General features: G+C 42.4%; 53 protein-coding genes and 3 pseudogenes (2 of these 56 only partly in view). 14 read left to right on the top strand and 42 right to left on the bottom strand.

What is annotated here, in order from left to right:
- The 3 genes from CDG76_RS30945 to CDG76_RS30935 form a co-directional block, all read left to right on the top strand.
- Positions 1-780, top strand: partial view of an acyl-CoA desaturase gene (locus CDG76_RS30945; RefSeq protein WP_094352669.1) — the 3' portion only. It extends 42 nt beyond the left edge of the window; 780 of the gene's 822 nt are visible here — the last part of the coding sequence; its start codon lies off the left edge, out of view; the stop codon is at positions 778-780.
- Between the two features lie 259 nt (positions 781-1,039).
- The gene (locus tag CDG76_RS30940) at positions 1,040-2,092 is read left to right on the top strand and encodes a fatty acid desaturase (protein WP_094352668.1); all 1,053 of its coding nucleotides are present in this window, start codon (positions 1,040-1,042) and stop codon (positions 2,090-2,092) included.
- A 220-nt stretch (positions 2,093-2,312) separates the two neighbouring features.
- Positions 2,313-3,392, top strand: coding sequence for a fatty acid desaturase (locus CDG76_RS30935; protein WP_094352667.1), 1,080 nt, complete (start codon positions 2,313-2,315; stop codon positions 3,390-3,392).
- A gap of 117 nt (positions 3,393-3,509) precedes the next feature.
- Here CDG76_RS30935 and CDG76_RS30930 read toward each other — a convergent pair whose 3' ends face one another.
- From CDG76_RS30930 to fdxB, 8 genes are all read right to left on the bottom strand, one after another.
- Entirely contained in the window at positions 3,510-3,959 is a 450-nt protein-coding gene (locus tag CDG76_RS30930) for an ArsC/Spx/MgsR family protein (protein ID WP_094352666.1), read from the bottom strand.
- A gap of 275 nt (positions 3,960-4,234) precedes the next feature.
- Entirely contained in the window at positions 4,235-4,846 is a 612-nt protein-coding gene (locus tag CDG76_RS30925) for a cupin (protein ID WP_094352665.1), read from the bottom strand.
- A gap of 283 nt (positions 4,847-5,129) precedes the next feature.
- Positions 5,130-5,615 (bottom strand): hypothetical protein, encoded by a 486-nt coding sequence (locus CDG76_RS30920; protein ID WP_094352664.1) that lies wholly within the window; start codon positions 5,613-5,615, stop codon positions 5,130-5,132.
- A gap of 135 nt (positions 5,616-5,750) precedes the next feature.
- Positions 5,751-6,350, bottom strand: coding sequence for a cytochrome c oxidase subunit 3 (locus tag CDG76_RS30915; protein WP_094352728.1), 600 nt, complete (start codon positions 6,348-6,350; stop codon positions 5,751-5,753).
- 161 nt (positions 6,351-6,511) lie between these two features.
- Positions 6,512-6,790, bottom strand: coding sequence for a hypothetical protein (locus CDG76_RS37880; RefSeq protein WP_094352663.1), 279 nt, complete (start codon positions 6,788-6,790; stop codon positions 6,512-6,514).
- A gap of 8 nt (positions 6,791-6,798) precedes the next feature.
- On the bottom strand, positions 6,799-8,487 hold the full coding sequence (gene ctaD, locus CDG76_RS30905) for a cytochrome c oxidase subunit I (RefSeq protein ID WP_094352662.1): 1,689 nt from the start codon (positions 8,485-8,487) through the stop codon (positions 6,799-6,801).
- Between the two features lie 179 nt (positions 8,488-8,666).
- Positions 8,667-9,656, bottom strand: coding sequence for a cytochrome c oxidase subunit II (locus CDG76_RS30900; RefSeq protein ID WP_094352661.1), 990 nt, complete (start codon positions 9,654-9,656; stop codon positions 8,667-8,669).
- Positions 9,657-10,179: 523 nt separating this feature from the next.
- Positions 10,180-10,473 carry a ferredoxin III, nif-specific gene (gene fdxB / locus CDG76_RS30895; RefSeq protein ID WP_094352660.1) on the bottom strand — a complete coding sequence of 98 codons (294 nt, stop codon included), beginning with the start codon at positions 10,471-10,473 and terminating at the stop codon, positions 10,180-10,182.
- Between the two features lie 1,194 nt (positions 10,474-11,667).
- Between fdxB and CDG76_RS30890 the strand changes: the two genes are divergently transcribed.
- Positions 11,668-13,257 carry a helix-turn-helix domain-containing protein gene (locus CDG76_RS30890; protein ID WP_094352659.1) on the top strand — a complete coding sequence of 530 codons (1,590 nt, stop codon included), beginning with the start codon at positions 11,668-11,670 and terminating at the stop codon, positions 13,255-13,257.
- A gap of 237 nt (positions 13,258-13,494) precedes the next feature.
- Here the strand turns inward: CDG76_RS30890 and CDG76_RS30885 are convergent, their stop codons facing one another.
- Positions 13,495-14,472 (bottom strand): sucrase ferredoxin, encoded by a 978-nt coding sequence (locus CDG76_RS30885; RefSeq protein WP_094352658.1) that lies wholly within the window; start codon positions 14,470-14,472, stop codon positions 13,495-13,497.
- A gap of 1,104 nt (positions 14,473-15,576) precedes the next feature.
- On the opposite strand from CDG76_RS30885, the gene CDG76_RS30875 reads away from it, so the two are divergent.
- Positions 15,577-16,329, top strand: coding sequence for a Mut7-C RNAse domain-containing protein (locus tag CDG76_RS30875; protein ID WP_094352656.1), 753 nt, complete (start codon positions 15,577-15,579; stop codon positions 16,327-16,329).
- 4 nt (positions 16,330-16,333) lie between these two features.
- On the opposite strand, the gene CDG76_RS30870 is transcribed toward CDG76_RS30875, so the two are convergent.
- Positions 16,334-16,555, bottom strand: a complete 222-nt coding sequence (locus tag CDG76_RS30870) for a hypothetical protein (RefSeq protein WP_094352655.1) — start codon at positions 16,553-16,555, stop codon at positions 16,334-16,336.
- 110 nt (positions 16,556-16,665) lie between these two features.
- On the opposite strand from CDG76_RS30870, the gene CDG76_RS30865 reads away from it, so the two are divergent.
- From CDG76_RS30865 to CDG76_RS30855, 3 genes and pseudogenes are all read left to right on the top strand, one after another.
- Complete coding sequence (locus CDG76_RS30865) at positions 16,666-17,640, top strand: ROK family protein (protein ID WP_094352654.1); 975 nt, start codon at positions 16,666-16,668, stop codon at positions 17,638-17,640.
- 380 nt (positions 17,641-18,020) lie between these two features.
- Complete coding sequence (locus CDG76_RS30860) at positions 18,021-19,604, top strand: hypothetical protein (RefSeq protein WP_094352653.1); 1,584 nt, start codon at positions 18,021-18,023, stop codon at positions 19,602-19,604.
- A 105-nt stretch (positions 19,605-19,709) separates the two neighbouring features.
- Positions 19,710-19,886: pseudogene (locus tag CDG76_RS30855) on the top strand (ROK family protein); the annotation flags it as partial.
- 126 nt (positions 19,887-20,012) lie between these two features.
- Here the strand turns inward: CDG76_RS30855 and CDG76_RS30850 are convergent.
- The 13 genes and pseudogenes from CDG76_RS30850 to CDG76_RS30790 all read right to left on the bottom strand — a co-directional run bounded on the left by CDG76_RS30850 (position 20,013) and on the right by CDG76_RS30790 (position 31,006).
- A complete protein-coding gene (locus CDG76_RS30850) occupies positions 20,013-20,408 on the bottom strand; it encodes a hypothetical protein (protein ID WP_094352651.1) in 396 nt (131 codons plus the stop codon).
- An 18-nt stretch (positions 20,409-20,426) separates the two neighbouring features.
- A complete protein-coding gene (locus CDG76_RS30845) occupies positions 20,427-20,804 on the bottom strand; it encodes a hypothetical protein (protein WP_143854200.1) in 378 nt (125 codons plus the stop codon).
- Positions 20,805-21,026: 222 nt separating this feature from the next.
- Entirely contained in the window at positions 21,027-21,614 is a 588-nt protein-coding gene (locus tag CDG76_RS30840) for a Uma2 family endonuclease (RefSeq protein ID WP_094352649.1), read from the bottom strand.
- Between the two features lie 50 nt (positions 21,615-21,664).
- On the bottom strand, positions 21,665-22,774 hold the full coding sequence (gene proB / locus CDG76_RS30835; protein ID WP_094352648.1) for a glutamate 5-kinase: 1,110 nt from the start codon (positions 22,772-22,774) through the stop codon (positions 21,665-21,667).
- Between the two features lie 370 nt (positions 22,775-23,144).
- Positions 23,145-23,684: a YqeG family HAD IIIA-type phosphatase gene (locus CDG76_RS30830; protein ID WP_094352647.1), complete on the bottom strand. Its 540-nt coding sequence runs from the start codon at positions 23,682-23,684 to the stop codon at positions 23,145-23,147.
- A gap of 53 nt (positions 23,685-23,737) precedes the next feature.
- A pseudogene (locus CDG76_RS30825) lies at positions 23,738-24,365 on the bottom strand (hypothetical protein).
- A gap of 227 nt (positions 24,366-24,592) precedes the next feature.
- Positions 24,593-25,165, bottom strand: coding sequence for a DUF3727 domain-containing protein (locus tag CDG76_RS30820; protein WP_094352646.1), 573 nt, complete (start codon positions 25,163-25,165; stop codon positions 24,593-24,595).
- Positions 25,166-25,311: 146 nt separating this feature from the next.
- The gene (gene ruvX / locus CDG76_RS30815) at positions 25,312-25,809 is read right to left on the bottom strand and encodes a Holliday junction resolvase RuvX (protein WP_094352645.1); all 498 of its coding nucleotides are present in this window, start codon (positions 25,807-25,809) and stop codon (positions 25,312-25,314) included.
- The gene (locus CDG76_RS30810) at positions 25,790-27,046 is read right to left on the bottom strand and encodes a GNAT family N-acetyltransferase (protein ID WP_094352644.1); all 1,257 of its coding nucleotides are present in this window, start codon (positions 27,044-27,046) and stop codon (positions 25,790-25,792) included. Before CDG76_RS30810 ends, ruvX begins: the two co-directional genes overlap by 20 nt.
- A gap of 209 nt (positions 27,047-27,255) precedes the next feature.
- A complete protein-coding gene (locus tag CDG76_RS30805; protein WP_094352643.1) occupies positions 27,256-27,462 on the bottom strand; it encodes a hypothetical protein in 207 nt (68 codons plus the stop codon).
- A 124-nt stretch (positions 27,463-27,586) separates the two neighbouring features.
- Complete coding sequence (locus CDG76_RS30800) at positions 27,587-28,078, bottom strand: hypothetical protein (protein WP_094352642.1); 492 nt, start codon at positions 28,076-28,078, stop codon at positions 27,587-27,589.
- Positions 28,079-28,217: 139 nt separating this feature from the next.
- A complete protein-coding gene (locus CDG76_RS30795; protein WP_094352641.1) occupies positions 28,218-30,359 on the bottom strand; it encodes a pentapeptide repeat-containing protein in 2,142 nt (713 codons plus the stop codon).
- Between the two features lie 308 nt (positions 30,360-30,667).
- Complete coding sequence (locus CDG76_RS30790; RefSeq protein WP_094352640.1) at positions 30,668-31,006, bottom strand: hypothetical protein; 339 nt, start codon at positions 31,004-31,006, stop codon at positions 30,668-30,670.
- A gap of 401 nt (positions 31,007-31,407) precedes the next feature.
- On the opposite strand from CDG76_RS30790, the gene CDG76_RS30785 reads away from it, so the two are divergent.
- The gene (locus tag CDG76_RS30785) at positions 31,408-31,839 is read left to right on the top strand and encodes a hypothetical protein (RefSeq protein WP_094352639.1); all 432 of its coding nucleotides are present in this window, start codon (positions 31,408-31,410) and stop codon (positions 31,837-31,839) included.
- 42 nt (positions 31,840-31,881) lie between these two features.
- On the opposite strand, the gene CDG76_RS30780 is transcribed toward CDG76_RS30785, so the two are convergent.
- From CDG76_RS30780 to petB, 6 genes are all read right to left on the bottom strand, one after another.
- Positions 31,882-32,253: a hypothetical protein gene (locus CDG76_RS30780; protein WP_094352638.1), complete on the bottom strand. Its 372-nt coding sequence runs from the start codon at positions 32,251-32,253 to the stop codon at positions 31,882-31,884.
- 84 nt (positions 32,254-32,337) lie between these two features.
- Complete coding sequence (locus CDG76_RS30775) at positions 32,338-33,519, bottom strand: glycosyltransferase (protein WP_094352637.1); 1,182 nt, start codon at positions 33,517-33,519, stop codon at positions 32,338-32,340.
- 10 nt (positions 33,520-33,529) lie between these two features.
- On the bottom strand, positions 33,530-34,519 hold the full coding sequence (locus CDG76_RS30770; RefSeq protein ID WP_094352636.1) for a GDP-mannose 4,6-dehydratase: 990 nt from the start codon (positions 34,517-34,519) through the stop codon (positions 33,530-33,532).
- Positions 34,520-35,048: 529 nt separating this feature from the next.
- The gene (locus CDG76_RS30765; RefSeq protein WP_094352726.1) at positions 35,049-35,492 is read right to left on the bottom strand and encodes an ATP-binding protein; all 444 of its coding nucleotides are present in this window, start codon (positions 35,490-35,492) and stop codon (positions 35,049-35,051) included.
- Positions 35,493-36,163: 671 nt separating this feature from the next.
- Positions 36,164-36,646 (bottom strand): cytochrome b6-f complex subunit IV, encoded by a 483-nt coding sequence (petD, locus tag CDG76_RS30760; protein WP_094352635.1) that lies wholly within the window; start codon positions 36,644-36,646, stop codon positions 36,164-36,166.
- Positions 36,647-36,900: 254 nt separating this feature from the next.
- A complete protein-coding gene (petB, locus tag CDG76_RS30755; protein WP_094332660.1) occupies positions 36,901-37,548 on the bottom strand; it encodes a cytochrome b6 in 648 nt (215 codons plus the stop codon).
- A gap of 407 nt (positions 37,549-37,955) precedes the next feature.
- On the opposite strand from petB, the gene ctpA reads away from it, so the two are divergent.
- Entirely contained in the window at positions 37,956-39,200 is a 1,245-nt protein-coding gene (ctpA, locus tag CDG76_RS30750; RefSeq protein ID WP_094352634.1) for a carboxyl-terminal processing protease CtpA, read from the top strand.
- 153 nt (positions 39,201-39,353) lie between these two features.
- On the opposite strand, the gene CDG76_RS30745 is transcribed toward ctpA, so the two are convergent.
- Both CDG76_RS30745 and CDG76_RS30740 read right to left on the bottom strand, forming a co-directional pair.
- Positions 39,354-42,488 carry a bifunctional diguanylate cyclase/phosphodiesterase gene (locus CDG76_RS30745; protein ID WP_094352633.1) on the bottom strand — a complete coding sequence of 1,045 codons (3,135 nt, stop codon included), beginning with the start codon at positions 42,486-42,488 and terminating at the stop codon, positions 39,354-39,356.
- A 211-nt stretch (positions 42,489-42,699) separates the two neighbouring features.
- On the bottom strand, positions 42,700-49,068 hold the full coding sequence (locus tag CDG76_RS30740; RefSeq protein ID WP_094352632.1) for an ATP-binding sensor histidine kinase: 6,369 nt from the start codon (positions 49,066-49,068) through the stop codon (positions 42,700-42,702).
- 487 nt (positions 49,069-49,555) lie between these two features.
- On the opposite strand from CDG76_RS30740, the pseudogene CDG76_RS39770 reads away from it, so the two are divergent.
- Together CDG76_RS39770 and CDG76_RS30735 are read left to right on the top strand one after the other, a co-directional pair.
- Positions 49,556-49,674: pseudogene (locus tag CDG76_RS39770) on the top strand (IS701 family transposase); the annotation flags it as partial.
- Positions 49,675-49,841: 167 nt separating this feature from the next.
- Positions 49,842-50,291, top strand: coding sequence for a helix-turn-helix domain-containing protein (locus tag CDG76_RS30735; RefSeq protein WP_223265456.1), 450 nt, complete (start codon positions 49,842-49,844; stop codon positions 50,289-50,291).
- A gap of 13 nt (positions 50,292-50,304) precedes the next feature.
- On the opposite strand, the gene CDG76_RS37875 is transcribed toward CDG76_RS30735, so the two are convergent.
- Positions 50,305-50,445, bottom strand: coding sequence for a hypothetical protein (locus CDG76_RS37875; RefSeq protein ID WP_190241037.1), 141 nt, complete (start codon positions 50,443-50,445; stop codon positions 50,305-50,307).
- 257 nt (positions 50,446-50,702) lie between these two features.
- On the opposite strand from CDG76_RS37875, the gene CDG76_RS37870 reads away from it, so the two are divergent.
- Positions 50,703-50,864, top strand: a complete 162-nt coding sequence (locus tag CDG76_RS37870; RefSeq protein ID WP_190241036.1) for a hypothetical protein — start codon at positions 50,703-50,705, stop codon at positions 50,862-50,864.
- A 169-nt stretch (positions 50,865-51,033) separates the two neighbouring features.
- Positions 51,034-51,222, top strand: a complete 189-nt coding sequence (locus CDG76_RS30730) for a hypothetical protein (RefSeq protein ID WP_094352630.1) — start codon at positions 51,034-51,036, stop codon at positions 51,220-51,222.
- 29 nt (positions 51,223-51,251) lie between these two features.
- Here CDG76_RS30730 and CDG76_RS37865 read toward each other — a convergent pair whose 3' ends face one another.
- The 10 genes from CDG76_RS37865 to CDG76_RS30680 form a co-directional block, all read right to left on the bottom strand.
- Positions 51,252-51,572: a hypothetical protein gene (locus CDG76_RS37865; RefSeq protein ID WP_190241035.1), complete on the bottom strand. Its 321-nt coding sequence runs from the start codon at positions 51,570-51,572 to the stop codon at positions 51,252-51,254.
- Positions 51,573-51,853: 281 nt separating this feature from the next.
- Entirely contained in the window at positions 51,854-52,225 is a 372-nt protein-coding gene (locus CDG76_RS30720; protein ID WP_094352629.1) for a hypothetical protein, read from the bottom strand.
- A 56-nt stretch (positions 52,226-52,281) separates the two neighbouring features.
- The gene (locus CDG76_RS30715) at positions 52,282-52,662 is read right to left on the bottom strand and encodes a hypothetical protein (protein ID WP_143854198.1); all 381 of its coding nucleotides are present in this window, start codon (positions 52,660-52,662) and stop codon (positions 52,282-52,284) included.
- Between the two features lie 60 nt (positions 52,663-52,722).
- The gene (locus CDG76_RS30710) at positions 52,723-52,986 is read right to left on the bottom strand and encodes a hypothetical protein (RefSeq protein WP_094352627.1); all 264 of its coding nucleotides are present in this window, start codon (positions 52,984-52,986) and stop codon (positions 52,723-52,725) included.
- A 2-nt stretch (positions 52,987-52,988) separates the two neighbouring features.
- Positions 52,989-53,564, bottom strand: coding sequence for a hypothetical protein (locus CDG76_RS30705; RefSeq protein WP_094352626.1), 576 nt, complete (start codon positions 53,562-53,564; stop codon positions 52,989-52,991).
- Between the two features lie 106 nt (positions 53,565-53,670).
- Positions 53,671-54,513: a hypothetical protein gene (locus CDG76_RS30700; protein ID WP_094352625.1), complete on the bottom strand. Its 843-nt coding sequence runs from the start codon at positions 54,511-54,513 to the stop codon at positions 53,671-53,673.
- Between the two features lie 2 nt (positions 54,514-54,515).
- Positions 54,516-55,094 (bottom strand): hypothetical protein, encoded by a 579-nt coding sequence (locus tag CDG76_RS30695; protein WP_094352624.1) that lies wholly within the window; start codon positions 55,092-55,094, stop codon positions 54,516-54,518.
- Between the two features lie 35 nt (positions 55,095-55,129).
- On the bottom strand, positions 55,130-55,540 hold the full coding sequence (locus CDG76_RS30690; protein WP_094352623.1) for a transposase: 411 nt from the start codon (positions 55,538-55,540) through the stop codon (positions 55,130-55,132).
- A 75-nt stretch (positions 55,541-55,615) separates the two neighbouring features.
- Positions 55,616-56,691 (bottom strand): ISKra4 family transposase gene (locus CDG76_RS30685; protein WP_223265455.1). Its coding sequence is split into 2 segments (ribosomal slippage): positions 55,616-56,533 and positions 56,536-56,691, totalling 1,074 coding nucleotides; the frame shifts between segments, so codons are not numbered across the junction.
- A 78-nt stretch (positions 56,692-56,769) separates the two neighbouring features.
- Positions 56,770-57,671, bottom strand: the end of a protein-coding gene (locus CDG76_RS30680; RefSeq protein WP_223265454.1) for a hypothetical protein. The gene runs 1,189 nt beyond the window's last position; only the last 902 of its 2,091 coding nucleotides appear in the window; its start codon lies beyond the right edge, outside the window; its stop codon occupies positions 56,770-56,772.

The following is a 57,671-nucleotide window of genomic DNA, read 5'->3' as shown; positions in this document are numbered from 1 at the left end:
AATACCCTGTTTTTCATTGGACTGCACATTGGCGCTTTATTTGCCTTTGTTCCTGGTAACTTTAGCTGGACGGCAGTTGGTGTAGGTTTCTTGCTGTACTGGGTAACAGGTGGCTTAGGAGTTACTCTAGGATTTCACCGCCTTGTCACCCACCGCAGTTTTCAAACTCCCAAGTGGCTAGAGTATATCTTGGTTTTCTTCGGCACACTCTCGTGTCAAGGAGGCCCAATTGAGTGGATCGGGACGCATCGCATTCATCATTTAAACTCTGATACTGATGCCGATCCCCATGATTCTAATAAAGGCTTCTGGTGGAGCCACATGGATTGGCTGATTCACTACTGTCCCGCTCACGCTGATGTTCCTCGTTTCACCAAAGACATTGCCGAAGACCCAGTTTATCAGTTTTTAGAAAAATATTTCATTTTGATCCAGGTTGCTCTAGGTGTATTGCTTTTGCTTCTGGGTGGCTGGTCATTTGTTGTCTGGGGAATTTTTGTTCGCATTGTCTGGGTTTACCACTGCACTTGGTTGGTGAACAGCGCGACTCATAAATTTGGCTATCGGAGCTATGATTCTGGTGATAGATCGACTAATTGCTGGTGGGTAGCTGTACTAGTTTTCGGTGAAGGCTGGCATAATAACCATCATGCTTTTCAATACTCAGCTCGTCATGGGCTGGAATGGTGGGAAATCGATTTAACCTGGATGACAGTACAATTGCTACAAGCAGTTGGTCTGGCTACTAATGTGAAGTTGGCCCCAACAAAAGTTAGTTAGAAGAGACGCGACGCCAGTCGCTACAACGGGGGGAACCTCCGCAACGCGCTGGCTCATTAATCGCGTCTGTACAGGAGTTAGGATGTGTAACGCTTTTAAATCGATCGCTCCTAACTCCTAACTTTTCAAAAAGCTATTTACTTACGGGTGCGCTTGTGTCGGTTAGGTTGCTATAATCCGAAGCGCTAATGTGAAGAATTTTTACGGCAAGTTACTTTTTGGTGACTTGGTGGAGGAGTTTGTTGTTTTTTAGGTGTCCATGACTACATCAATAATTAATAGCCAGAAACTAAGTGACGAGCCTAGTAATTCCGACTTCCGGCTCAAAGATATTGTCAAAACCCTGCCAAGGGAATGTTTTCAGCAGAACCGTCGCAAAGCTTGGACACAAGTCCTGCTGAGTGTCTTGGCAGTCGCCTTGGGCTATTACAGCCTGATTATCACTCCTTGGTTTCTCTTACCCCTAGCTTGGATTTTTACGGGCACTGCTTTAACAGGTTTTTTTGTAATTGGCCATGATTGTGGACATAGGTCTTTTGCCAAACGTCGTTGGGTAAATGATTTGGTAGGGCATTTTTTCATGATGCCGTTAATTTACCCCTTTCATAGTTGGCGCATTAAGCATAATTATCACCATACTCATACCAACAAGCTGGATGAGGACAACGCTTGGCATCCCATTAGACCAGAAGTGTTTGAAAATTGGGATAAAACCCGACAGTCTGCTTTTGAACTGTTCATGCGTAAACGCTTCTGGTGGGTAGGTTCCATTGGACATTGGGCTGTGGTGCATTTTGATTGGCGGAACTTCAAAACAAAAGACCAATCGAGTATTAAGCTGTCTGTGGCTGTAGTAGTTGTGTTTGCAGCGATCGCTTTCCCGACTCTTATCGCCACAACTGGTATCTGGGGATTTGTCAAATTTTGGCTAGTACCCTGGATGATTTACCATTTTTGGATGAGTACTTTTACTATTGTTCACCACACTGCCGCAGATGTTCCTTTTGCGACAGCGAACAAATGGAACGAAGCTCTAGCGCAGCTATCTGGAACTATTCATTGTGATTATCCACGTTGGGTAGAAGTCTTGTGCCACGATATCAATGTTCATGTCCCTCATCATATTTCCACTGCGATTCCTTCTTATAATTTGCGCCTAGCTTACAGCAGCATCAAAGAAAATTGGGAGCCTTATCTACATGATGAGTGTCAGTTTTCTTGGCCTTTAATGAAGCAGATTACAGACCAATGTCAACTATACACAACTGATGTTGGCTATAAGACTTTCGACGAACATTATACAGAGCAATAAATAGCACTCTGACTATACTCACGCTCTTGAACTCAACGAGAGCGTTTATCATGCTGTGTTTAAATAGAATTTGGCGACTTTTTACTAACTAAAAATTGTTAGGTAAATTGCCAAAAATTATCTTCTTTGGTGTTAGCGATCGCTAGTTTCGTGGGCATCCTAGAGGTGAGATTATCTTGTCTCAAATAAAGTTCCGATTTATATCCAACAAAAGAATCCAGTGCAATTAGATACCATCACGTTCAACAATCCTCCTGGCTGCGAAACGTCTGAGGATTCCACTAAATTACCTTTCACTCTTCAAGATTTAAAAGCTGCAATCCCAGCTGAATGCTTTCAGCCCAATGTAACAAAATCACTTTTTTACTTTTTTCGTGACATCCTAATTATCGGTCTGCTTTATGCAGTAGCTAATTACCTGGATTCTTGGCTTTTCTTCCCGATTTTCTGGCTAATGCAAGGAACGATGTTTTGGGCTTTGTTTGTAGTCGGGCATGACTGCGGACACCAATCTTTTTCTAAGCATAAATGGCTCAATGATTTGATTGGACATCTTTCTCACACACCAATACTTGTTCCTTATCATGGTTGGCGGATCAGTCATAGAACCCATCACAAAAATACTGGCAATATCGATAACGATGAAAGCTGGTATCCTGTGACAGAATCACAATATAAGGAGATGCCTTTAGCCCAAAAGATCGGCAGGTATTATGTTTTTCTCTTGGCTTATCCTGTGTATCTGTTTAAGCGTTCTCCTAATAAAGAAGGCTCCCACTTTATGCCCAGCAGTTCGCTTTTCAAACCATCGGAAAAATGGGATGTCCTCACTAGTACTGTACTTTTGATTGGCATGGTAGGCTTGCTCGGTTTCCTCACCTACCAATGGGGTTGGATGTGGTTACTGAAATATTATGCTGTGCCCTATCTTGTGTTCATAGTTTGGCTAGATTTGGTGACATTTTTGCACCACACTGAGCCAGAGCTTCCCTGGTATCGTGGAGAAGATTGGACTTTTTTAAAAGGTGCAATTTCTAGTATTGACCGTGATTATGGTTTGGTTAATCATATCCATCACGATATTGGTACTCATGTTGCTCACCATATATTCCTTAACATCCCTCACTACAATTTGTTGAAGGCAACTGAGGCAATAAAACCAGTGATGGGTGAGTATTTCCACAAATCGGAAGAACCTATTTGGAAGTCATTATGGCGTTCATGCGTCAGCTGCCATTTTGTACCTGATACTGGTAGTAAGGTTTACTACACATCCAACAACAAGTTAGCTAAAGACTAGAGCCTATTTCAAAAGCCCTCTCCCAAGCTTGGGAGAGGGCTTTTGATTCATAGAAGAAGTCTAATAACTTAAGCTGGCTTGCTTTTGATGTTGTTCACCATGATGGTTACAACCAGCCTAATGATTATGGTGATGATGACCATGACCGTGGGAACAGTTTTGCAAATCTTGCTTCAAAAGCTTGTCGCTGATTTCTTGCAAAGATTCATCCACAGCTTGTAAGCCAATCCAAGTATCAATCTTTTGGACATCAAATCCTACCTCACGCTGTTCGCCTACTTCTAACAAAGGACGGCGAATTAACAGTGGCTCTTTCAGCATCAGCGCCAAAGCAGTTTGTTCATCCACTTTTTCAGGAACCACCTCACCAGATTTTACTTTTGGGGCGGAAGGATTAAACCATTCGGCTACGGGGCGATCGCCAAAAAATGAGCGCAACCGTTCAACTGTCCAAGGTTCTGTTAGCAGGTTCTGTGGTATCACTTCATGACCGGCAGCTGTTAGCAAAACTTTTTGCTTAGTACCACCTTTACAGCCTGGTTTGCTATAGAAAATTACTCTTGCCATTTAACTACCTCTTAGTAGAATACGATTCGTTTGTAAGGGCGCACGGCTGTGCATTGGTGTCAAATTAAGGCGAAAACTATATCAGACAGGTGTTTTGCAAATCCCTCACGCCCTCATCCCCTAACCCCTTCTCCCTTGGGAGAAGGGGAATTAAATGTCTAGCTCCCCTCTCTCTTGGGGAGAGGGGCTGGGGGTGAGGGCAAAACGTTGTCACCAAGAGGGTTTAGGGTTAAGTTGACACCAATGCACGCCTGTGATGACCCTACTGCGTGATGCTAAAAGTTTTTAGCACTATACTTAATCGGGTCAAACTCAAATCTCTGATTCGGATCGGTTTCACCGTAGATATTAAAAGTCACAGTTGGTTCATCACCCACTGCTTCTACACAGTGAATTGCATCGGGAGTAAAGCTAATAATGTCTCCTGGGGATAGAGTTACCTCTCCCGTTGCTTCAATTTTGTCCTGAAATTCGGGGCTATTAGTGCGTCGCCAAAAAGTATTTTTTTCCTGACCTTTTAACACCGCGACTATTCCCCATGTCCCATGATTATGAATGTTTGATCGGGTTCCCGGTGCAAATGTTACTGTTTGCACAGTCAAGGGAAAACCCAATTCATCGTATAGGAGTAAAACAGAGGTTCCCGTTTTGGGTGAAGGCTCTAACTGTTGACTTCGTACCCAGTAGGAATTTACTATCAAGCGCCTTACGAGCATCCGAATTTCTGGTAGACAACTGACTTCATCATCCCCGCTATTGAGAACATCTTCCACCTCAGTTAAAAACCGATAAAGGCGATAATTTTCTCTCAATAAATCCCAGGCTCTTACAGATTTACAAGCTTGATACTGACCGTCCCCCGTTAGCAGCCAATCCCTACCTTTCATAACTTTTAAATTGATAACGGAGAAGATTGGACGATCAGGATCGGAGAGACATTAGGAATATTACCTACAGGAAGTTTAGTAGGTATAATGATAGGAGGAAAGATAGAGTTACTATCAGTAGCTGCTCCTAATAGGGAGTAAGAGGAATACGATCTGGTAGATAACCAATTGTTCATGATTTTTCACAAAAAGGGCATTCATTGGGCATTGGTTGTTTTACAGACGCGATTAATCGCGTCTCTACGCACCCCCACTCTTTCTTGTCGAGAAGTGCATTGACTAATTAATCATCTTCTTCTGCTGGACGTGTCAAAATATCCAGGAGAATTCCGGCACCAAAATCATGCTTTTCGTCTATTTCTTTGACTTTGGTGCTGATTTTTTTTGCTTCCTCAATTTCTCCTAAATTTGCTAGTACTAATCCAGAAGCAGCATAAGCATTTAAGTACAATCGAATTTGTGGTTCTTCTTTGCGACTGACTAGTATCGGCTTAAGTTGCTCCCAGTCATCAGGAAAATTTTCTAGTTCTTTAATTTTATCTAATAATTTGGCTGTTGTTTGTAGTGCAAGAGAATAATTATTTTTATAATAGAAAAATCTATATGCTGCTACCAAGACATCTGTATTTTCACCAGTTTGTGCTAAAGCTTGTTGAATATATTTTTCTGATTCTGATGTATTTTCCCAGTTTTGTGCAGCTAAAACTAATAAGTTTTTAATGTCTTCTGGAACCTGGAACCATGAGAATTGGTTTGTATTAGCTTGCATAATAAAGTCCTGGAGAGTTATGAGTTACGAGTTAGGAGTTAGGAGTTAGGAGTTATGAGTTAGAAGTTGTGAATTACGAGTTAGAAGTTATAAATTATTAACTCTTCACTTCTGGCTCCTCACTCCTAACTTTTGTTAAAACAAAGTCAGAATGTACACCAAGGTGAATAATACAATCCAAATAATGTCTACGAAGTGCCAGTAAATTTCTGTCATTTCGATGAAAGTATGATTGGTTGCAGAATATTCACCGGGAAGACGCGATCGCCACAATGCACGTAATATCAATAACAGTCCCACAAAAACGTGCAAACCGTGGAACCCGGTCATGATATAAAAGCAGTTGGCGAAGACGTTGGTAGTCAGTCCGTATCCTAATGTTGAATACTCATAAACCTGACCACCTAAGAAAATTGCCCCCATGAGTGCAGTAATTGCATACCACAATTGCATTCCCTTGAGGTTATTCTTTTTAATCGCCGTATCACCGAAGTGAATCACGAAACTACTAGACACCAGAATAATGGTGTTAATTGTCGGCACAAGTAGTTCTACTTCACTTCCTTCTGGAGGCCAAACCGCTGTAGTACCTCGGAAAAATAAATAGGTGGCAAAAAATCCTCCAAACATCAGGGATTCAGAGGCGAGGAATGTCAAAAGTCCCCAAACTCTTAAATCTGGATGTTCTTCGTGTCCTGCACTGCGATCTTCGCTTGTCGTTGTAGCTATAGTCATAGATTTTTTGACAATATTATCCACTGTGTCTGTTGTGGAAGCTTGAATGAAGAATGAAGTCTGAAGCGGCAAAATTTTCATTCTTCATCCAAAATCCTTATTTAACCCAACTCTTAACTTGTTCAGGAATTCTCAAAATTCCGAGTTTCGAGTTCTGAAGCTCAAGTTTTGAGTTCCAAGCTCGGAGTTTCAAGTTCCAAGCTCGGAGTTTTGAGTTCTGAACTCGGCCTTTCAAGTTCCAAGCTCGGCCTTTCGAGTTCTAAGCTCGGCCTTTCGAGTTCTGAACTCGGCCTTTCGAGTTTCAAGCTCGGCCTTTCGAGTTCTGAACTCGGCCTTTTGAGTTCTAAGCTCGGCCTTTCGAGTTCTGAACTCGGCCTTTCGAGTTCTGAACTCAAATGAATAAAACTTGCAATCACCTTGAGAGCGATCGCATCACTCACTCTACAAACTAAGCACTAGCTTCTGGTGTTGCAGATGACTGTAATTCAGTTCTATGCTCCTGACCGTAGTCATAAGGGCCATGAGTCACAACCGGCAACACTTCCCAGTTTTCAATTGCGGGTGGCGAGCTAGTTGTCCATTCTAAAGTCAAAGCTTGCCAAGGATTATCACCAGCCAAAGGCCCCTTCAGCCAACTGTAGATCATGTTGATGGCAAAGGGAATTACCGATAATGCCAAAACAAATGAACCAAAGGTACAAATCTGATTGAGGTCGATAAATTGGGGGTCATACATTGCCACTCGTCGGGGCATTCCTTTCAAACCCAACTCATGCATGGGTAAGAAAGTAAGATTAGTGCCGATGAAGGTAAGGGCGAAATGAACCCGTCCCCAGTTTTCATTCAGCATTCGTCCGGTCATTTTGGGGAACCAGTGATAAATGCCGGCGTAAATGCCAAACACGGAACCGCCAAACAGAACGTAGTGGAAATGTCCGACAACATAATATGTGTCGTGGACGTGAACATCAAAGGGGGCTGTTCCCATCGTCACACCGCTTAAGCCGCCCATGACAAACATGGATAACAAGCCAATGGCGAAAAGCATCGCCGTGGTGAAGCGGATTTTACCACCCCAAAGGGTAGCAACCCAGGCAAAAATCTTCACGCCAGTGGGAACTGCAACTATGAGAGTGGAGATAGTGAAGAACATCCGCATCCAACCGGGTGTGCCGCTGGTAAACATATGGTGTACCCAGACGAACAAACCGACAACGCAGATGGCGACACTAGAATAAGCGATCGCTTTATAACCAAAGATTGGCTTGCGGGCGTGTACTGGAATTACCTCCGACATGATGCCGAAGATGGGCAGAATCATTAAATATACTGCCGGGTGAGAATAAAACCAGAACAAGTGTTGATAAATTACAACGTTACCGCCTGCATCTGGTTTAAAGAAGGAGGTGCCAAAGTTGAGGTCAAACAACAACAGAACTAAACCGGCTGCTAATACAGGTGTGGAGAGAAGTGCTAGCAGTGAGGTAGCCAAGATTGCCCAGCAAAACAAGGGCACTTGATCCCATTTCATGCTAGGAACCTTCATCATCAAAATGGTGATCACAAAGTTCAGCGAACCCAAAATTGAGGAAGTTCCCACCAAAACGATCGCTAATATCCACATAGTTTGAGCGATTGGTGCTGTCACCAAACTCAAAGGTGGGTAAGCTGTCCAACCAGATTGGGAACCGCCAAAGATGAAACTACCTAAAATGAGCGCACCTGCTGGTGGGTTTAACCAAAAGGCGATCGCGTTTAGCTTTGGAAACGCCATATCCCTGGCACCAACCATCAAGGGCACCAAATAGTTACCAAATCCCCCAATGGCGCTAGGGACAATCCACAGGAAGATCATAATCGTCCCGTGATTGGTCATGAAAGCGTTATACAGATTGGGGTCGAGTAAGTCTGCATCTGGTGTTGCTAATTCGGCACGGAGAGCAACAGCCATCAGTCCGCCGATGAGATAGAACACAAACGCCGTCACCAGGTATTGAATACCAATAACCTTGTGGTCAACATTAAATGTAAAATAGTCCTGCCATTTCCACGCCTTCGGATGAGAGGTGTGGCCAATCACCATTTCCGGTTTATTTTCTTCTGGTGGAGTATTCCGTGGAAATTCTACCTGCGTCATATTTTTTACCCTTATGCAAAGTCCAGGGTCAAATGTTCAAAGTAATTAAATGTGACTCTTGACCGGCAATTTTAGATTTTAGATTTTGGATTTTGGATTAAAAGAATTTTTTGATTTATCCCCCAGTGGCGTAGCGAAACCAATCTAAAATCGCAAATCTAAAATCCAAAATCGTTTGACTAATGACTCATGACTACTGACTCTAAAGTTGCTGCACCAATTCCCATATCATGGGTGTGGGGCGCGAGAAACTCTGAGGTTGATAAGTCGGCGGGATTAATTGCAACGACTTGATTTAGATTTTGCTGTTGAGCAATCTGGTTTTCTGTCCGCCAGCTATCATATTCTTCTGGTGTGTGGACAATTACCTGTGTCCGCATTGAACCGTGATAACCACCGCACAACTCAGCACAAACTACGGGATATGTACCTGGTTTGGTGGCAACAAATCGCAGTTCGGTAGGGATACCGGGTAGTGCATCTTGTTTCAACCTAAAGTTTGGCACCCAGAATGAATGAATTACATCGTCTGCTGAAAGGTTGAGTTGCACATCAGCACCAACGGGTATGTGCAATTCCCCAGAGGTAATGCCACTATCGGGGTAATTAAATATCCAGGCGTACTGTATCCCTTTGACATCAACAACTAAATCGGCTGGTTTGTTAAGGGTTTGAGGAGACGCGCCGATGCCAATTGTTGGGGCAATTGTCGGGGCTGTTGTTGCTTCAGAAGCATCGCTAAGTGTAGCTGCAAGAGCAGTTCCCGGCTGATGAGCAACATGAGCAGCTGAATGAGGATGACCCGCAGGCTCAAAACCGCCCATTTGGTTAAAAACATCTACGCTGTAGATGCCCAAACCGAGGACAATCACCGTGGGAATTGCTGTCCAAAAGATTTCTAAGGGAACGTTGCCTTCTATTGGCAAACCATCGGTATCATCACCGCGACGGTGACGAAACTTCACCAAAAAAACTACAATTGTTCCTTCTACCACCAAGAAGAGTGCGATCGCAATGGTAAACATGACGTTAAAAAAACTGTCTACCAAAGGCGCTTGTAACGATGCCTGCACCGGCATGAGAGTGTGGTTGTGACCGATCCAAATGCTGATTGCTGTAACTACTATCCCAGCAACCAGAGTCCATAGTGAAACAGGAACTTGTTGCATACATGCTACCTGCTTTGTAAACCGTCTTTAGAGGTGTTGTTTTCTGAGTTTAGGTTTTAGGGGAGAGGTTACAGGTTACAGGTAATAGGAATTCATCTATTCCCTGTAACCTGTACCCTATTCCCTTGTTCTTTCCCCATTCCCCATTTCCTTTTCACTTATTAACTTTCTAACGTGCAGCCATTAAAAAAGGGGGAAACTTCCAGATTTTTTCCATATCTTTCCCCCACAAAATTACAAATTATATTTCAACTCATATCACAAAGTTAGCCCCCTGCTTTCCAAAAAGCTTGTTGTTCCAAGGGGCACTGTTAGTCCTAATATTGATTAGGCTATATTAGCAGCAAGTTTAAATTTGTTAATAACGAACAATTTACGATTTACGGATTTGTTTACTGCGAACTTTTTATTAGTTCCGGTAAATATTTAGTATTCCCCTCAAGTTACCTTGCCTAGCGCATTTGCGCTGATTACAAACAGTGCCTCCTTGAATGAACAACAATTTTGATTAACTCCAAAAACCTTAATTGTTTAATACAGCATGGGTATAGCAATTCTTGGGGCAAATCCGTGAACAAGCTTCACAACCAATACAATTCTCTGGAGAAGTAACTGCCATTACTTTCCGTTCAATTTCTTCATCATCTTCATCTTCCACAAATTCGCCTTCTTCATTGAGTGCCTTTAATCCAAGCACATTGTACCCGCAGACTTTAACGCATCTGCCACAGCCGATACATTTATCTTTGTCAATTTCCTGAGCGAATTTTGGTGTCCAAGCCTTACCGCCAAATGTCAAACCTGTTAGTTGTGCCATGAATAAATCCTCGGCAATTTTGCCTGTCAATCTGTTTGTGCATTAATCATCATACTATCCTAATCTTTTATTCTTTTGTATTCAAAACTTACTTTTATCTCATCAAATTTCGATGACTTTGAACACAATCTTAAATTGTTTTTCTTTCAATTTATAGATGAAAATCATTGCCAATAATTATTATAAATCTTTCTTATTCCTCGTTCCCATGTTCTGCATATAAATGCCTTCATCGAGTCTCTGACTCAATATCTGACTGGAGGCAGCACCTCACGATCAGCCTTCAGATGCAGAGTATATAGCGGTTCTCAGTTGCATAGAATACAGACTTAACCCTCAGCCTCTTCCCTACTAGCGTTGGGGAGTAAAATTCAAAGCCTCTCTCCTTTTAGGAGAGAGGAATGGAAGTGAGGTCAAAGTGTATTGCATCCGAACGAGAAGCGCTATAAATCAGAAATTGAGGATTTGAAACCTAATGTGGTTTAGAACTGCCGATTTAACTATTATTTCCAGCAAATGCAACTATATCTATAAGAGTAATGATATTCTTTTGCAAATATTTTCAGATTTAAGCAAATAATTTCATATAAACAGTATACATACATACCAGACTATATGTTCATCAGTTACATTTTGATATCTGCAATATGTAGTTTAGAAAGCAACAATTTTCAAGTTATTTTGATTCAAATATTTAGATAAATGGTGACAAAAGGAATATTATTACTTGACCGGAATAAACAGAATTAATTTATGAAGGAACTGTAAACTTTATGGCAGAATATTGTCATGCATTAAATATTAAAATTGTTAACAAATCAGATGAAGTCCAATTCTCAGAGGCTTATTTTTTCCTAAAAAGACTTTGGATAAGGTTTTATGGTCAAAGCTAAATTGTTCATTAAATATGTAATTAAATAAATGTTAAGATTTTTTTCTAAGCTCGACACGAACAAATTAATCATTTTTTTCATGAAATGTATAGTTAATAAGAAGTTTTATTAGGTCTGGTTTTAAAGCCTTAAATAGCTTCCAATTGGATACAAAGTCAAATATGGATGTGGGAAGTGAATGTGGTGAGAAAAAATTATTCTCGCCATAAAGATAATGTGGTAGCGAGTCATGAATAAACAGGACTCATCCAGGGGAGACCTGAAACAGACATCTCAACGATTAGAGTGGGAAAAGAGCCAAATGCCTTATACAATTCCTAACAACAGTTGCGTTGGATGTGACAACTGCCGCCCCCAATGTCCTACGGGTGCAATCAGAATAGAGGACAATGAATACTGGATTGATCCTGGTCTTTGTAATAATTGTGAGGGCTATTATTCAGAACCGCAATGTGTAATAGCTTGTCCAACTAATTCTCCCATTCCTTGGCAGTCTAAAAAGGGAAGATGCAAAGTTGAACCAAGAGATGCTAGCAGCTTAGACTTGTTTTCTAATGGTAAGAATAATCCATTTGCTTCAGCGATCGCAATTTGGGAAGCTTGTAATGTATTAGCGCAGCGCACATCCCTACATTGGGAAACCGATGAAGAAGGCTACATCAGTTACAGCCGACAAGTCAATCAAGGACGAGGTGCGATCGCATTTCATATCCAAGATCCCTTCAAAGTGAACGACAAGGCCACAGATATAGCAGCAATTGAGGGGCTTGACATCAGAGCCGCTTGCATACATCTAATTTTTGCAGCTTATGCTACAGCCTTAGAGCAACCTTGGGAGCAAGAATTTGCGATCGATGAGCGACAAATCGAGAAATATTTGGGGATGGAGAAACGCAAAGATTTAAGCAAAGCTGCCAAGCTAGCTTTAATGAAAAATATTGTCCAGCAAGCTTGCTCCCTAATTATCTCCATTGACTGGCCCCAGCAAGGTCGAATTAATGGATTTTCTCTTGTTGGCAGCCGCTTATGGCACTTAGTAGATATTCAGCACCACTTCCAAGAAGACAATCTCGGATGCAAATATCTGATTGGGCTAACTTTTAAAGTCAAAGCGGGCTTATGGGCACAATATTTCTTAAACAAACAAGCATGTAAAGAGCGAACCGCATTCTATCAATACGGCAGTCTCCCCAAAACACTGTTAACCACAGTCATGAGCATTTGGCAGCAACATGAAGGCGCAGTTCGACTAATGCTGTGGTTGCTGTTTAAAACCAAAATGGGCAAAGAACAACGCATCACCATTCCTACCTTGCTGCGTATTGCTTACGGTGAAGAAAAAGTCGCCCTTGCATCCAGACAACGAGAAGAACGCAAACGTCTGCTGCGAACTTTTGAAAGCGATTTAGAAATTCTCAATCACTATGGAATGAAACCGCTTTTCGATCCAGTTACTTACCCACCAGAAATTCAACCTTTGTGGGCAAAGTTAATCGATCTTCCCGAAGATCCAGATGAAGCATTAGAATTTTGGACTAATGACGGTAGTGCTGAAACTCGCCTCACAGATACAGGCCCCCGTGGTAAGTGGAATCTGCTAATGAATGCGCGGATTTTAGCTTTTGAACTCCCACCAGAATGGGAACAGCAAATCTCAGAATCGGAAAAAAAGAAAACAAGAACTGCCAAAGCCAAAAGGAAGCCCAAAGCTACAAACGATTTACTAGGCGAACAGATTTTGCAAGCGCGAAAAAATTTGAATCTCTCCCAAAGAGAGTTGGCAAAACTTACGGGTAAAAGCCAAAGCTGGATTCGAGATATTGAAAATGGTCGTTTAAAAGCCAAATTAGAAGACCAAGTACTGTTACGAAAAGTCTTAAATATGGCTTAATCTTGATTCAATATTTGGAATTTAAACGCACAGGGGCGCAGATATTTTATTACGAATTTGTGCAGCATTATACTAAATACAGTATTTAATTAATTCGTAGCGAACTCAACCTAGTAATACTCTGCGTTCCTCTGCGCTTCTCTGCGTTCGCGCAGCGTGTCGCAGACAGACGCTGACGCTCCTAACGTCGCTACCGCTTCGCTAATGCGTCCCTCTGCGTTTAAAAATTTTCCATTTCTATGTACTATAACTAATTACCTTACTAGAGGCAATCCAAAGACTACCAACAGCATATTTAGTAACTACTAACTCTCGTGTAGCATTGCATGAACTCTTGAGTTGTTGAGTCTTGGTTTCATCTTTGACAAGTTTAGCCTGATAAGTATAGAGAGAACCACAAGGTTGTTCAAAACTCATTTCAGCCAAGATAGTACTATTGTCTAAACTTTGCTCTAAAATTTTGCCTGCAACTTTGTAATTAAACCAATCCCACCCTTTATAAAGAATTAACTCTCTTTCCAAAACCTGAAGTGCAGCAGGTAGAATTCCCCAGCCTCGATAGACTTGATGTAAACATTGAATATCACCAGTACGAGTCAAAATCGATCTAAATGAATCTCGATCGAGACGACCGTAATATCTTCCCTCTGGCAAGTCTATAACTGTTGGTGCAAACCGATGTCCACCAAAGTGCGATGATTTCCAAATTCGCACATTCTCTAAGCACAAATCAGCATTACTCGCTGTCACATGGAAGTAAAAAGGAGCGCCATATCTTGCACAACACTTATCATGGCTACCGTGGGTACAAACTAAAATATCTCTAGTTGTACTAGTTTCTACTTCCAAATTAGAATCGATACCCCATATCCATTTTTGGACAACTCCTGCTACTTGCTCAATATTTGCTAGCTTAAACTCTTGCTTATGGTATCCATTACTTAGCCCCTCTTCTTTTTGATAAATCAAAAGCGTAGTATGATTTACCTTGTGTGATACATCATTAGCAATTAATAAAAATCTAATCGGGAGTTTAGCACGCTTCACTTCTTCTACCAAAATCCTCAAATTTTGGGGTACCCATTTGGAGTTAAAGGCTTCTGATGTCCAAGGTAAAGGACACTCAACTAAAATATAAGTTTGATAATTGGTGGCACTACCAATAACATCTTCTCCTACTTGCCGTGAATCATCAGAACAAAAAAAAGTATTCATCTCGCTGTACTCATTAGCGTATTTTATGGACAAAAGGTATTACAAAATACAATTGTGTTCTTAGCTACAATATCCTTGGCTAAAGGAGATAAAAAAGAACAATATTCATTTCCCAGTTAAAACTAGGTAGCCACTTTATAACATCATTATTGATCGAGGTCTTTCCGGTTAATAAATTCTCCCCAATAAAGATAAACAGTGTCAAGATAGATTTTTCCGTATCAGTGGCGTTAATTTTGTATCTAGTTTTATTGTTATTTGGTATTTCATAAATTTTCATTTGCGGAAATTAAGTTTTTCTGAACTTGGTTCCTTTGGCAAAATCAAATATATTAAACCTGCTATATAGACGCAAAGCAACTTGGAGAGTTACCGACGATTAACTTGCTGACAATATCGATGTAGCTGACACTACAATCAAAAATATTCCTAGCAGCAACCTAGTTATTTAAAGTTTTGCCGAAATTATCTACATAGCTAGTTACATATCCTGTTTTTACACATAAAAATATAATTTTGTGCCACCTTCTGAGAAATGTATTCCTAAAGATAGATGCGGAAATATTTAATCAGCATAGAAAGCTTTGGTAAGCCAACACTGTTTTAAGACTTCCTCCACACTATCTGCTTTTAATGTGTCTATCGATCTATACATATTGAAAATAATTCTCAATAAGTAGAGAAAAATAAAAACAATCAAATTGGAGGCAAATGCTTTATTGCCCCGGATTCCATGTGCCATAAGTTAATAATCAAAATTAGTGACTAATTATTAGCAGCGTCACTGATATCAACATTAACAAATTTGGTATTTAGCGTTTTACCTAGTTTAACTTCCTGAAGTTCATGTCAGGGTTTGATGATAGGCATCTGCTTTGACTGTAACTGAAGTCAATAAGAAATGCAAGTATTTAAGAATCTTTATGACTTCTTTACAGTTTGTTGCCTCTAGAACATTGCTTAAATCAAGGTGAACAAGCATTTCATCGTTGAGATATCTTACTACAACAAGCATTGATAGTTTCAATATAATAGATAAAGTTTTGCAATTGTGACAAATTATTGCTAGTAAAGGCGCACTTACTAGTCCAAATATCTGTAGCTATGGCGATCGCATATTTCTACTTTCATGCAGAATTGAATCATTTTTTACCACGGCATCACAAACAGGTGAGAATCTCTCATGTGTTTGGGGAAAAAGCCTCAATTAAGGACATGATTGAATCTTTGGGTGTCCCTCATCCAGAGGTGGATTCTATAAACGTTAATGGTGAATATGTAAATTTTTCTTACATAGTTTCCGATGGAGACACTATCAATGTTTATCCAATTTCAGCTAGGAATGTTATTATACCAAGCGTTTCTGTTCTGCCAAAACCGCTCAGTATTATCCGTTTTGTTTTAGATATTCATTTGGGGAAGCTTGCGACATCTTTACGACTTTTAGGTTTTGATACTTTATACCGCAATGACTACGAGGACGATAAATTAGCCCAAATATCATCTAGTCAAGCGCGGATTCTCTTGACTCGTGATAAAGGTCTATTGATGCGTAGTTTGGTAGCCTATGGGTATTATGTTAGAAACACTAACCCTCAACAACAAATCCTAGAAGTACTACAACGCTTCGACTTGTTTGAATTAATCTCACCATTTAAACGGTGTTTGCGTTGCAATGGATTATTAGAATCTGTGGATAAGCAATCCATTATTGAACAAGTGCCAGAAAAGGTGCAATCGCAGATCGATCAATTCCAACGTTGTCAAGACTGCGATCGCATTTATTGGAAAGGTTCACATTATGAACGATTGCAACAGTTTATTGATGGAGTACTCAACTCACAAAAAGGTGAATAACTATTTACCCAGCTGAAATATTCCCACTAATTATTTGACTACCCCCGATTCTGGGGTCTTCATCTTCGCGATTCAAATCATCAGGAGTGGGATTTTGCTTACTCTGTCCACTAACTTCTTCTGGTTCAATGGGATCTGCCTCTTGAGCTTTATCAATATCAAGAGAGCGAGGAGGTTCTTTGGCGTGAGAGAAATCGATAAGTGGATCGGGTTGCTCAGTAGTCATAAGTTGCTAAATAATAGTGTAGTTTTTCTAGTGTTAAATGTATCTTGAGTACAAACATCTTTCTTCAGAAAGAAACTACGTTGTGTGATGGTGTAATAAAAGGTGAGTGAATGACATTAATTTTAGCTCTCGATTTTGGTGGAACAAAGCTGGCAGCAGCAACAGTCAATATCGGTTCGAGAAAGTGGTTGCGTTATGAACGTTGTCTCTCGCCAGTAGGTGCAGATGCTAGCACTGACTTGGAAATAATGCGATCGCTCATTTACTCTCTGTTGCAAGACACAAAACCTGCTGCGATCGGTATTAGCTTTGGCGGCCCAGTTGACGCTTCCACGGGAACGGTGCGACTATCTCATCATGTGGCTGGATGGGAAAATATTCCTCTCAAAGCTTTGTTGGAAGAGGAGTTTGGCGTTCCTGTTGATGTAGATAATGACGCGAATATTGCTGCTTTGGGAGAACATCGCTTTGGTGCGGGACAGGGATACGATAGCCTGTTTTATATTACTGTCAGTACTGGCGTGGGTGGTGGTTGGATACTCAACGGCCAGCCTTGGCGGGGTGCTGGTGGGATGGCTGGCGAAATTGGACATATCGTTGTAGATCCGGCTGGGCCAGTTTGTTTGTGTGGGAAGCGGGGATGTGTGGAACGTTTGGCTTCGGGGCCTTATATGGCGCAAAATGCTAGGGAAATTTTGGAGAACGAACCGCAGAGGCGCGGAGGACTCAGAGATGGAGAGATTTTGAGAGGTTTGGTGGGGAATAATTTAACGTTGCTGACGGGACAGTTGGTAAGTGAGGCGGCGTCAGCTGGTGATGATTTGGCGAAGGAAGTTTTACACAAGGCTGCTTGGGCGCTAGGTGTGGGTATTGGCAATGTGGCGAATTTGATGAATCCGCAGCGCTTTGTGTTGGGAGGCGGGGTGACGAAGGCGGGGGAGGATTTTTGGCGGTTGGTGCGTCAGGTGGCGCGGGAGACGGCTTTGCCAGAAGTTGATTTTGAAATTGTGCCGGCGGTTCTGGGGGATGATGCGCCTTTATGGGGCGGAGTGGCGATCGCTTCTATGACAATCCCGAATTTGTAAATGAGTGACGTGTGGAATGCATAAGTGCAAACAGAACTGGGTAGAGGATGTAAATTTAGGCGAATAAATCTTAATACTCAGGTGAAAGATGGAATGGTAAGTTTTTTAAAGCTTATCTATCAATAGGTACTAGACAAAAATTTTCAAGTAGCCCTTTTCCCTGCTTCCAGAGACGAGGAAGATTTCGCCGCCGTAGTATTTCTTACGGTAGAAAACATTCTATTCTCATTTCTACGCTCCCTTCCGTCCATCTATCGCCTTTCCCTCCCCTCCTTTGAGTAATGATAAAGACTCTACGCTCCCTTCTTTCCTACACAGCTTTAGCTACTATTGTTTTAGTAGCTGTAGTCACAACCCATTTAGTAACTACGCAGAAAATTGTGGCTGCCGAATCTACCAGGAGCTTGTACGTCTACGTATCTCCCACGGGAAGCGATACCGGAGGCGATGGATCGCTAGGCAAACCATTGAGGACGTTGGCGTATGCAGCAAAACAAGTTCAACCGAATCAAAACTACACGATTTATTTGAACCCAGGCGTCTACAGGGAAACGGAAGCGACGGTACTTCCACCGGGAGTAAATATCGAGGGAGCAGGTGAATCAAGCGTGACTATCACTAGCAATGGTGCTATTCCTGCTCCAGGAGTAAATACTGGCAGCAGTGACTGGAGTCTTTGGCATCATGGAAGTATTATTCAGCTTGTCTCGCCTAGCTACTCCGGCTCGAACCCTCGGTACGGCTCTCCTTCCGAGATGATTGAAGCGACAGACGGTAATCAGACGTTAGGCGGCTTCACCATAGATGGGAACGGCAAAACCATCAAAGCCGGCATCTGGGTAGAAAATCGTAACAACGTGACTACGCATAATGTCACGTTCAAAAACTTCCAGCACAGCGGTGCAGTTTTTACCCGTGGCAACATGTGGTGGTACGTCCCGCTTCCAGAGGGAAAGTGGATGAAGAACACAACGATACATGATTGCACGTTTATCAACTCCGCAGCGGATGGAGTATCGGGAGCATCTACCGGGAACTTGAGACTTGGAGGGCTAGATGGCGCTGACATCTACAACATTACTATCCGAGAAAATAAAGGATACGGCATAAAGTTCATGCATGTAGGTCATATACGTAACGTGAAGATTCACGATTGCGACATCCAGGTTCCAGAAGTTGATTCCCAGTGGAGCGAGGATGCTTCCATTGAACTTTGGAATTTGAGTTATGGAAACGAAATCTACAATGTTAACTGTAATACGTGGTTATCGATGGTCAATCATTCAATAATGAATGAATACCAGCCGACAGCTACACACCCAAGCAATCTCAAGATACGAAACTTACGAATAAAAGATATTGACGGACAGAGTGTTAAGGAGTCAATCGAAGTTGCTTTGAGCGGAGTCGAGATATCCAACTCCTATTTTCAGGATAAAGGCTTCGGTATTGCGATTTGGGGAGGGAAAGCATGGGGCGGAACTATAGAAAATCACGATATCAACATCCACAATAATATTTTCGCAAATGTTGCTCGTAAAGTTCAATTTGGTTTCGGGAACAGTGCTGCCGTCTTCATTCCCGATCCAGCTTCCAACATCAAGATTCACAACAACGTGTTCGATAGATTAGGGAATAGCCTACAAATCAACTCCGCAGACAGGATATCGATCAAAAATAATGTGTTCTTGAACTCTCAAGGAGACGATGTGCAAGGAGGTAAGAACATTGCTTTCACTAATAATCTCCGCAGAAATACGAACCCAGCAAAGCCAACTTGGCAGATCCAATTCGCGGTTAATGCGACAAACATCCAGGGAGATCCAAGATTTACAGGCACGGGCGATCGTTGGAACTCTTACTACAAGCCGGCTTCGTCACGCAGTCTTGTGGTGGATAGAGGAACTGATGTCGGACTTCCTTACTCCGGTTCGGCACCTGATATCGGTCGATGGGAGTGGTAAGGAACGTTGATTTAATAAAATCCAAATTTTGGGATCGGAGTTTGGCTATACCAAAGCCTTTAAGGATAAAGTGTCCGAATTAAGATCCTGACTCAATACTGCTTGCGCTTTGTGTTGGGAGGCGGTGTGACAAAAGCGGAGGAAGATTTTTGGCGGGTGGTGCGTCAGGTGGCGCGGGAGAGGGCTTTGCCGGAAGTGGATTTTGAAATTGTATCGGCAAGGTTGGGCGATGATGCGCCTTTGTGGGGGGCTGTGGCTTTAGCAGAAATGAGGATGGCTTGAAAGGTAAAAAGGCCATCGCTTTTCTGTAGCTTTTTTGGGTTACTTATTAGATTCTTTAACTAAAAGCTATTAGGCGAGGCGAACTCTTATCGGTAATACATATAGTAAGCAATATGAAGCAATGGATTACCTTTTTGGTTTCCGCCTGTAATGTTCCGTCACCCAATGACCGTTTCTCAGATGAGGCTTGACAAGTACATAATCAAACGCAGGAAGCTGATTTGTAATTTCAGAGTTTCTGTGAACGAATTTCCCAAGTAAATCTTGAGCCAAAGCTGAGGTCGCAATTACCTTTTGAAGTTTGTATGTATCCTCAATAGCATTTAAATCCCCTAGTTTCTCACATGAAAAATCATAAAATAAACCAAAACTACCTGCTAATCCTCCAAACACTACCATAGCCCAGTATAATTGAGCTAGTTGTCCCAGAGTTATATAACCGACCATACACAATATGGCTAGTGTCCAACTCCAGTCAACTATTTCTTTAATACGCTGAAAATGCTGGCGCAATGATAACATTTAAGGATACTGAAAAAGTTAACTCGGAGACGTAGATTTCTTTTGAGGTACTGTGCATTTCAAGAAAATAGGTTTAGGTCTATCTGGGTTACTTTTCAAATTTAAGTCTTGCTTATAAGGCTCACAATAATTTTTATATATGCGAACTTTAACGTAGTCTGTAGTTGGTATTTGAACTCTGAAAGCGCCTAAATTATCAGTTGTATCTGTATCAGACCCACCTTCAGATTCCATTATTACTTTTGCACCAACTATAGGAACTTGAGTCGCTTCATCAAAAACGCTAACTTTTAGACTACTTGAGTTTAGTACTGTAGAAGGCTTATTTTCAGCGCTTTCTTTATCTGAGGTATTCAGCCCTGGAACGTGAGTTGCAGCCCCATAGCCGATAGTCAACAAGAGAAATCCAGTCAGGGCGTACCAAATAGGTTTCGGTATATTACTCAGATCCATATAGTTGGCAGATGCGGATGTGTATTGATTAGCAAAGTTAAATTATAAACATACTTATACTACCGCACGGTAAGAATAGTTTATGGAGTCTTCACGAAACAAGCTCACTTGTGAAAAACTGGTTAAGAATGTGACGAAATTTAAAAATCACTAATCGTTTCATTATTACTGTTGAATATCTTGGCGAAACTCCCTAATCGCTTCCAAGGGAGACGATAACAAAACACAACGATTGAGCAGGGATAAATCTAATTCTGCTAATAGCTCACTTTTAACAACTTTCTCATATTCTTGTTCTCGTAAGCAGTAGACTTCAATTGTGCCATCTTCCCAAAACCAAACTTCCGGGACTCCCATTAATTTGTACTTCTGTAACTTTATGGGACTACCGCTAGTAATGACTACTTCAATACAGAGGTCTGGTATAGATTTGTCGGTTACAAAGCAATAAGATAAGTCAGCTTGATATTCTAATATCTTGGGAACAATCTGGCTAAAACTCCCACTGGGGAAAAATTCAATACCCTTGACTTCAAAATAAGTAATCAGCAGTGCAGCAATTAAACACTTAATCGCCTCATGAGGCTTACCAATAGTCACTATTTCTAAGACTCCATCACAATAAAATAAGCGCACTCCTGGTACATTTTCAAAGCTAGCTTGAATCGCTTTAAACTGTTCCCAACTTAACCCATGTCGAAAGAAGCGTTGTTCTTCAGGTAAGTTAACAGCATTTTCTAACGTTTGAGTCATAAATTTTTACTCTCTCAGTTAGTAGTCACAAAATTTATCTCATTTCCATTTTAAGTCAAAACCAAATTATCCCGATGAATAACGGTTTCTGCACCGGCATAACCTAAAATTGTGGAAATTTGTCGTGAATGACAGCCGCGAATCTTTTGCAGTTCATTGCTGTTGTAATTTACAAGTCCTCTGGCAATTTCGTTACCGTTGGTGTCACACAATTGCACGGCATCCTGTGTGTCAAACTCTCCTTCTACTACTTTAATTCCAGCTGCTAATAAGGATTTTCCTGCTAGAGAAATTGCCGCGATCGCACCTTCATCTAAATACAATTTCCCCGCAGGTACAAGTCCGTAAGCTATCCAACGTTTACGCGCCGAAGTTGGTTCTGGTTGCGGTTCAAAATGCGTCCCAATCAGTTCGCCTTGGATAATTTTTTCGATATTCCGGGGAAATCGCCCTTGAGTAATTACGGTACGTACTCCCGCCGTAATGGCAATCCTCGCAGCCGAAATTTTTGTCGCCATCCCACCAGTACCCCACTGGGAACCTAGGGAACTTGTTTGGATCTGTAATTGAGCTAATTCTTTAATGCTACTAACTAAAGCGATCGGTCGGGCATCTGGTACGGAACGCGGATCAGCTGAGTACAGCCGATCAACATCAGTGAGCAAAAATAGCCAATCTGCTTCTACTAAACTGGCAACCAATGCCGAAAGGGTGTCATTGTCGCCAAATTTTAGTTCGTCTATTGCTACGGTATCATTTTCATTTATTATGGGGATCACTCCCAGTCTCAGTAATTCCTGAAAAGTGTTGTATACGTTGAGATAGCGGCTGCGCTGTACCAAGTCGCTACGAGTCAGTAATACTTGGGCGATTGCCTGTTGCAGAGTAGTAAATAAATCATCATATATCCGAATTAACCTGCCTTGTCCAACTGCTGCTACAGCCTGTTTCAGTGCGATCGCCTTGGGCCTTTCAGTTAAGCCCAAACGCGCACAACCTACTCCTACAGCGCCAGAGGAAACCAAAATCACCCGATGTCCTTGGCGTCTTAAATTGCAGAGTGTTTCCGCCAAAGTAGCGATGGTAGAAAGTGCTAATTGTCCCGTTTCAGGTTGAGTTAGGCTGGAAGTACCGATTTTGACAACAATTGTTTTAGTCATTAGACTTCTTGCATAAATCAAAAAAAGAACCCCACCCCGCCTTTTACTTACGTCAAAGTCTCCCCTCCCCGCCTGCGGGGAGGGGCTGGGGGTGGGGTGTTAGGAGACTTTTGCAAGAGGTCTATTAATCATTAGTCATTAGTAACTGACGAATGACAACGGACAAATGACAAAGGACAAATGACTAAAGAAATTGTAAAGCGCCAATCCCTCTATAGTGAAGGTTGACGCTTTACGGAAGTATATTTACTTAGTATGAGTTAGGATCTTTTTTGGCTGATCCCATGTTATTAATACTTATGATCCCCGATTTTTTGGTTCCAGTAAGATTCCTTAACCATTTCTTTAGATTTACTTTCCTGACGATTTCTCAACTTTTGTGAATCTTGGTTTTCTTGGGGGTAATAGAGGCTCCCAAAATTTCAGATATCCAAACTTCAAAGTTGCGGATGGGATGAGAACGGAGGGCTGCGTCTGCATGGACTATTGGTTCAACTAAAATGGTAAACATTCCCAGACGATTACCTGCTAAAACATCGGTAAACAAGCGATCGCCTACCATTCCCACTTGATGCACTGGTAGATCCATTCCCCTCAGTGCTGCTCTAATTTTGCGTCGGGAAGGCTTGGCTGCACCTAAGTAGTAAGGTAAGTTGAGCGATCGCGCAATTCCACCAATTCGTGCTTCACTGAGGTTGTTACTCACCAAGCACAGTGCAGTACAGGTACGGATTTGCTCTACCCACTCTCGTAGTTCTGGGGAAGCTATCCCGACTGTAAAGGGTACTAAAGTTTCATCTACATCCAATACCAGCCCTTTAAGCCCGTATTTTTGGATAATATCTGGTGTTAGGTTCAACACTGAACCCTCTAAAATCAAGTCAGGCTGTAAAAGATTGTTCCAGACCATAGTCAACAGTCAAATGTAGATAGGTAAGACAAATGAGCATAACCCAATATAGTTTAATTAGTCGAACTCCATCCTGGAATGTCTCCCTGAACATTTTGAGATAAAATTCCTAAAATCTTATCTATCTCTTTGATGTAATAATTACTCAAATCAATAAATATATCGTTTTCTTTTAACTTCAAAAACTTCCAAATGTCGCCTGTTGTTACCGCACCATAAATTTTACTAATTTCATTTCCTTCTTGTTGATTAAACAATTGTGCTGCCAACATTGCAGCTGCACATTGACCTAATCCACCTTTAATATTTTCATTTTTGGCTTCAATAATCACCACCACTGGCACATTAATTGTTAGCTGCTCTTTAGAACGACTGATGATAAAGTCACAGTATCCATTCAGACCTTTTTCTGCATCTACATTAAAATCTGTTCCCGAAAACAAACTAATTGGATAATTAGCTCTGCGTCTTACCTCCAACAATATCGGAGTGATAATCATTTCTGATCGAGCTTTTTCAGTATTAATTGCTAAAGCCAGTTCTGTAGTTTCTTCTAAAGAATTTTTGAGTTTATCACTTGCCTGTAAAGGTGCTATGTCAGCACATAAATCAGTTTCTTCATCAATGCGGATGCTGAACGACTTTTTCAAATTTACTTAATGTAAAATCGCTATAAGCCAATTTCAGCACCTCATACCAATTTTAGATTTAGATAATGGAATTGAAAATCACGACCAAACCACTTATTCCAGAATCTTAAACAATACTAGTTGTCCCAATTTCTTATCAATGTTTCATAGCTTCCACATTTAATGGGACATGGTAAAAGGTTTAGGTAGATTTTGATTACAATGAAAATTCCCGATTAAAAATTCAAAATGTAATATTTTCATTTTGAATTTTTAATTTTATTCCACTTCATTAAAAAGATGTTCTTCTAACAGAGGTTGCACTTTGCGGAACTCCTCTGGAGAAAGCAATTCAGGTTCACCTGTTTTTGTTATCCGTGCAAAAAACAACAGAGGATCTAGGGGTGTATAAATTGCATACTCCTGATCTTCCTCATAAAAGCTAGCAAGTAGCTGTAATTGCTCAGGCTCTAAATCTGCTTCTTCGTCTTCGATTTCTAAGGTGAAGAGTTCTGATTCTTCCACTGGGGGTAGATCACCTGCAACTGTCAGAGCATAGGCTGTGTTTTTCAGTATCAAGTTCTGCTCAGATAGTACAGCTTGGGCATTAGCAAAAATTTGCTCAATGATGGTGTCATCTTCTACCAGAACCGCTTCTTCTTCCTCACCGTCACCTTCCCAAGAAAAAATTTCTACAGGTGAGTCTACAGGAAGAAGCAAAACGTATTCTTGTCCATCTACCTCCAGGGAATGCTCTACATAACAGTCGAGCGATCGCCCTTTGTCATCGGTTAAAGTGATGGAACCCGCATGAGCGTTATCATTTTCTTCAGGAAATGGAGAGGAAAACATAGCCGAAATGTAGAAATTTAATAAATACCAGCAAGTTTGAAAATCGCTTAACTATAGTTAATGACATATTATTATGTCAAACAAATAGCTTTATACGTAGATACAACTGCTGGCTAATCGTTTTCAGAATATCATGTTAAAAGGTATCAATATTCAATAGCTGCAACTGAACTGCGCGAGTTGACACGCTTAATATCCAGCCATTGTTGCAAAATTAAAGCTGCTGCCTTGCGGTCAATCAAACCTTTATGGCGTGATGGGGAGCGGTTTTCAGCTATCAGCAGTTGCTCTGCTTGAAATGAAGTTAATCGCTCATCCATATATTCCACAGGCAAGTTTAGTGCTTTAGCAAGTCTTTTAGTAAATTTCTGAACTTGACGAGCCTGAAATCCTAGTGAGCCATCCATTGAATAAGGTAAGCCCATAACTAGAACTTGCACTTCACGTTCATTAACTATTTGTCGGATTTGCTCGACATCCTGCTCAAAAGATGCACGCTCAATTGTGGTGATACCCGTAGCAATTAAACCCGTGCGATCGCACCCAGCCACACCAATCCGCTTGCGACCAAAATCTAGTCCCAACGCTGAAATAAACGGTTTTGCTTGCCCTTGGGATATCACACTAATTCTCCTGCTGTCCATCTGCTGATTCAGAAATCGGCGATGTTTCGATGCTAGGGTTTTTTACCGAAAAGTTAATCGGTTCTGACAAGCTTTGCAGAGGTTTATCTGAGGATGGCAACTTTCCTGGTTGTATCCATGACATCCCACCTGGTATAGGTTTACGAGTCGGTTGTAAACCTTGCAGCATATCAGTCCACTGGATTCCTTCTAAGGAGACAAATTTAGACTCCCGTAGCTTGTGCCACACAGAGCGAGACATCACTAATGTATGTTCTATACGTTTTGCTCCAATTCGCTCCAAATATTCTTCTCGCTCTGCCTGATAATCTGAGGAGGCTAGTTGTAACCCTTGCTGGGGAAAATCTTGGGCAATACGAGCCAGTTGGGATAGTAGTTCTGGATAAAGCCAGGTGTAAGCAGGATGAACTGTCAGCGTTGCGGCATGGGGAACTTCACCCTTGCGATCGAGTTGTACCTGAAAATAGCCGATCGCAGCTTTGCGTTGCGGTTCAAATACGTAACCACTGACTACTTCTGTTTTAGTCAGCCATTGCTTGACTGCATCAGTTAAAGCGCCAAATAAACTGGTTTTAAAGTCGCGGGTATTGCGGTCAAAAACCTGACGTACCAGAGGTGGCATCGATGCCGTATCTAATTGATACAGTAACTGGGCATCAGCATTGCTCACTGGCAAGAGGTTGGGCAAGTCTGGCTCTGCTTGTGCCAATTCAGCCAATAATTCTGGCCCAATTTCCCAGTATGTCATTTCTGCTAGACGCTGGAATCCATTTTGCCGATATAGTGCCAGCGCCTCTATGTCATTGATATTAACTTCTAGTAGCCAAGTGCGAGCTTCTAAAATCGACTCAAAGCAATGACGCAAAAGTTGCGAACCAATTCCTTGTTTATCGACACCACGCTCTAGTAGCACTTGATCGATCCGCCAAGTGCTACGTGTGCGGTTAAAGGGTGAGACTTGAATCATTCCTAAAAGTATCCGCCCTTGCTCTGCGACAAAAGCACAGAGGCGATACTGTAGCGGGTTAGGAAACCAACTTAAAAATTTGAGTAATCCATACCAGCGACGCAGCCTTTGCATCTGGCTGATGGCAAAACCTGCTCCCTGAGGAGTGAGGGCTGCGAATGACTCTTGAGTTATGCGCTCAATTCCGTCCAGATCCCGGTATTGGACTGGTCGGATAACAACGCTGAGGTTTCTGGGAAGTAATGAAGTCATTTTTATTCGAGCCGCCATTTAGCCTTTACTAATTGCTCTTGAAAGGAATAAACTGCTTGCAATAATCTTAACTAGTTTCTGCTCTCTACTATTGTGCCAAAAGTGTGATTTTAGTAACTTAATACTTAAAAAGCAGAAAAAGCAGACCTTGTGAGAACACCATTGGCATTGACCCAACAACATCTGCCCTTATTTTATTTGAATTTTGATTAAAATTTGTATATATTTTATAGCCCTTGCCGAGAAACTAGCTTTTCAAAGTGGGCTTGGGTTTGATGGAGTAATTGGTGGCGACTATCTACCAGTGTTTGCTTCAGCGTTGGAACAAGATTACGAGCTTGCAGAGTCATGTGAAGTTGCAAATTGGCGACATATTCACTGAAATCTTGATTCACTTCATCTGCGCCTGCATCTGTTAATAAATTTGATTCCATTGCCACTGTGTTCTCCTGTGTTAATCCTGTGCTGTCTCTCTTCATGACCAAAAACTATCACGTTGTTTGGACTAACTTCTTAATTTGCAATGAAGTTTAACGCTTCTTAGGGATAGCATACCCCTTAAAATCTCAAACCAACACCACCTTGTACGGAGATAGCTGTACCACTGCTATCTCGATAGGCATCAAAAGCAATAATAGCATTGCCAAAAAGGACAGTATTGCTATTTGGGATCATATAATCAATGCCTGGTTGTAAAGCAAAACTAATTTTGTCGCCCACAGGAGAAGAACCACCACCACCAGCCAACACTAATCCAGCGCCCAAGTAGGCATCAGCTTGCCAGTTGAGGGGGAAATCGTAAGAAACCGTTGGTACAACAGCCGTATTATTACCAATTAACACTTGAGCGCGCAGTGAAATTGGTGCTTCCAAAAGCTTGTACCGTCCCGCTATCACCCCCCCAAATTGGATACCATCGGTAATACCAACAGTGGGGCCAATACCAATATAACTGCCATAAGCTACTTGAGCTTGTGCTGGTTTCGTACTCGCCAGACTCAAGACCAAACCAGCCCCCAAAACTGAAACCAAAGATGGAATATACTTCATAACCAACTCCTCACACCATTTTGTCATTTGTCATTTGTCATTTGTCATTGGGTATGGGGAATTGGGTATCGGTTATTCTCTCCCTGCTCCCCTGCTTCCTCATCTCCCAGTCCCCAGTCCCCAGTCCCCAGTCCCCATTCTACGGGCAACGGGGATGAATGCCTCCTTGAGTACAAATGTATGCTAATTGCTTGGCATCTAAATTTTTGGCTTGAGAAAAATCAACCCCTTGGACTACGGCAGATACTGAGCCTAAATCTGGGGTTTGGACAAATTGATCTGCTGGATCTTGTTTGCTAGGAGCGAGAATTGCCCCCTTAAAATCTGCTCCAGCGACATTTGCCCCGCGTAAATCTGCAAGGCTCAGATCGGCATTTTGCAAGTTAACGTTTTCCATTTGGGCAGAGCGTAAAACAGCACCAGCTAGACGAGTGGCGCTGAGGTTAGCATTGCTGAGATTAGCATGATCCAAATAGGCTCCTGATAAATCTGCCCCTTGCCAATCAGTGTTAGTTAAATTGGCAAAGGATAATTGCGTTCCGATCGCAGTGGCGCGACCTAAACGCGCAGCGTATAAATTGGCTTCATTTAATTTAGCATCGCCTAAATCTGCCCCAGTCAAGCTAGCTTTTTCCAAAACTGCGTTTCGCAGATCGGCTCCTACTAGTTGGGTGCTGTTGAGTTTAGCATCATATAGACGCGCGTTGGATAAGTTGGCTCTGTTAAGAGTGGCACGACTCAAATCGATCCGGTTCATCAAGACGCGACTGAGGTTAGCATCAGTAAGATTGGCTTGCTGCAACTGAGCTTGGCTTAAATCAGCCATTACATCGTCGTAGGTATCCCAACGTCCATCTTCACCCACACCCCGGAAGCGGCTACCCTTAAAGCTGGCTTGGTTAAGATTGGCAGATTTAAACTTAACTCCTGATAAATCAAGATTGTCCAGTACCAAGTTGAAGAAGGAACTTCCTGGAGTACCGCTTTGACCTAATTGGGTGCTACTAAGGTCAACACCCTCAATTTTTTTACCGCTATAAACAGAGAGAATCTTGTTGATTGTCCGCTGGTTTCTTTGTAGTCGCCCTTGCCTTAATTCCCGCTCTTTGGTTGCAGTGCTACCCACAGATTCCAGTTCGCTGACCAAAAACTGATTCTTATTTTTGAGTTCTGGGATGGCTTGGGGGCCGACAGTTGTCAAAGCTTGTTGAATTGTATCCAGAAGGCTGGGGTTAGTTTCGCTAACTAATAAATCCGCCAAAAATTTAATTGATTGTGGGTCATTAAGACCACCCATAGCCAGAATTGCAGTTTGGCGTTGCTCATTAGTCGCCCCAGAGTTGGGACTCAATGGTTTGACAAGTTCGAGGAATTGTTGGCTGTTGATTTGCTTGGTTGCTCGCTGGGATTGTTGAATTTGGATATAAACTTGAGTGCCGATTAAAGTTGCCAGCACAGCAGTCATACTCGTCAGCCCTACCCCAAACAAAGTCAGATTGGGATTTTGCTGTATTCGCCGCCACAAATTATGCGATTGGCTGGTTTCGACTGCCGCAAATTCTTCACCCTCCTGCTTTTCTTCTGCTTGATCGTTACCGTCAGCAGACTGAGCTTGTTTGTTGCTAGCTAAGACTGCATCAATTGTATAAGTACCTGCGAGTTGATCGTGTAGTGCGCGACGCCCCCGACGCGATGGTAAGCCAATCCCTTCACCCACAATCATTAATAAAGACAAAAATGTAAATAATCCTAAATTAGGAAAAGCAAAGCTGTAACGCCACAGCAGATAGGCGATGGAAATGGGTACTGTCCAACGCCCAACTCCTTCTCTAATTACAACTGCACCCAATCCGGGCGGCTTCCCTTGCTCGTTGACAACCCGCACTTTTAACCAACGTTTCGGAATTGTGCTACCAGTCTTAGCTAATAAATACAATTGCCACCACGAGAGAGTTACAGGCGCTAACAGGGCGATTGTCCACAAAATATTAGTCGGCCATGCAACGTTACGGATGCCATAGCTTACAGGTAGAGCTAGGGGTCTGGCGATCGCTCTTTCTGTGACTACCAGTACGGGGTTAAGCGGCACTCGATTTAGATCGCTTCTAGAATTGGCGTAGACACCAATGCCGAAGGGAATCAACCCACTAGTAACCACTAGTGTAATTTCAGCCGCCCAAGCAGCAAAACGCCGACTTGCTAGCAGCAGCGAATTAGCTCTTTCCGATTTTTTTGACTGACCAGATTGATTACTAGTTCTCCTGACAATTGGTGAGGTCATCGTATAATTTCCTTTGATATTATTTCTACGCCGCGATCGGCACAATTAAAATAGACTAAGCTCGTCAGCAAAAAGAAAAGCATATTGCAATAGGATTTAGGAGTAATACAGCAGAATTCAGGAGTCAGAATGGGCTGCGCCCCGCTGCGCTAACAGGATTCAGAAGTAAAACAGGCTTTATACCTAGTTTTGACACTTCACTTCTGTACTTCACCTTTTTGGAAATTCTGTGTAAGTCAGAAGCCGTTTTTATTCCGGCTCCTGACTCTCATAACTCCCGGCAGAGTGCAAAGTAAATGCATATCAACTTATTGCTTACGTTGAAAGCTACCAGACACAAAAAATTTGTATCCAACATACACTAACACTGCCAAAAGTGCCAGACTGATTACAGATGCAACTAGTTTAAACACTGCTTGCAGTATCGCCAAGCCTACTAGTACCGTCACACCCGAAACTACCAGCTTTTTCACACCAGATAAGCTGTTGAACCAAATCTGAAATCGCTTTAGTTGCAAGTTTAAGCTGGCAAAAACAGACTGAGGCGTTTGTTTTTGTTCTTGTGAAACCACCCCAGGCGGGGAATTAATCTCTGCCTCTAGCTTATCGAGGCGACGCTGTAAGTCTTCTTCTGGTTGAGGATTCATCAATCTTTTCTACCTCATTAGCATACTTATTCAACAATAGACCAACCAAATTCTATTTTTGGTGGTTGTCTTAGTGATTTTAGCTAATGTCTCTACGTGCAAGACCTTACAGACATCAATTGTAGAGACACGATACTTTTTGGATAAATCCAACAATCTCTCTTTTTGTCTGGCGAAAGGTTACTGGGCTTGGAGTAAAGGTAATTCAAACCCTTTCTCTTTCCCTAACGGAAAATGCAATGTCTCTACATACACCTATGAAATCTTCACAAATAATCTTTAACTAGCTAGTATTACTTTATACAGTACTTTTTGGAACCAAGAGGGATTGCTGTCGTCTATATAAATAAATCAGACTGTATAACAATATTGCTCTAAAAAAATCTGGAGCATTAATTAAAATGAAGACTCTTAGGCTACTTGCAATTATTCCCACAGCTTTGGCGATGAGTTTGGTTTTCACTGAGGCTAATTTGGCACAGACACCAACAATCCAAATTAATCGAAATTCCCAACCCGAACCATTGATTTTGAATGGAAAATCTGGAGGAACTGTCAAGAGTAATTGTGGCAATATTACCACTGAACCTAATCAAGTTATCCAAGTTACAGAGTCACTACCTTATTTGCGATTAACAGTAGAAAGTAAAGGCAAGCCAACACTTTTAATCGACGGGCCTGGAGGGCGCTTTTGTGTATTAGCAGATAGTTACTCTGGAGGTAAGTCAGAACTTTCTGGTTATTGGCAGGCAGGAAAATACTCGCTGTATGTGGGCGAACTATCCCCGCAACAGTATACTTACACCCTCTCAATCTCGCAAAAAAATAAATAGTCATTAGTCATTTATGCTTTGCTAATGACTAACGATCCTTGACTATTCTTCCAGTGATTTGGCTGGAACTTCGACAGCAGTGACATCAATTGTGCCTTCTGGTGTGAAGCGCTGAAAATGACTATTTTGTACTAACAGTAATTCCTGACAGTTAGGACATTGCAACTGACTGTTATTTAAACCTGTAAATTCATATCCACAGACGGGACATTGATCGGCAACCAAGTTGCGTTGCAGCCACCAACGAAAGCCAAAAAAAGCCGCAATAGGTGCCAACAACAGCAACCCGAAAATAATTAGCAATGAATTAACTAACCAACCCAAGCCCACTGATGCCAGCAACCAAATAACTGCCAGCAGGATGAGCCAAGGGCGGAGATTTAAAAGATTCAATTGAAATGACTTAAAGCTCATTTTTAATAAATTTTGTCCTGCTCTCCTTCTAGGATAGCGATTTTAGTCATTAGTTATGAGTCATTGATCATTTGTTATTTGGACTCAAATGGATTTTATTAGTGAGGATAGCAGCATTTTTTGTAAGTGCTGTTGGAAGGCATTGATGCCAAATAGAGCGATCGCCTGTTGTCGTAGCCACTCTCCATCACATCGCTGGTCATCCCCTTGAAGCATTTCTATACAAGCTGCTGCTACAGCATCAGGACTGCGGTGTGGGACTCGCCATCCCAGTTTACCATCCTGCAAGGGGTCAGCGGAACCATCGTCGTCACCGGATAACACCGGCACTCCACAAGCCATTGCTTCTAGATAAACTATGCCAAAGCCTTCTTGCGAAGGCATAATATAGGCGTCAGCAAGGCGATAATGTTCCATTAATTCTTCTGTGGCAACGAAACCAGCAAACACGACGCGATCGCTCACACCTAAATCTTTTGCTAGCTGTGCCAATCGCGGTTGGTCATCGCCGCGACCAATTACCAAATATTTCACTTCTGGAAAAACTTGAGCGATTTGTGGTATTGCCCGAATGGTGACATCTACACCCTTATAAATATCTCCTGACCATAACCGTGCTACTGTCATCAACACTTTCGCACCAGTTAAGCCATACTTCTGGATTAATTCTGGTTGTTTGGAACCAGGAGTAAATTTATCCGCATCAATGGCACAAGGCATCATTTGTACCATTTTTGGGTTTAGACTATTGGCAACACAAGCGCGATCGCGGCTGTAGCGACTAATTGTCCAAATTCTCTCTGCTGATATTAGGGCGCGACGTTCTTGATTTTTCAACGGTTCCCAGACTTCTTTGCCGTAAGTTAGCACGGTATAAGGAATCCCCAAGGGCTGGCAAAGAGTTTGGATTAATACTGCTAAGTTAATATGACCGCAGAAAACCTGCTGCGGACGGCTTTGCAACAGACACTTCAGCAAAGCTGCTGCCATTTGCAATCTCCCCAAATAAGGAGACTGATTTTTAAAGTAATGAAATTTTAAGTTCTCGTCTTCAAAGGGATTTAAGCTATCAGCACTATCTCGCAGCAAAAAGACTTCTGCCTTGTAGTCTTGGCTCAATCCCAGATAGGCGCGAAAAATATCTTTTATATACGATTGAATACCACCTTCGTGAGCAAAAATTTCTAAAAACACGAAGACATGGTTAGTTGTTTTGTTAACTTTATCACCTAAATTCAAGTTTTTTGTCACTGTAGTGATGTGCATCTTAGATTATTTATACTCGCGGTAAGGGCACGATTGCACCGCTTTGTAACCGCTCTAAATCTGTTTTTACCATTTTTTCTAAAAGTTCCTCAAAGCTTACTTGGGGTTCCCAGCCGAGGTTTCTTTTAGCTTTGCTGGGGTTAGCTACTAGTTGAAAATGCTCATCTTGTCGCAACAAGCTAGTATTTAAAACTACATGCTGCTTCCAATCCAAGCCGACAGACTCAAAGGCTGTGGCAACTAAATCTCTCACACTGTGTAGTTTACCAGTGCCAATCACATATTCTTCTGGCTCGTCAATTTGCAACATTAGCCACATAGCCTCTACGTAATCACCTGCAAAGCCCCAATCACGTTTGGCATCCAGATTACCCATTTCTAAGGTGTCAGTTAAACCCAATTTAATTGATGCAGCCGCCAAAGAAACTTTGCGTGTGACAAACTGAGGTGCGCGTAGGGGAGACTCGTGATTATATAAAATTCCGCTACAGGCAAATAGTCCATAGCGCTGTCTATGATGCACCATCGTCCAGTGGGCGTGCATTTTAGCCGCAGCATAAGGATTTTTTGGACGAAAAGCGGTTTCCTCATCTTGAGGCGAGAGGAATACATCGCCAAACATTTCTGAACTGCTGGCTTGATAAAATCTGGTAGACAAACCAACTTTTCGTATTGCTTCCAAGAGCCTAGTAGCTGTACCAGTTATTAAATCCAGAGTTCCCAATGGGTCGTTCCAGGAGTCGGGTACAAAACTGGGAGCCGCCAAATTGTAAATCTCTTGGGGACGCAATTGTTCAACAGCGGTCAACAGTGCCGCACTATCTCTCAAGTCAACCGTAAAAATTTCTACCTGATTTGCCAGTATTCCCAGTTTTGTCAAATTAGGTTGTCGATGTGGGGGTACTAATCCGACAACTCGATAACCACGGTTGAGGAGCAAATGGCTGAGATAGTAGCCATCTTGACCAGTAATTCCTGTAATTAGGGCTGTCTTAGTCATATTTTGTCCCCTATTCTGTCTATCTCTTTAAGCACGAAATGGCACTTGTTGGAGAACAAACATTAAGACTCTCAACACTGCTGACAAATCTTAACAAGGGAGCTAGTGTAGCTCGAATGCTATTTTTACTATATTCACTAATTTTTTTATACAAAATTCTTACTTAAGAATTTACAAAAAAATCATAATAAATAAGCAATTTCACGTAAAAAATATATTTATCCAATTTAAATAATACTGAAAAAGAGTATAGTTCTATCAATCAAATAATTATATCCTTCAGCAAAACTGCTTTTGGTTGAAAGTGTGTAGCTCAAGTTTGAGCAAAATCTTCGTTAGCTTGGTGACGACTATATGAGAAGTTTTATTTGTTTAACTCCTAAGTACGGGCGAGCTAGCAAGAGAGTATTGTAGAGAAGAAAAGCCCTCGTTTTTTGTCGATACTCCTTCCCTACACTCCACTCCGTTCACAAGTCAAAATTGACATCAGAATTATTCTTTTCTTCCTTTAGCCTTGACTATTTCACTGTTACTTTTGTGCTTCTACAGAGTACTTGACAATGAGCAGGCAATTTCTACCATCCGCACCACGTTCGTATACAACCTTGTCAGCCAACCGCCGGAGGAGAAACCATCCATAGCCACCTACTTGCAGAGTACCTGGGACTGGCTCTGCGATCGCATCAGGATTGAAAGGTTTTCCATAATCCCAAATTCTAATCTCTAGTCGGTCAATCCACAGATAAACGTTAATCTCAATGGTTGTTTCTGGCGGTAAAGCATGATGAGCATGACGAACAGCGTTGGTAAAGCCTTCTGCTAATGCTAAATTGAGGCGATCGAGTTGGGTTTTTGACCAGCCAAGTTGAGACAAGTGTTGCAGACAAAATTGCTCAAACCATTCTTGCACCTGGTTTAAGAGCCTGAGTTCGCTCTTAACCGTCAGATGGTCTTGCTGCACTATACTAAGCATTAACTGTGAGTTGAATATAAGTAAACCCAAGTTGCTAGTTATTAAATTCTGCGCTGTTCGCAAAATTTCTCTGACATAAAAAAATCTAAATTGACATATTCTATGTACCAAAATACAAAACATGAATGATTTTGGCATTCTGAGGGTTGTAACTAGCAACTTACGTTAAGTAAGTAAGAAATGTTTGTATTTGTTGACTTTTGATGATTTGAGATTTTGGAATAGCTTTTCCATCCAAAACTGCAAATCCCAGATCCAATCTGAACTATTGAAGAAGAATTCAGAATGGGCTAAACCCTAGCTATCCGCTAACAGAAGGAAATCAGTGAGGGATACACTGCGGGATTTTGCTACAGATCCAACACTATCTTGTTGACCACTAAAAAAAGCATATTTAGTGGGGAACTTAAACCCATTTATGCAGACACTATCTATAAGACGCTATGCATAACTTGCTTTACTGTAAGATACACGGACTTGCTTTGGGTGGCGTTATCCGCTTTTTCGTTCACAATTTAATTCTGTTAACGGATAGCTAAGGTTTAGCCCATTCTGGCTTCTGACTTCGGAATTCTTTCCTGTTAAAATTGACGCCTGTTGATTGTTTTCAAAAGCACATCTGCATCTGCTCTTGAAACTCACAGGCGTCAAAGCACTTTCTGGTGACTAATTTAGAATAGTCCCAAGGTCAAAGATTTATCCAATGGCAAAGCAGCACCAATACCCAGCCACAAGGTGACAAGGGTACCAACGAGGAATACTGTGGTTGCGACTGGACGGCGGAAGGGGTTTTGGAACTTATTCACGTTCTCAATAAAGGGAACGAGGATTAGACCTACTGGTACGGAACCCATTGCTAACACTCCTAAAAGTTTGTTAGGAAGCGATCGCAAAATTTGGAAGACTGGATACAAGTACCACTCTGGCAAAATTTCCAATGGTGTGGCGAAAGGATTTGCTGGTTCACCGGTCATTGCGGGATCTAGCACGGCTAGAGCCACAATCGCAGCGAAGGAACCCATGATCACAATTGGAAAGACGTAAAGTAAGTCATTAGGCCAAGCGGGTTCACCATAGTAGTTGTGACCCATGCCTTTAGCGAGTTTGGCTCTTAACTGAGGATCGCTCAGGTCAGGTTTTTTTTGTGTTGACATTTTGAAATGTGCTCTCCTGCTTAAGTTAAATTAAAGCATTTGTGAAAGCTATCAGCTACTAGGCAACCAACAGGCGGGAAACAGCGTTTCTATATCTACAGTCATCCGCCTGAAGTTTTCTATAGCTTGAGGCTTCAGATACAAGTATTTGTTTTTTGGAACTTATGTGCAATTCATTTCTTGTGTTTCATAAGTTTAAAACAAACAACTCGATCTGAAAACTAACAAATGTTGCCTTTCGCTAATAGCTGAGATTACAAAGGCCCGGAAATGCCTTGCTTGCGGATCATCAAGAAGTGAAACAGCATGAATACTGCAATCAACCAAGGCAGTACAAATGTGTGTGCGCTGTAATAACGAGTTAGTGTTGCTTGACCAACACTAGAACCGCCGCGCAGCAGGTCGGAAATCAGAACTCCAACCACGGGAATTGCTTCTGGTACGCCGCTAACGATTTTCACAGCCCAGTAGCCAACTTGATCCCAAGGTAGAGAATAGCCAGTGACTCCAAAGGAAACTGTAATCACAGCGAGGATCACACCACTTATCCAGGTCAGTTCACGGGGCTTTTTGAAACCACCAGTCAGATAAACTCGGAAGGTGTGCAAAATCATCATCAATACCATCATGCTGGCAGACCAGCGATGGATGGAGCGAATTAGCCAACCGAAGTTGACTTCATTCATGATGTATTCCACTGAGGAGAAAGCTTCAGTGACTGTTGGCCTGTAGTAGAACGTCATGGCAAATCCAGTGGCAAACTGGATGAGAAAGCAAACCAGGGTAATTCCACCCAGGCAATAAAAGATGTTGACGTGAGGAGGGACGTACTTGCTAGTGACGTCTTCAGCGAGTGCCTGAATCTCCAGGCGTTCCTCAAACCAGTCGGAAACGTTGGCCATACAATCTCAAGTTCCTAAAAGTCGGTTGCGGTTGATAAATCCCGAAGTTCTGAATCGGCAGAAGCCTTCGCTCAGACTTCTCTCCCAAGTAGTAATTTTGGGATTTTAGTAAAGGGGAGTTTTTTTGTTTGCTTTTGGGCTTTTGGCGTGCTAAGAGACTTCAGAAACTTTACACTCTGTAAAGATGGAATATATTGCGATCTCTTTACGCCCCTACACACAAAATGGTGGACACAAAGTAGATTTTATCCTTTGGTGAGTGGATACGATGCATCAGTTGACTGAACAACTTGATGAGAAAAATGCACCACTTCTATAAAAAAAGTAACATAATCGAGAGATAGATTTCATCAACAACAGAGGAAGTGGGCATTATCTAAGCAATTTGGGTTGAGGTGGAATTGATAATGGGGTTCATGAATAAACAAGTCTTTCGGGTTGGATTTTCATTGTTAATGGCGTTTTGCTTGGCGTTGGGTACGCTCACTCAGCCGGCAGTGGCTTTGACCGGCGAACAAAAGCTGGTTTCGGAAGTTTGGCGAATTGTTAATCGTACTTATCTAGATGAGACCTTTAATCATCAAAACTGGGCGGCTGTGCGGCAAAAGGTTCTGGAGAAGCCACTAGCAGACTCAAATGCCAGTTATGAGGCAATTGGGAAGATGCTCAAGAGCCTCGACGATCCTTTTACCCGCTTTTTAGATCCAGAACAGTACCGTAGCTTGCAGGTCAATACTTCTGGGGAACTGACTGGGGTAGGATTGCAAATTGCCTTGAATTCTGAGAATGGGAAGTTAGAAGTAGTGGCTCCCATCGCCGGCTCACCGGCAGATAAAGCGGGGATTCGGCCACGCGATCGCATTCTCAAAATTGAAGGCGTTTCCACAGAAAATCTCACCCTTGATGAAGCTGCTACCAGAATGCGCGGGCCTAGTGGCAGCCTTGTGACTCTCCTCATCGAACGGGACGGAGAGGCAGAAACGGAAATTAGATTGACACGCGATCGCATTGCTCTTAACCCTGTGGTTTCAGATTTGCGTGTTTCTGCTGAAGGTACACCCATTGGCTATCTAGGTCTTACACAATTTAATGCCAACGCTTCAACTGAATTGGCACACGCTATTTCTAGTCTAGAAAAAAAAGGCGCTGCTGCCTACATTCTAGATTTACGAAATAATCCTGGGGGGCTATTGCAATCAGGAATTGAAATTGCCCGTCTGTGGTTAGACTCCGGCACTATTGTCTACACTGTCAACCGACAAGGCATTCAGGGGAGTTTTGAAGCCTCTGGGGCATCCCTAACGAACGATCCTCTGGTGATTTTGGTAAATCAAGGAACAGCCAGTGCGAGTGAAATTCTTGCCGGCGCACTCCAAGATAATGGTCGCGCTCAACTGGTAGGCGAAACCACCTTTGGCAAGGGCTTAATTCAATCTTTATTTGAGCTATCAGATGGTTCGGGTTTGGCAGTCACAATTGCTAAGTATGAAACTCCTCAACACCGGGATATTAACAAACTAGGCATTAAGCCAGATAAAGTGATTTCACAACCAGCCATTAACCGCGAACAGATTGGTACTGAAGCGGATCTGCAATATCAAGCAGCACTGGAACTTTTGCTCCAAAAGCGGGTGTTGGCGGGGAAGGCATGATGAGTGATGAGTGATGAGTGCTGAGTGATGAGTGCTGAGTGCTGAGTTGAAAAACAACCCAGAAGGGGTGGGGCATTTACCAAGTGCGAAATTACTGAGTACTCTTCTGACTCAGGATTCAGTACGTTTTTTGTTTCCCCTTTCCCCTTCCCCTTAAGACCAAAGGTTATACAAGCTTTTACTTGCTAAAAGTGCTTCTGCTGTGTTGTGGCTCATGGGTTTCGAGAATAGATACCCTTGACCGAATTTGTAGCCAAGGTGTTGTAGGTGTTCCAGTTGTTCTTGAGTTTCTATGCCTTCAGCGATCGCATCGAGTTCTAAATGGTTACTCAGCGCCACTATAGTTTCGACAATCTGATGATTTTTTTTGCCTGATTGAATTTGATTTACAAAAGAGCGATCGACCTTCAGACTATCCACAGGTAAACGGTGAAGATAGTTTAACGATGAATATCCTGTGCCAAAATCGTCAATGCTAATTTGAATTCCTCGCTCTTTCAACTGGCTCAGTACACTAATCGTAGACTCAATGTCTTCAATCAACATACTTTCGGTAATTTCTAACGTCAGGTAACGACCATTCAATTGGGTTTGAGTCAGAACCCGATCGACTTCTTCTAACAGATCGGACTGCTTTATATCTTGCGCCGAGAGATTGACACTCACTCTCATTGCAGAAAGTTCCGGGAAAGAAGTTTGCCAAGCTGCCATCTGATAACAGGCTGTACGAATTGCCCAATAGTCCAAAAGCGTAATCAGTCCTATTTCCTCAGCTATAGGGATGAATTCTCCGGGAAATTTCAACCCTTGGGTAGGGTGTTGCCAGCGAATCAGTGCTTCAAAACCAACAAGATGTCTAGTGTCTAGAGCAACAATCGGTTGATAGTGAAGGACAAATTCCTGACACTTGATTGCTCGGCGCAGATCGTTTTCTAAATGTAGTCGATTCAAAGCTTGAGTGTGCATCTCAGTATCAAAAATTTCATACCGGGCTTTGCCCTTGTTTTTTGCTCGATACATCGCAATATCAGCATCTCGCAACAAGTGGGAGGCTTGAACGTAGTCTTTTGTACCCCAGACAATACCAACGCTAGAGGTCGTATATACTTCACGTCCTTCAATCATCATGGGTGTTTGCAACTCTGCAAAAATCCGTTCTGTGATCCGAACTGCTTCCTGAATATCCTTAATTTCTTCAAGTAGGATCACAAACTCATCGCCACCCAAACGAGCGGCGAGATCCATTTTACGGAGGGTGGCTTGGAGTTTTTCAGCAATGGCAATGAGTAATTGATCTCCTACCAAATGTCCCAGGCTATCATTGACGACTTTGAATCGATCGAGATCGAGAAATAAAACGGCAAAATGATAATTTTCGAGACGGTAGGCTCGTTGAATAGCTAATTCCAACCGTTTCATGAAGAAATGGCGATTGGGCAACCCCGTTAGCCCATCGTGTAGGGCATCATGTTTCAACTGATTTTGCACCTGGATGCGTTCTGTTACATCGCGGGAGGTGGTTTGCAGTTGAACAATTTCACCCGTCGCATCCAGAATGGGCTTAGTGAGGGTCTCAAACCAGACATAGTTGCCACGCTTCTGAAGCATTCGGTAGGTGATGGGTGTGAGTTTTTTGCGGAATACCGCTGTCCGAATTTCTTGGTAAACGCGATCGCGATCGTCGGGATGGATGAAGGTATGGATATCTTCTCTGAGCATTTCGTCGTGCCTATAGCCCAAGAGGAACTCACAAGACGGGCTAACGTAGAGGTATCGACCATTCAACTCGTGAAGGCACACGAGATCGTTGGTATTTTCGGCTAACAAGCGATAGCGGGCTTCGCTTTCTCTCAGAGCCATCTCCACCCGACGGCGTTCCGTTAGTTCCAGTTGTATTTTTTGGTAAAGATTGGCCTGGTGAATCGCGATCTCCAGTTGGTCGGCGACGGACTGGGCCAGTTTGATCTGGTTATCGCTCCAGGTAAACGGTTGTTGGGGCGATATAATTGTGAAACTCCCCCACAGGGTGTCTTCAATTACTAGGGGAATGAGTAACCAAGCGCCGGGTATGATTTGGGCGACTTCGTAGTTAATCTGATTATCTAGGTTGGTTGTATTTTCCACCCGCACAATTTGCAACTGCTTGAGTTGAGCCGCAAAGGGATTACCCACATCGGGAATCTCAAAGCCAATGACTGTTGGTGCGTCTGGATTGTGGCGAAATTCCGCAATATGTTTCCAAATGCCCTGTTCTGGCAGATATTGCACCACAAAGCAATCTAGGGTTTTCAAAAGTTTCGCCGTTTCTGCTGTCGCGGTGGCAAAAATCGTGTCTAAATCAAGGGAGTTGCGGATGGACTGGAAAACTCGATTTAGAGCTTGTTCACGTTGAATTTGCTCCTGTAATGCGGTGATGTCTCGCCCCACCGATTGAATTTCGGTCAACTGTCCATGCTCATCAAAAATCCCCAAGTTAATCCACTGTGTCCAGCCAATCTGGTTGTTGGAGCGGTAGTCTTGATTGATGTTTTCAAAGATTGGGTTTTTTGGGGTGAGAGCTGCAATTTTGCGAGACAACTCGTCTAAATCCTCTGGCGGTACAAAGCTACTCCATCGCCATCCAATCACATTCTCTAAGGATTGACCGAGAGCAAGGCAAAGAGAATCGTTCGCAAAAGTAATGGTGGTGTCCGGTAGCGATCGCAGAATCAAGTCTGTTTGTACCTCGATCACCTGGCGGTAGCGGCGTTCACTTTTCACCAGGGTATTTTCGACGATCTGCTGTTCTAAATGCTGGCGTTTGCGATCGCTAATATCTTGAAACGCCACAATCGCATACGTCACCTCACCCCGATCGCCAAAAATCGGAGTCGCCCAAACTTCCAGAGGAATCACTCGATCGCCACGATGAATTTCTAGATCGTCAACCCAAATCGTTTCCCCAGCCAGAGACCGATTACTTGGTAACGCTTCCAAGGGATAAAGAGCCTGAGTGCCCTCACGGTAAACTTGAAAGACTTCTGAGAGTTGGTCTGGACTCAGTTCTAATGGGCGATCGGTGTCTAGCAATGCCTGTGCCAGATGATTTATGTAAACAAGTTGCCCTGTTGAGTCGTGGACAGCGATCGCAATGGGGGTGGCATCTAGAAATTGAATGAGACGGCTTTGGCTTTCTAATAAAGCCGCACTTGCTAGCAGTGATTCTACCAGAGACTTCACATCCTGCGGCGTATTTTCCCAATCCTCTGAAGAAATCTGCTTGAGGGAGAAGGGTTGCTGTTTTTCCATAAATGCAGCATTGGCAACCTAGTAAAACGTGAGTTCAACGAGTGGAAAAAGGCACGGATATGATAAATTATAGGTTTATAAGTTATCGAAGCAGAATTTAGGTGATCACTTCGACTGCGGTTCCATCGAGCGGACTTGTACTCTGAGCGCAGTCGAAGTAGTCGAGATGCTCACCGTAAACTCAGTGACCAACTGAATTTTGACTTCTTCTTCAAGCCGAAAAAGGTAGCTGAATCACAAATTCAGTTCCGTCGCCAGGTTGAGAATTCACTGCGATCGCTCCGCTATGTTTTTCGACAATGATTTGACGAGCGATCGCAAGTCCTAATCCTGTGCCTTTACCAACAGCTTTCGTTGTAAATAAATGGTCGAATATTTTTTGTTTTACCTCTTCCTCGATACCTTTACCATTATCAGCGATTGTAATTTTAACTAAATTAGTTGCTACTGTAGTGGTAATTTTAATGCAGTTCGGATTTGCTTTAATTTCGTTAAAAGTTCGGCTAAGATTCGATTCTTCCAAGGCATCAATAGCATTTGCTAAGATATTCATAAATACTTGATTTAATTGTCCAGGGAAACACTCAATTTGAGGCAAAGTACTGTATTCAGTTATCACTTCAATTGCTGGACGTTGCTCGTTAGCCTTGAGACGATGTTTCAAAATTAAAATCGTGCTATCGATGCCTTGGTGAATATTAAACGGGACTTTATAATCTTTATCGGCACGCGAGAAAGTTCGTAAACTGGTGCTGATATTTTTTAGTCTGTCGCACGCCATAGACATGGCATCAATTATCTTAGGCAAGTCTTCTAAGCTATAATCCAAGTCAATTTCTTCAGCATGGTTTTTAATTTCATCATTTTTGTGGGGGAAACTTTCTTGATAAAGCTTTAAGTGTTCAACAATATCAGCAACAGTGGGTTTAGCTTGCTTGAGACTGGCAGCAATAAAACCAAGGGGATTATTCATTTCGTGAGCCACACCAGCAACTAAGTTGCCCAGTGCTGACATTTTTTCGCTTTGAACAATTTGTAATTGGGCGTTTTGTAAATCGTTCAATGCTTGTTGCAAATCAAGTGATTTTTGGTGCAAGGCAAGTTCAGCTTGTTTGCGATCGCTAATATCTCGCATGACAACGACTGCACCGAGTTTGTTACCCGAAGAATCAAAGATCGCTTGCCCGCTAGCTAACAAAATTCTCTTAGAACCATGCTTCGGTGCAATTACCATTTCAGCGTTTTCGACTATTTCCCCTTGCAAGGCGCGAAACAAAGGAATTTCTGTAGTTGATAGAGGTGTTTGCCCATCTGGTTGATAGAGATCGAAATGTTCTGTCCACTGTTCTGCTGGTAATGATTCTACTGGTAAGCCATGAAAGTCACGAGTTGCTTTGTTAAATAAAGTCAATTTGCCACTAGCATCACAAACAACAATTCCATCAGTAATATTGTGAATGATGGCATTCAAAAACTCTCGTTCTTTGGCTAGAGATTCTTCAGCCTGTTTGCCATTGCTAATATCAATCATCACCCCATCCCATAGGATTGAGCCATCGGCTTGTCGCTCTGGGCGAGCAGTAGATCGAACCCATTTCACAGTTTCTGAAGGCAAGATAATGCGACATTCTACCTCAAATGGCGTCAGAGTTTGGGCAGAGTAGGCGATCGCTTGGGCAATAAATTGGCGATCGTCAGGATGATTTAGATCGTAAAGGCTATGCGTCCCTGACATCACCAACTTTGGCTCTAACTCATACAAGTCGAAACAGCCAGAACTAACGTAGGGTGTTGAAGTTGAACCATCTACCTCCAAACGGAATTGGTACACCATCCCAGGAATATTATTTGCTAAATTTTGGAAGCGGATTTCACTAGCCTGCAATTTTGCTAGAGATTGTGCCAGTTGTTGGGCATCGTTCTGAGAATTTTGGTAAATTCGAGCATTTTCCAAAGAAATTGCAGCTTGGGTACAAAGTAAGTTCAGCAGTTCGACGCGATCGCTTGTAAAGGCTCCGGTTGCCAAATTATTTTCTAGGTACAATACGCCCAGCAATTTACCCTGATGCAAAACTGGGCTGCACAAGATACTCTTGGGCTGCTGTTGCTGAATATACGGGTCATTGAGTAGTTGCGGATGCACCGTGGCATCAGTAATTACTACTGGTTGTAAGTTGCGTTTGACATTATTAATTAAGCCAACTGGCACATCAATTGAGTCTTCAACAGGCTGTGGGTTGAGCAACATTGAGTAAAAATCGACGGCAGCCTGATTCTGTACACCGCTCAGGGAAAGGTGTGCTAATGCCTGAACTAGCAACCGATCTGACTCCAAAAGCATGAATACACATTTATCGGCTCCAGCATTTTCAATGACAATATGCAGCAAAGCTGAAAGCAGCTTTTCGAGTTCGATTTCCCCAGAAAGGGTTTGGGAAGCTTTGAGAATGGTAGCTAAATCTAAAGCAACAGAGACGCTGCTATTATCGGAAATGGTGGAACTGGTGGAGGTGAGACTCCCCAATATGAAGATAGTGTCGTTAGTTGAGAGGGGAGAACGGGTTTGCTCTAAGATCGGGGCGAGGAGTTGGGGATAGCGTCGTTCCAATTCGGCGACTTTAGCTTTAGCGCCCCAATGAGCATAGCCATAGTAGGCTTGGGTCATATATGACTGAGCAATCTGCTCTTTGCGCCAATTGAGGTAGAATTTAGCTGCCAGTTCATTGGCAAGTGCTTCTTCTTGGGTGTAACCGTGTTCTTTAGCAAGAGTTATGGCGCGATCGTACAAATCTATTGCCTCTGATTTCTGCCCTAACACTCGGTATCGGTCGGCTTCAACTAAATAAAATTTGTGCAGGTAATTTTCTGGAGCACGATCAGCCCACTTTTTCATTTTTTCCTGATTTTTAGCCACCCGTTGCAGAATGTGTTGCTGTTGTGCCTCACAAACCTGAGAATAGATTGCCAGATTGGCTAAAGAATCATAGGTGTAGCAGAGCGCAACTATGAATAAACCTGTAGCACCACCTATATAATTTTCAGCAGCGATCGCGGCTTCTATCGCCAACTCAAACTTGCCAAACATATAACACAGACCAAGTTGGTTGGCATAGAAATAATACAGCGCAGTCTGATCGCCCGATCGCTGGAGGGCTGGCACAATTTCCTCTCGATTAAAGGCATTTCCAGTCAGCTGCCAAGGTTCAGCAGAATCGCCAAGCATATTCAAAATTGGTTGCTGAAAAACGGTCAGATGACTCGTAAGACCTTCTTGGTTGAGCTGCTTGAGCTGATCTCGAAAGGCAGCACTATCTCGGCTAAGATCGCTTAATTCTTTGCCCAGAAACCAACAGTATGAGATGTAAATGAATCCGCAAATAGCAGCCGATTCTAAATCTCCCATTTCCAATCCAACTTCGTAGCCTTCCCGGAGAAATGGTAAGGAGTTCTTGAGCGGCTCTTTCCAATGCCACACGCAACAGTAAATTCCGACATAGACTCTGGATTTCAGTTCTTTGGCATTGAAATGTTCCAGCAACAAGTGTGCTAGTTGTGCAAACTCATACCCAAAGTCAATCTCTCCTGTCATCCCACAAAGTATCATTCCATAGTAGGCATAACCTATTGCCGAAAATGAGCTATTGCCATATTGAACGGATAAATTGACCTGTTCGAGGACAATAAACGGTAGCAGCGCTGGAGTTACAACAAAAGCAGCAGAAGTGACAGTGGCAAGAATCCGTACAACTGCTAACTTGTTAGGATCTGTCATTTGGGGCAAATTGATTAAATCCAGCGGTTGCCTTCCAGCCAAAATGGATTTAGTCGTCTCGAATGCTTTGGCAATATCTGATTGACTGGGTTGCTTTGGAAGGCTGTTTCCTAAACGCTCCACACTCTTGAGGGCAATCTCTACTGCTTCTATAAATTGATGTTGGGCTTGAGCTGCTTGAATTTGAACTTCATAGACCTTAATCGTATCCAACAAGTTTCTAGAGTGTTCTGTAATCATTGCCGCCAATTGTGTCATCTGCTCAAAGTTGCCGCTCAAGTAAGCGGCTTCAGTGGCAGCTTCGTAGAGGGCTAAGGTTAACTCATACTGCGTTTGCCACATATTCTCAGCTAACAAGGCGATGCCTGTAGTGAAATACTCAAATGCGGCTGTATAGGCAGTTGCGGCTCTGGCTTTTTGTCCAGCTTTCAGATTGAGTTGGGCGAGTTCTATTTGCTCAGATAAATCGACAATTAGGGATTTGCCGATATTAAGTTGGTTAACGATTTCAAATAATTTTTCGTCTTGTTTGGCAACAGGCGTATGAGTCAGTAATAATTGCCCAATTTTTAGGTAAGCGATCTGTTTTTGTGCGTCTGGAATCAGGAAATAAGCAGCTTGCTGGACGCGATCGTGCAAGAATTTGTAAACCGTCATTTGTCCTTTCTTACAAAGTTCTGATCGGAGGTTTCCTCCGCTCAGACTTTGCGCTTTGTCACTTGTCATTTGCAAATGACCAATCACCAATGAGGAATCCTGATAAAACTTGTAAATTTCATTGGTAGGAATGATAAATCCTTCTTGCAATGCTTTCCACAAGTCTGAAGCGGTTTCTGTCTGCGACTTTTCATAAACGATCGCTAACGTCGCCAAATCGAACTGATTGCCGATACAGGCTGCCAGTTTCAGAACATTTTGAGTGATGTCGGGCAATTTTTGAAGTTGTTGTGCCATAAATTCCACCACATCATCAGTGAGAGCAAGCGATGTCTGACGACAAGCCGCTACGTGTCTACGCACTTGTGCTACATCACACTGCCAAAAACCTGCCTCCCAATTAAAGGTAATCAGCCCATCCTCATGTAGCGCTTTCAAAAACTGAGTTGTGAAAAAGGGATTGCCTTTGGCTTTTTGATAAACTAACTCTGTTAACGGTAATGCTTTTTCAGTTGCACAACTGAGCGAATCGGCGATTAGATGGTTGACATCTGCTTGACTTAAGGGATCTAGACTCAAGGTGTTGACGCAGGAGGATGCCTTTTCAATTTCATCTACCGTTAACATGAGTGGATGAGCCGCAAACACCTCGTTATCCCGGTATGCACCAATAATGAATAGATAGCCGCAATCGCTTTGAGACATTAACAATTTCAGCAAATTCAGCGATGCCGAATCTGCCCACTGCAAATCATCGAGAAACATCACCAACGGATGCTCTCTTGTCGCGAACACCTGAATGAACTTTTGGAACAGCAGATTGAAACGGTTCTGTGCCGCACCGCCTGATAGTTCAGCGAACGCAGGCTGTTTGCCGATCAGCTGCTCCAGTTCAGGAATTACCTCGATCAGAAGTTGTCCGTTCTCTCCAACTGCCGCTAAAATCTTTTTCTGCCATTGCTTTAGCTGAGTATCGCTTTGACTAAGCAACTGTCCCATTAGGTCACGAAAGGCTTGTACAAAAGCAGACAGAGGAATGTTGCGGTTGAACTGGTCGTATTTGCCCTTGATGAAGTAGGCGTTCCAGCGCACAATCGGTTTATGCACTTCATTGACGACTGCGGTTTTGCCAATACCAGAAAAACCTGCCACTAGCATCAGTTGAGAGCCACCATTGGCCACATAACCAAATGCTTCTAATAGTGTCTTTACTTCCAATTCCCGCCCGTAGAGTTTTTCGGGTATGAGAAAGCGATCGCTGATATCGCGTTGTCCTAAATCAAACCAGGTGTGTTTGCCTGTTTCTCGCCACTGTTCTAAGCAGGTAACAAGGTCATGTTTAAGTCCTAGCGCACTTTGATAGCGGTCTTCGGCGTTCTTTGCCATCAGTTTGCGGATAATTTCGCCCAGCATCAAGGGCAATTTGGGGTTGAAATCACACAGGCAGGGTGGAAGTTTCGCAATGTGGCAATGCACCAACTCCATTGGTTCATGGGATTCAAAGGGCAATTTTCCACTCAGTAATTCAAAGAAAGTCACACCTAAAGAATAGAAGTCACTGCGGTAGTCAATGCTTCTGTTCATCCGCCCGGTTTGCTCTGGCGACAGATAGGCTAGCGTTCCCTCTAGTCCATTGAGGCTCTGAAATTCCTGGGTTTCTCGTGGTAAGAGCGAGGCAATACTAAAGTCAATCAGCTTGATTTGGTTCGTGTCAGGGTGAATCAAGATGTTGGCTGGCTTGATGTCTTTGTGAATGACGCGCTGTTGATGTAACTGGTGTAAAATTTCTAGTAGTTGCAGAGCAATGGGTAAAAATTGCTCTAATGTCAGTGTTTTTCCTTGAGTAAATTGCCGCAGGGAAACACCACCACCAAAGTCTTCCATGACTAGGGCATAGCCATTGTGATGGGCTTCCAGGCTGTAGGGTTTGATAATGCCGGGAATATTTAGGTTTTTAGCGATCGCATATTGGTTGCGAAACTGTACTAATTCAGTAAAAGTTGGGAATTCTCGTTTTAAGAGCTTGATGACAACTGGTAGACGATTGCATTCTCGAATTGCCCGATACACTTGAGTACGAGAACCTGAATAAAGTTTCTCGATGATTTGGTAGCCAGCAATCCTTAAAGTTCCATCAACTTTTGCGCTCATAAATTTTCACGAAAATTTACTTTATATTAGTGTTATAATTCCCATTACCATATCTTGGTTAACAAACGTTAGAAAAATTGCATTAAGTATGGGGCACTGGAGGTAAAAAATAGGAATGCAAAACACCTCCATGTAAAAATGGCGATCGCTTTTTGATGATTTACCAAAGTAGTATCAGAACTCCGTCAAAGAGTTTTCGATCTGACAAAGAAAGGCATGAAGCAACAGCAAAGAAGTATTAATTTAGTTGGTGAGTGGCAATAACTTCTGCGGACATAGTTTTATTGGTACCGCTCATCCCAGAAAATAATGCCGTAATGCTTAAGCCACGAGTACTTTTATTGGCAAATATCCATTTTTCATAAACCGTTAGTCGCTGTTATTTGTGTAGTATTAGGTCGTTTCAAGTGGCTCTGATATCTAGTGCGATCGAATTTTTCAGTAACTATGTGCTACTCCAATAAATCAATTAATTTTAGTCTAGTTTAAGCTCAAAGATTTAGCTGATAAAACTAGTCAAACAATTTATCAAATCAAGCATAGATTGTTGTCAAATTATTTAGCTCCGCAATTAAAAGTCAAGACGTTACCATGTTTATCGCCTAGTTGTTTGGGGCGCAGGACGGTATAGCCGCGCCATTGCTTGTGATAGTTGCGTAAGTCCTGTTAAAAATCAAATAGGTTTCTCAATTTTTACTATTTGAATTTAGATTTAATTGGGTGGCAATTCCAAACTAATGTGCTTCTCCCCTGTAAACACAGTAGTTTCAGCCTTGGCTGTCAATCATACTACTCAATCGCTACTCAGACTCACCATCTTTAACCACATTTTTAGCGATCGCAAGCAGCGATCGTGCTACTCAAATGCTACTCATTTATTTGTGAATACTTATTTAGACACCGAGCGGCTAGCAGGACTAATTCGCCGCAAACGCGCGACTAAAGGACTGCGCGAAATATCCGCAGAAATTAGCATCAGCGCAGCTACCCTATCAAGGGTAGAGAATGGGAGTATGCCAGACATGGAGACGTTTATAGTTCTCTGCGACTGGCTACAAGTGCCGCCAGGTGATTTATTCGTTACGGATCACCAACCGCAGGAGAGACTAGATATTGAGGAAGAAGTCATGATTTTGCTGTTGGGCGATAAACGTCTTGAGTCGGAAACAGCTTATGCGCTAGCCCAAATAGTCAAGGCAACCTACCGTTATTTACTAGAGTGAATCCCCAGTGAGTCTATCGGCGAGAAAGCCGTCTAATCCGTTCTAATGTGTCACGGAATTGTTTACGCCGCTCTTGGGTATGTGCCTCTCTCAATGCTCTATCTGAAATTCTTGTCAGCCAAGGAAGAGTTTGCTTTGGTTCTAAAATTTTCATACAAACCGAATCATAATTGTCTAGAGTCCCCGTAAAAGTTTCAGTTACCCTGAATCTCAGGTCACCCACCTTTGCAGGCTTCCAAACCTGCCCTTGACTAATTCTTGACTAAACCGAGCAAACGCTCTACTCTAAAAGCCTTGTCTGTCAAGGATAAACAGCATTGAAGCTTTGACTAATTTAAATAAAAACGCTCACTGTCCAGTGGAGTCTCTAGTGCATCCACTGGAAGTTTAAAATGTGAGAAAAAGGGAATCATGACTATACAAAATTTGGCTGAAAAATGCTATCAGTCGGTTGTGGAAGTTTTGCAAAAATCAGGGAAGACCGTTCCGCTCTGGGAAGAGATGCCCCAAGAGTTTAGGGATAAATTTGAGGCAGAACTCAACGAGGGATTGAGGGAATTGGGCTTGAAGTGACAAAAACGGAATAACGTAATGGCAGAGAAATACACCTGTACCGATTGCAATAGTGAAGTATCGCTTTCAAAGCGGAAAGGAACAGTTAACATCCATTTCCCCCCTAGTTGTTTGGCTCAATGTTCCTTAGCCAAATTTCTGCTTAATAAAAAGTGACGTTCTAGGAATTATGAAGATTGAGTGCCCTTGGTGTGACCAAGAAATTGAGGACGGGGAATTAGACCCCGGATTTGAATTTAAGCTTACTTCCTCTTGGAATCATGCCGGAGCTTGCTGCAATTTGTGTGATGCAGAAATACTTGAAACTTGCCAACTAGAAAAAAGAGGCGATGAAGAGTATGAGGATTACCCTTATTGACCGCCCAAGTGACAAAATGGAGATTTTGTTCAATGCCGATCGCGTTCCAGGTCGTAAATTACTTTTTCTAAATACCAGTTGTCTGCTTGACCGGGGTTGCGTCGCCTCTGCTGTAGCAAAAGACGCTTCGCTGTGGCTACATCACCTTTAAGCAATACAAGTAAGTCACCTTGCAATGCTCTGTTTTTGGGGTCGTTACGGTATGATTGAGAAACTTTGCCAGATGGTTGGCGTGGGCTTTCTGTATCAGGTTTGCGCCACTCAATGTATATCAGTTGCAGTATGTGGATGATTGCCAGTAGCACCAATAAACAGAAAAACGCTACTTGAATAATGATTAAAATTTCCATAGTGACTTGAGTTGATAGAGCAACTCATTCCACCATCTACGGGTTCCATTGATGCTTGCATCAGGGGATACCCGTATTTTCGAGACTGGTATAGCCTGCATCCGAAATTACTAGAGTGAATCCCCAGACCTTGAATGAAAGCAAAACTTAAGATTGGAACAATCCATTTAGAAGGCACTTGCTTTAAGTGTGGCAAGTACTCCGACCTCAAGCTTTTGGGCAAAGATTTAATCTGTCCAGCTTGCTACAAAAAGTTTCAGTTACCCTGAATCCCCAGAGGATTATTCCCGGATCTTGAAATCATTATTTCGGTGGAGAAATCCTTGAAGCTCTTTAATGCTTCCCTTGATTGCGTCGAATTCTTCTTCGGATCTCTCCCATTTGTGCTCGATCAGATTGCCCAAGCCGTTGTGCGAAAGGAGATTTGCATCTTTGTAGTTGACATAATCTTGTAGGTGTATGTCAAGTCGTTTGTCCAAATCCTTAATTTTTTCGGCATTGGTAGCGTGAAGCTTAAGAGCATCCTGTATCCCATCAACTGTAAATGAGATTTTATTTATCTTACTAATGATGGATATTGCTACACCGGAGAGCATCACCAAGCTACCAATAACTCCTATAAATACGCCTGTGTCTTGAAGTGTGAATTCCATTCTGGGACTAGTAGAAGAAGTAACAGCTATTTCCGACCTTGTAGTAATCATTTAATTTAAAGAGCATCAATTTTAGATTCAATTCGTGCCAGATCATTATTAGTATCAAGACCGTCGTACTGGTAAATCACTATGCTCACCTCGTAAAACCATGATGGCGGCAGGTAAGTAATAGTATAATCAGACGAAAAATCTGAGAAAAATATCAAGTTTCTTTTACCAAGAAACAATGTTTTTTCATCCACAAATGAATCGCCTAAAGCTGTAGGAAAAATTTGCCTACAGCGTCCGGCATAACGCCAAATCTTACCGACTGGAATGCTTGTAGAAACGTTGATTAAAATAATAGACTTACTAAAAACCACAGGAATTATTATTTCAGTCAACTTGGCATAAATGTTTTTACCATTCACCATCTCTATAGAAGTGGCAGGCACAGAGTTAGTGTATTGAAGAGAGAAATTATCCCCATTCTGTAACTCTAATATCCTGCCCATCTATAGTCCCATCCTCATGATTAACTCAGTATGTTCGCAAAAATCATCCACGAGTTCAAAAGGATCGGAAATGCCGTTCATCTGCAAAATATCGCAATAGTCACTTAGCGATATTTTGTTGTCAAGCCAGTCTCTAGCAGCCTGATTAATGTTAATCATGCCCAAAAAATCAGCATCGTCAGCAGCATCAAGTGAAACAGCAAGTAAGTCGATATCATCTTGTGGAGTCCAGATAATGCTGGTTCTTTGCGCTATCTGGCTCATCTTTATGCACCTTCTGGCGTAAATTTGTATGAGCGTTTAGCTGGTGCGGTTGCCGCTTCCGTCCAGGTATTAGCCAGGGGAACGAGAATCACCAAAGCTGCTGCATAATCTTGTCCGCCAACAGACTGCCCAAAAGGTGCAGAGTAGGTATCTACATCGGGCTTGAGATATGCCCGCTTTGTGATTCGGCTATTTTTCTTGGTAAAAGAACTTCGCAGAGTGAATGACAATTTTGCCGCTTTAAACCGCTTGTAATCAATTGCTCCTCCCACTGGAACAACTTCAGTATCATCTGTATAAAAAGCATCAAGAGCGGTCGCTAAAGCATTTCCTACCGCAGATCCTTGCCCTTCCTGGGCTTTCTTCAGGACGGGCATTTTTATATGCTTAAGAGTTGCCCCAAGCTGATTGAAAGGAGATAAGTATCCAAGAATCCGTTCTGGCTTGGCTCGCTTTGTCTCATCTGTTATGGCGGCAAATGCAGCCTGCTTCAAGTCTGGCGTGAGTGCTTGCCAAGCCTTATAGGCATCGTATGCTGCCTTTTGAGATTCGTATCGGCGTAAGTCGCGGAAGCTCATAAATTCACTTACTTAGGTTTACTTTTATACCAACCATAAGTGATATTTTCCCTCCTTTCCCTACCCAGAAACCTAATAGGTTTCGTTGGTATTTCTCAGCCATCGGCTACAAAAAGCTAACTAATGACTGGTTTCTGAACGTGGTATCAATTAAAAACACAGGGGGGATTAGATTTCCCAGTGAGATGTAAGCGTATCGAAATCGGAGTATAGCTATTGGCCTGTATCGCCTGTTGTTGCGCTGCTTGCCTAGAATAGTTGTCTTCCCAGCCGTCGCTGTGGTTGTACTCGCTTTATCTGGATCGTTTAAAACTATGTGCGATTCACCCTTGAAAGGTACATCAATTGCGTTACACATTTTTGTGTATATATTCACCGCGTCAGCCTTAGAATTTACCAACAAATAATTTCCTTTAGCAAAACCGTTATCTGGGTCAGTGTAGCTTGCTGATTTATTCCCGGTAGTATAAGTAATTCCTTTTTTATTATCTAAAAATAAAGTTTTAATTTCATTCGCAATTGCGGTCATGTCAGCCTTGGTGATAGTAGGTTTCACGCCTTCACTAGTGCATGAAAAATTCATTAACCTGCAACTTTTTTCATGTTCAATCAATGGTTCATCCGATGGCTGGGCCGCTCCGTCTTGCGAGAAATATAAAAATAGCTGGGGATGCCCAGCAACTGGGGGAGCGGTATCAAATTTTGAGCCATAAACTACAGCTAAATTTTTCCTGCTATAGCCGATTACATTAAAAAATAAGTTGTGACGCATATTCATTATTGCGTCGTTGTCGTCATCAGCAATCCTGCACGCCAATTTTAGCGATCCACGCGGCGATGATAAATCACCATTGCCTTCAACATCCCTAAAAAATCTATCTACCCGTCGATTAAATTCAGTTCTATAAGTTTGTTGGAGATGTTCTGCTGCATTATCTGGAATAGACATTACTAGTCTTCTCCGTCAAATAAATCAGAGAAATCAAAGCTAAATGGCTGAGAGTTAGCTTTACTCAGGTCAACCTCTGCTTTTTTATCCTTATTCTCTTCGGTTTTTATACCGCTTTCTTTTGGCGTATTGTCGCTGTTTTTGTCGCCTTGAATAGCTGATTTAAATTCAGCGTTAGAAGTATCAATTTGATTTTTCGCTTCAACAATACTTACTGGAACCTGCACCACTGCTTGTATGGTATTAGCTCCTGTTTCAGCATTGTTTAGAAAGGTAAAATACTTGTTGTGAAAATTTGGATTAGGGTGGAACCACTCGTAAGCTTTCTGTCCCAATACAAGCCACGTCTTAAGTGCATTGCCAATTTTAGCGACATGACTTCCAATAACTTCTAGCGCATTTACCAGAGTACTTACTGCGTTCGTTATTGCGTTGAAAACATTGGCTGAGGCTTGATATATTCTGTTAGCCATCGCCCATTCTTGGCTTAACTTGGTGTAATTATCAACTCCAATAGCATCTTGAATCAATGCTGTTGTTGTGGGAGCATCCCAAATGTGTAAAAATAAAGAAAGAAACATTATTCGCGAGGTTTCATCGCGAATAATATAGGGACTTAATCTTGTGGGTCTTCCTCCTCTTGCTCAGACCCAGAACTAATATCTAGAAGGCAATCATCAAGAGTATCAATTATTCTCTGTATCTCTTCCCAAATAGAACGTCTAAAAACAGACATAACAGCATCAATATGTTCAGTAGTACCAGCTTTGCCTAAATGCTTGTATTTACTCAGTTTTGAAGATGTGGCTTGAGGTAAGCAAGGAGTAGAGGCTTGTAATTTATAGTACCAATACTTCTTCAGATTTTGGCGGACTTGGTAACGCGCTACCCAAGCTCCTTGTGGAGCAAGCGCCCCCTGCCTTAATATAATAGCTTGTTGTTTTTCTAAAACTGTAATCGCTTTCTTAATCCGCTCAAATCGAGCGATTTTATCAAGTTCCGCATCGTTGGCTCTTGGTTTTGGCATACACAGGCACACAAAACTATTCGCGATTGTAACTCGCGAAGTACAAGAGAAAGAGAGTTTGTGCGATTTATTTACTTATCCAAAGCTGGGCGCTAGGAAGCCATTTAAGTAGGCACAACGTAAAGACAGCATCTGTGGTAAATTTTCATACTTCCAGCAAGCTCCTACTATTTGTAGTCGCTTATCTATTTGTTTGACGGCTGACTCCACTGCTCCAGAACCAATGGAGCTTAATTGTTCTGCTTGGAAGTACATATAATTTATCAACCGATGTCGGTGTTTACATAGATAGTTGATGAACTGGGTTGCTCCCACATATTTGCATTTTTTGAGTTTGGTGATTGCTGGTTCTACTTGTCCGTGCCAAAGTTCAGCTTCAATGTCCACCAGAAATTTTTTAGTGGCTCGTATTTTATACAGGTTTTCTTTCAAATGATACCAGTCTAAAATTTCTTGCCGAATATCCGAATCGGCTATTTCTGCAAATAGATTCCATATCCCGTCATGTCCATCTCCTAAGCAGTAAAGTGTTTTACCGATGTTTTGACTGTTGACCCAATTAGTAAGTCCGAGATTATCTTGAAAGAATGCTCCGTAATATATCCCCTGCAATCTGCCTGTTTTATACTCTTTCCAGTACGCAGGTTTTCCTTTCTCTTGAGAGCGTAACCGTACTTTTCCCCCATCCAAACACACTTCTGTTAATTTCTGTTTGACGTTTGGAGGGGATGTATCCACCTTCTGGACTTGACGATGATAGGTGCTATGACCTACTTCTATCCCGGTCATCACCTTTAAGTCTTTTTCTGCATCTTGGAATGAAACGTTTGCTGCCAGTAATAAACAGCACTTTTCTAGCAGTGGGCTAAATCGCCTATATGGTTCTATTCCCAAACGCAATGCTTGAAGTCTTGTGATGATTATTTTCCCGACACAACTTCTTATGGTTCGGCTGCGTCCTCTGGTCGTTCCCGTTTTTTCTCCAATAAAAAAAAAGCGATTTTCGGGCTGACGTGTTCCAGTACCTGATCTCGAACGGCTGTTTCGATTCCTTCAAAGGTTTCGATTTTTGAGGGTGGCGTGTTTTTATACAGAATCTTGGCGATGGCTTTTACGTGTGCATCCAACTGTTTTTTATCTTCTGGGGTCATTGGCCTTGATCTTGAGATTGAACACAAATAATTCTCTCGAATTCTTGTGTTGATGTACAGCCCCCATTTATTCGCGAGTCATAGTCGCGAATAAACTGGTCTTCTCACCCTCTTTTTGCAAAATTGGGATGCTCCCGTTGTTGTTTTTCCAATTACCGCTCCAATCTCAATCGGATTTCCATCTAAACCCTTTGGTAGGACTAATCCCAACACAGTATTGATAATGCTTCCAAGCGTTTGAGCAAGATTGTTCGTCAACATCAAAGCATTGTGCAATGTAGTTGCGAAGGTTAGTACAGCAAGCGCCTTATCGATGTACGAATTTTCAGCAATTTTCGTAATTAATCCACCAATGCCACCCGTTACTTGTGTTCCTAGTTTCGCGTTAACGACGTTCAATAGTGCTAAATTTGCGCCATTTACGACAGCGCTTGAAGCATTTACCACGGTAGCAAAACCAGTATTTACTGATGCTTTAATACCTGCGATTGCATTACCTAAGACACCCTGCGTTTGTTGATGTTGTGTTGCGATAAACGCTTTCAATTCAAATACTTCTGCTTGCCCCATGTCCTTCCCGTCCTTTCCGTCTCTGCCTGGGAACCCGCTTTTACCGTCTCTGCCGTTTTTGCCGTCCTTTCCGTCTCTGCCTGGTAGCTGGACAACAGTCGTAATCCCATCACGCCCTAGAATACCGGGCGCTCCTTGGAATCCTCTATCGCCTTTATCTCCTTTGTCGCCCTTTAGCCCCCTCAGTCCTTGCAAGCTCCTGACTAACTGAACTGTTGCAATTGCTGTTGTTGCTAGTGCCAGCGCTTGACCCGCTTTTTCAAGCGCTTGACCACCGAGTTTTGCAGCTTGCTGCCCGATACCTTCCGCCTTGACACCTTGCTTGTAAGCTGTCGTAGCGTTCTCGTTTGCGATCGCGGCATTCCGAACTGCACCATCAGATGTCAGTTGGGCTTGTTTGGCATTACCTA

This window comes from Nostoc sp. 'Peltigera membranacea cyanobiont' 210A (assembly GCF_002246015.1).
Taxonomy (GTDB): domain Bacteria; phylum Cyanobacteriota; class Cyanobacteriia; order Cyanobacteriales; family Nostocaceae; genus Nostoc.
Note: the sequence above shows the minus strand (reverse complement) of the source record. Positions and strands in the feature narration are given on the sequence as shown.

What these genes read in the sequence shown, in the direction of transcription:
- petD (WP_094352635.1), bottom strand. Translation starts at nt 36,646, where the DNA reads ATGTCAACACAAAAAAAACCTGACCTGAGCGATCCTCAGTTAAGAGCC.
- CDG76_RS30780 (WP_094352638.1), bottom strand. Translation starts at nt 32,253, where the DNA reads ATGAGCTTTAAGTCATTTCAATTGAATCTTTTAAATCTCCGCCCTTGG.
- CDG76_RS30840 (WP_094352649.1), bottom strand. Translation starts at nt 21,614, where the DNA reads ATGACTCAAACGTTAGAAAATGCTGTTAACTTACCTGAAGAACAACGC.
- CDG76_RS30730 (WP_094352630.1), top strand. Translation starts at nt 51,034, where the DNA reads ATGAAGATTGAGTGCCCTTGGTGTGACCAAGAAATTGAGGACGGGGAA.
- CDG76_RS30795 (WP_094352641.1), bottom strand. Translation starts at nt 30,359, where the DNA reads ATGACCTCACCAATTGTCAGGAGAACTAGTAATCAATCTGGTCAGTCA.
- ruvX (WP_094352645.1), bottom strand. Translation starts at nt 25,809, where the DNA reads ATGGACAGCAGGAGAATTAGTGTGATATCCCAAGGGCAAGCAAAACCG.
- CDG76_RS30920 (WP_094352664.1), bottom strand. Translation starts at nt 5,615, where the DNA reads ATGCAAGCTAATACAAACCAATTCTCATGGTTCCAGGTTCCAGAAGAC.
- CDG76_RS30885 (WP_094352658.1), bottom strand. Translation starts at nt 14,472, where the DNA reads ATGAATACTTTTTTTTGTTCTGATGATTCACGGCAAGTAGGAGAAGAT.
- CDG76_RS37865 (WP_190241035.1), bottom strand. Translation starts at nt 51,572, where the DNA reads ATGGAAATTTTAATCATTATTCAAGTAGCGTTTTTCTGTTTATTGGTG.
- CDG76_RS30690 (WP_094352623.1), bottom strand. Translation starts at nt 55,540, where the DNA reads ATGCCAAAACCAAGAGCCAACGATGCGGAACTTGATAAAATCGCTCGA.
- CDG76_RS30925 (WP_094352665.1), bottom strand. Translation starts at nt 4,846, where the DNA reads ATGAAAGGTAGGGATTGGCTGCTAACGGGGGACGGTCAGTATCAAGCT.
- CDG76_RS30695 (WP_094352624.1), bottom strand. Translation starts at nt 55,094, where the DNA reads ATGTTTCTTTCTTTATTTTTACACATTTGGGATGCTCCCACAACAACA.
- CDG76_RS30810 (WP_094352644.1), bottom strand. Translation starts at nt 27,046, where the DNA reads ATGGCGGCTCGAATAAAAATGACTTCATTACTTCCCAGAAACCTCAGC.
- CDG76_RS30700 (WP_094352625.1), bottom strand. Translation starts at nt 54,513, where the DNA reads ATGTCTATTCCAGATAATGCAGCAGAACATCTCCAACAAACTTATAGA.
- CDG76_RS30830 (WP_094352647.1), bottom strand. Translation starts at nt 23,684, where the DNA reads ATGGTCTGGAACAATCTTTTACAGCCTGACTTGATTTTAGAGGGTTCA.
- CDG76_RS30790 (WP_094352640.1), bottom strand. Translation starts at nt 31,006, where the DNA reads ATGAATCCTCAACCAGAAGAAGACTTACAGCGTCGCCTCGATAAGCTA.
- CDG76_RS30930 (WP_094352666.1), bottom strand. Translation starts at nt 3,959, where the DNA reads ATGGCAAGAGTAATTTTCTATAGCAAACCAGGCTGTAAAGGTGGTACT.
- CDG76_RS30820 (WP_094352646.1), bottom strand. Translation starts at nt 25,165, where the DNA reads ATGTTTTCCTCTCCATTTCCTGAAGAAAATGATAACGCTCATGCGGGT.
- petB (WP_094332660.1), bottom strand. Translation starts at nt 37,548, where the DNA reads ATGGCCAACGTTTCCGACTGGTTTGAGGAACGCCTGGAGATTCAGGCA.
- CDG76_RS30915 (WP_094352728.1), bottom strand. Translation starts at nt 6,350, where the DNA reads ATGACTATAGCTACAACGACAAGCGAAGATCGCAGTGCAGGACACGAA.
- CDG76_RS30785 (WP_094352639.1), top strand. Translation starts at nt 31,408, where the DNA reads ATGAAGACTCTTAGGCTACTTGCAATTATTCCCACAGCTTTGGCGATG.
- CDG76_RS37875 (WP_190241037.1), bottom strand. Translation starts at nt 50,445, where the DNA reads ATGAAAATTTTAGAACCAAAGCAAACTCTTCCTTGGCTGACAAGAATT.
- proB (WP_094352648.1), bottom strand. Translation starts at nt 22,774, where the DNA reads ATGACTAAAACAATTGTTGTCAAAATCGGTACTTCCAGCCTAACTCAA.
- ctpA (WP_094352634.1), top strand. Translation starts at nt 37,956, where the DNA reads ATGGGGTTCATGAATAAACAAGTCTTTCGGGTTGGATTTTCATTGTTA.
- CDG76_RS30900 (WP_094352661.1), bottom strand. Translation starts at nt 9,656, where the DNA reads ATGCAACAAGTTCCTGTTTCACTATGGACTCTGGTTGCTGGGATAGTA.
- CDG76_RS30720 (WP_094352629.1), bottom strand. Translation starts at nt 52,225, where the DNA reads ATGGAATTCACACTTCAAGACACAGGCGTATTTATAGGAGTTATTGGT.
- CDG76_RS30775 (WP_094352637.1), bottom strand. Translation starts at nt 33,519, where the DNA reads ATGCACATCACTACAGTGACAAAAAACTTGAATTTAGGTGATAAAGTT.
- CDG76_RS30800 (WP_094352642.1), bottom strand. Translation starts at nt 28,078, where the DNA reads ATGAAGTATATTCCATCTTTGGTTTCAGTTTTGGGGGCTGGTTTGGTC.
- CDG76_RS37870 (WP_190241036.1), top strand. Translation starts at nt 50,703, where the DNA reads ATGACTATACAAAATTTGGCTGAAAAATGCTATCAGTCGGTTGTGGAA.
- CDG76_RS30890 (WP_094352659.1), top strand. Translation starts at nt 11,668, where the DNA reads ATGCCTTATACAATTCCTAACAACAGTTGCGTTGGATGTGACAACTGC.
- CDG76_RS30865 (WP_094352654.1), top strand. Translation starts at nt 16,666, where the DNA reads ATGACATTAATTTTAGCTCTCGATTTTGGTGGAACAAAGCTGGCAGCA.
- CDG76_RS30870 (WP_094352655.1), bottom strand. Translation starts at nt 16,555, where the DNA reads ATGACTACTGAGCAACCCGATCCACTTATCGATTTCTCTCACGCCAAA.
- CDG76_RS30740 (WP_094352632.1), bottom strand. Translation starts at nt 49,068, where the DNA reads ATGAGCGCAAAAGTTGATGGAACTTTAAGGATTGCTGGCTACCAAATC.
- CDG76_RS30875 (WP_094352656.1), top strand. Translation starts at nt 15,577, where the DNA reads ATGGCGATCGCATATTTCTACTTTCATGCAGAATTGAATCATTTTTTA.
- CDG76_RS30705 (WP_094352626.1), bottom strand. Translation starts at nt 53,564, where the DNA reads ATGAGCTTCCGCGACTTACGCCGATACGAATCTCAAAAGGCAGCATAC.
- fdxB (WP_094352660.1), bottom strand. Translation starts at nt 10,473, where the DNA reads ATGGCACAACTAACAGGTTTGACATTTGGCGGTAAGGCTTGGACACCA.
- CDG76_RS30940 (WP_094352668.1), top strand. Translation starts at nt 1,040, where the DNA reads ATGACTACATCAATAATTAATAGCCAGAAACTAAGTGACGAGCCTAGT.
- CDG76_RS30765 (WP_094352726.1), bottom strand. Translation starts at nt 35,492, where the DNA reads ATGCTTAGTATAGTGCAGCAAGACCATCTGACGGTTAAGAGCGAACTC.
- CDG76_RS30770 (WP_094352636.1), bottom strand. Translation starts at nt 34,519, where the DNA reads ATGACTAAGACAGCCCTAATTACAGGAATTACTGGTCAAGATGGCTAC.
- CDG76_RS30850 (WP_094352651.1), bottom strand. Translation starts at nt 20,408, where the DNA reads ATGTTATCATTGCGCCAGCATTTTCAGCGTATTAAAGAAATAGTTGAC.
- CDG76_RS30805 (WP_094352643.1), bottom strand. Translation starts at nt 27,462, where the DNA reads ATGGAATCAAATTTATTAACAGATGCAGGCGCAGATGAAGTGAATCAA.
- CDG76_RS30745 (WP_094352633.1), bottom strand. Translation starts at nt 42,488, where the DNA reads ATGGAAAAACAGCAACCCTTCTCCCTCAAGCAGATTTCTTCAGAGGAT.
- CDG76_RS30710 (WP_094352627.1), bottom strand. Translation starts at nt 52,986, where the DNA reads ATGAGCCAGATAGCGCAAAGAACCAGCATTATCTGGACTCCACAAGAT.
- ctaD (WP_094352662.1), bottom strand. Translation starts at nt 8,487, where the DNA reads ATGACGCAGGTAGAATTTCCACGGAATACTCCACCAGAAGAAAATAAA.